The sequence below is a fragment of the Thalassotalea euphylliae genome (genome assembly GCF_003390375.1).
GTDB lineage: Bacteria > Pseudomonadota > Gammaproteobacteria > Enterobacterales > Alteromonadaceae > Thalassotalea_F > Thalassotalea_F euphylliae_A.
Map to the genome: position 1 here is coordinate 1,845,486 of NZ_QUOT01000001.1, position 57,671 is coordinate 1,903,156.

The window sequence follows — 57,671 nt, forward strand, 5'->3', positions numbered from 1 at the left end:
CAACAATGTCCGACTGAAGTTAACCTAACCGATGAACGTGAAAAAGAGCTGAGCGATTTGGGCTTTATGCCATTGGTTCACTACAAAAACACCGACTACGGCGTGTTCTTGGGCGGTCAAACCACGCAGAAACCCAAAGAATACACAGACCCTGATGCCACCAGTAATGCAGCGATTTCTGCCCGTTTGCCTTACATTATGGCCAGTAGCCGTATCGCCCACTACCTAAAGGTTATGGGTCGCGATAACATCGGCTCTAACATGGAAGCAGCTGATATCCAGAAACAAATGAGTGAGTGGATTGCTATGTACACCAACTCAGGTGCTATGGGTAATGAAGAACGTGCGAAAACTCCGTTGGCTGAAGCAAGTATTTCAGTTATCGAGCAACCAGGTCGCCCTGGGGCTTACTCGGCAGTTGCACACTTGCGCCCATGGTTACAGATGGAAGAATTAACCACATCTGTGCGCATGGTAGCTAGCCTTCCAGGTTAAATAATCGAGTATCAAAGGCGCCATACTTTGTGGCGCCTTTTCTCTATCAAGTAAACAGTCACTAGCATTTCTTTATTGCATTTTAGGTAGTCCAGTGTCGTCATTAACTATTGAAGCACAAGCAAGTGAGCGCTTTGCGCTAATTGCACAAGTTAAATACTTGATGGCTCAAATCGACCAAAAAGTGAGTGCTCAGTTAACCGAAATAATCACGCACCCGGCCTTTGAGCAACTAGAGTCTCGCTGGCGCAGTTTACATGAATTAATTCACTTACCGGTGAACTACCAAGCCGTCAAAGTGAAAATATTGAATATCAGCTGGTCGGAGATTTCACAAGATTTGAATATCTCGTCTTCGGTCAAGCAATCCAAAATCTACAATTTAGTCGCCAACAAAGAGTTCAATACGTTGGGAGGTGAGCCGTACGGCCTGATTGCAGTAGATCATCAATTTAGTCTGGAGCTGAACTATGACAATGAATTTGACGATTTATATACGCTTGAATTATTGGCAGAGCTAGGCGAAAGGAGCTTATGCCCATTTGTTTTAGATGTTGATGAAAACTTTTTTGGCGCCAAAGGTGAAATGTATTTATCAGATCTGGAGCGGGTCTCGCGTGTCTTAGCTAGTAGCGATTTTGACGGTTGGCACCGACTACGAACCCTGAGTAACACCCAGTTTATCGGTCTAGTATTTAATAAAGTGGCTATTCGAGAACGTTACCGACAGCTCAGTGCGAATTTCATTTTTAACGAAATCCATAATGAAACACACCTCTGGGGTAACGCCGCCATGACATTCATCAAAAACGTCATGCTTGAGTTTAATCGCGTCAGGTGGTTTGGCTTTTTAAAGTCGCGAAAAGTCAATTCATTAGGTGGGAGTACGATTGGCACTTTTGCCCTGAGTAGTCTTAGGCCGCTTGACCGTCCCTATTTTAGAACGCGGCTCTCTGCCGAAACGGCAACCTATCTTGCTCAACAGGGCTTTATTAGTGTTTTTTACAACCCACTGAATGAAAAATATTTTTTTCAATCGAATAATTCAGTGCGCAAAGAATCAAGTAGTGAAAATCGCTTTTTGCTGCAAACAACACTAATGATCTGCCGAATTGCTCACTACCTCAAAGTACAACTGCGCACCATGATTGGCACTATGATGGAGCCCCATGATTGTGAAAACCAATTAAATCATTGGCTAGAGCAATATTGCTCAAATTCAATCGTGACCGATGAATCAACTCTGGCAACAATGCCACTGCAATCTGCCACCGTTAAAGTGGTTGAAGAAGACGCCAGCGAAAGGCGCTACAGTTGCCAGATTGAGCTAGTACCTCAATATCAATACGACAGAGTTACCTCAATGGTAAGTCTCTCGACTTCAACAGATTGATAAGGGGGTAGCCATGGGGTTTTACAGAGCGTTTTATGCCGAAGAAAATGTCGACGCACTTGATACTAACATCTTAGCAATTTACCAAAACATTGGTCTGATATTAAAAACAGAGGCTGCTTATTTGTTTGACGGACCAACGCGACCTAGCCATCAATCTCATTTGTGTTTTGGCATCGAAGATATCGCCCTGTTTAGTCGGGTTAATTCAGGTGAGCAGATAGCGCTAAGGGTCAAGAACAAGCTAGTTCAATTTGAACCGAGATTAGCAAATATAGCAGTGCAATATCTTGACAATGAAAGCAGCCATAAGCTCACTAATACCTTGCGCTTTTTGATCTCCGCGACGCGCGAGGTTAATGGTAAAAATGAAAAACTGATGTTGGATACCGATATCGATCTAACAGAAATGAAAGTACTGATAGAGAACGACAGCCAATATGATGAATAAAATGCTCAAGTACTTTGAACAGGAGCTCTCTGGTATTCGTCAAGGGCTAGAGGCATTTCGCCTTAAATTTCAAAAAGAAGCCGAGATTCTCAATCTAAACAACAAAGGCCAAGAAGATCCCAATGTCACGCGTCTAATTGACAGTTTCGCTTGGGTAAGTGCGAAAAACGCACAAGAAATTGATCAACTGAAATATCGTCATATTGAAGAGTTTATTGAAGTCACATCACCGAACCTCTTTAAACAAGTGCCAGCAACCATCGCTTGTACTTTTATCCACAATCCCGACGACTTCACCAAACCCGTAGTGTTAAGCAAAGGCGGCGAAGTTAGTTTTGATTTAGCGGGTCAACAGACAAAGTTCACACATCCGATAGCAACTGTATTGTCACCCTTGACCATCACAGGGACCCAATTCGAACAAACCCCATTTAATCACCCGACGCCAGTTGATATCGACCACGGCAAAGTAAAATATTGCTTGCGAGTAAATATTGACTTAATCAACGATGAAGTCGATATCAACACACTGCTAGCGGCAGGTCTTCAGTTACATTTTGGTCATAGTCGAACAGGCCGATGCAACTTAGATATTATTATGCAATCCTTGTGCAATATCGCACTCACTTGCGACGTGCAACAAACCTCGATTAGCATACCGAAAGAAAGTTTTAACCCTATTGCTCATGACCAACAAGCGCTGTACTCGCCGATTAGCGACAATGAGCTGGCAATTTATTTTCAGCTTAAAGAATTTTTCACTATCACTGATAAGCGCAATTACGTGCGCTTACAGCATAAAACGGCAGGAAAATTAGCGCCAAGCAGCCACTATTTTCTTGATCTTTATTTAGATGAGTTTGCCCAAGAACTGATGGCAAAAACGGATATCCAAGTGTCGGTTAATCGCTTCTTGATGACCAATTTGTTTAAGCAGGTATCTGAGCCTATTTCGGTCACTCATCAAGAATTGTCTTACCCCATTATTGCTGATGCCAGTGTCGGCAACAATCTCGAAGTATATAGCGTTGATGACTTGTACAAAGTGAACAGTACAAACCAAGAACGCATTAAACCGGTAATTGGCAGCGAACACATCGATTATCAACAGGATTGGTATTGGTCAGGAAAGCAAAAGATATCCACCAATGGCAACCTCGAGCACCACGTTGTTTTGCCAATCAACAAAGCATTGACTCGCGAGCCAAATGGTTTTACCGCTTTTGCCAATATTACGTGCAGCAATAGCAATCTCCATTCCTTGGTGCATATTGGTAACCAGTTTGTCGCAGATGCACAAGAGGCGCTGCCAGGGGAGCTTTACATTAATGATGTTAACTTCACCCCCAATAGTACCAATATTCCAGAGCACCACTATTGGGATTTTCTTAAGTTAATGTCGTTCAACCTCTCAGCGATGATCGATAAACCTGATGCAAAAGCGCGGTTAGTGCAATTTTTGCGTTTGTTTACCTACAACAATGCCAAGTACGTCGAGCTAGACAGTATCGAAGCGCTCAATCTAACAAAAGTAAACGCACCATTTTTGGTGGAAGGTCGGATGTTATTTGTGCCCGGTATTGAACTTAAATTATTGTTTAATAACGCAGAGCAAAACGCTGATTACTTTTTGTTTTCACAATTACTGAATCTATTTTTCGCCTCGATTACTTCATTCGATCGCTCATTTAAGTTAACGGTAGAGTTTACTCACTTTAATTGGTTGCCAATTAATTTTGAGCCTGTACTTGGAGTTCGAGCATGCGCTTAGGCAAAGGGTTAATGGCCGGAGTGCGATCATCGTTTCAATTGAAGCGACTCGCCAACGCACTATCAGACAAACCAGTCCGTTATCAAAGCGAGCTATTTTCTGATCACTACCACAAACAATACTGTCGTTATGAACGGGCGGCAGATGGCAGTTATCTCGTTGAATCTAAAGATAAAGGGCTATTTGGTGTTAGAGGTGGGCTACCCAACTTTATTTTAGATTGGCTGAAGCTAAGTTTTCATCGTGCAAACGAAGCCTTCTTTTCGTTTCTCTCCTATTTCGAGCAGCGATTTGTCGAACTTCGCCACGCTAAAGCCGAGATGACTTCCGTGGTATATCGCGCCGAGCAAACACAAAGCACGCAAGACCAACAAGTACTATTAAACCAGTATTTTGCCTCAATGAATTTTGATCATTGTGACTACAACACAGCGCCTGTAACCTTACTCAACAAGCATTCAGGTCGCTCACTCAACACCATTCATCGAATGCTCGGTCTTTACTTTCCATACAAATTCGAAATTTCCACCGACAATATTGAGTGGAAAGTTATACCAATGGCAGCTCGCAGCCAATTAGGACAAACCCAGATTGGCCGAGGTACAGTACTTGGCCATAAATATCCGCAGCTCAGCCACAAAGTAACGGTGACAATAAAAGTAAGTGATGCAGATCAATTCCAACAATTTTCAGTTACTGGTAGCACGGCGGCAAAGCACCTTGAACAAATCAAAGAATTTTGTCGCCAATGCTTTTCTGAGCACGCATCTGTTGATGTCATCGCACAATATCACGGTCGCCGAGTGAGCCCGACTTCACTCACTAAAAAGAATACAAACGCAGTAGTGCTTGGCAATAATGCCCAGTTGCTAACTACGCAAAAAAATCAATTACAACAAATTAGAAAGCACTAAAAGGGAACCTTATGTCACACGTTTCAATCGCCAAACTTGTTAACTACCTTGACAGCAATTTAAAGAATGCATTGGAGTATGCCGCGGCAGATGCAATGAAATCGGAAGTTGGTGCGATTGAAATTGAACACTGGTTATGCTCATTACTGCAAGGTCGCGATCCTAAATTACAGCAATTTTTAGAAGCCCAGCGCGTTAACATTGCCAACTTAATGACTGAGCTTGAACAACGCTTAGCAAAACTCGATAAAGTGCATTCAGGTCAGCCAACCATTAGCCCAGATATTATTGAGCTGATCAAGTCTGCGTGGCTGCTGGCATCTATTGAATTTAATCACGGCGCCGTTTCTGGTTTGCATTTGCTACTCACAGTGTTACAGCCAGATAATTTTGGTGTCAGACAACGCGACTTCCATGCACTAGAGAGTATTTCACTAGAAAGCCTTAAAGAGACAATCAAAAGCTTAGCCCAGCCCGCTAGAACAGCGAATAAATCTGGCGTACCTGGCGCCCCTCAGCAAGTGGTATCAGGTGCATTAGACAAGTACACAGTTAATTTAACCGCCGCAGCGCAAAACGGCGAGCTCGACACCATTTCGGGTCGCTCTGAAGAGGTTCGCCAAGCCATCGACATCCTATGCCGTAAGCGACAAAACAACCCAATTTTCGTTGGCGAGCCAGGCGTTGGTAAAACAGCCGTTGTTGAAGGACTCGCACAAAAAATCGCGAATAACGAGGTACCTTCGATTATCGCAGGTGTGCAAATTCACTCATTGGATTTAGGTCTCTTGCAAGCAGGAGCAAGTGTCAAAGGTGAATTTGAGAATCGCTTAAAAGATGTGATTAACGAAGTAAAAACATCTGAAGTACCCATTATCGTCTTTATCGATGAAGCCCATACCTTAATTGGTGCCGGCGGTGCAGAGGGTCAAAACGATGCCGCTAACTTATTAAAACCAGCACTAGCACGCGGTGAATTTAGAACCATAGCTGCAACGACATGGGAAGAGTACAAAAAGTACTTTGAAAAAGATCCGGCCCTAACGCGTCGCTTCCAAGTGGTCAAAATTGAAGAGCCGAATGCAGAAGACGCGCTGCAAATGCTGCGCGGTGTGGCTAGCTCGTTAAAAAAACATCACAAGGTGTTTATTACCGAAGCTGCATTAGCGTCAGCCGTTAACCTATCTATTCGCTATTTACCAAGTCGAAAATTACCAGATAAAGCAATTAGTATTTTAGATACCGCTTGCGCGCGTATTGCGTTGACGCAAAGTGCAACGCCAGCCGCTATCGAATCCACACAACAAGCGATCCGTTATTTGGACAATGAAATAGCGTCATTGGCAAAAGAAAACGCCATGCTCAATAACCAAGCAGAGGCGATTACGGAAAAGCGCACGCAAAAAGTCGAATTTGAAACAGAATTAGACGCGTTGAATACTCAGTGGCAGAAGGAAACTGCGCTTGTCAATCAACTGGCTGACATTCAACAACAATCCGAAGATGGCGAGCTGGCTACCAGCGATGATTTTTCAAGCCTGCTTGCAGAGCTCAAAGAACTGCAAGGCGAATCGCCTATGGTTCACGCCATTGTTGATGAGCAAACGATTGCCGAAGTAATCGGTGCTTGGACAGGTATTCCTATTGGCAACTTGATGAAAGAAGAGGTTAATAAACTCTTACAATTAGAAGAATCACTACATACCCGAATTATTGGCCAAAGCCATGCGATGAATGAGCTGGCAAAGAGCATTCGTGTTTCTCGCGCTGGCTTAACGGATAAGCGCAAACCCGTTGGCGTGTTTCTAATGTGCGGCCCAAGCGGTGTAGGTAAATCAGAAACAGCTCTGTCACTTGCTGAACTATTATACGGTGGTGAACAGGATATGACCGTCATCAACATGACCGAATTTAAAGAAGCTCACAAAGTTTCTCAACTGCTAGGCTCGCCAGCAGGTTATGTTGGGTACGGTAAAGGCGGAGTGTTAACCGAGGCGATTCGACGTAACCCTTATTGCGTATTGCTGTTAGATGAAGTCGAAAAAGCGCACCCAAGTGTGCACGACTTGTTCTATCAAATTTTTGATAAAGGCTGCATACAAGACAGTGAAGGTCGCAATATCGACTTTAGAAATACCCTTATTATCATGACCTCGAACGCCGCCGATAGCGCTATAGTCGATGTTTGTGAACGCTCGCAAAGCCGACCGGAAATTGTCGATTTAGTTGATGAAATTCGACCAGCACTACAAGAATACTTCAAACCTGCCTTCTTGGGACGTACCAACATCATTCCTTACTTCCCATTAAATGAGCAAGAACTGACGCAAATTTGTGGTATCTCCCTTAACCGCGTTGCCAATAAACTAGATGAAACTTACGGTGCTGAATTAGATTACGACGAAAACTTTGTCCGCTACGTCGTCAACAAAGGCAACGAGCCCACTATTGGCGGTCGAGCTATCGAACAAATTGTTAATCGTCACTTAATGCCGCAACTTGCTGAGCGCTGCATTGAGCGCATCAGCCAAGGATTGCCCATTGCTAAAGTAACCGTAACGGGCAGTGATGATGGCACTAGTTTTGAGCTACTTGTCGAGTAGCTCACTGGCAAACGATTCCAAGAGACAGAAGACACCTTGAATATACATATCGCCAAAAACCTGCATATTAAATTGCTCGTTATTTTATTTTTACTGCTAGCTCAGTGCCGCACAGCAAGCGCTGACGGCACTGTGATATTGGCCACTCACGATGTCTATCCGCACCATTATATCGAGCGCGGTGAAATTAAAGGCCGTGTTATTCGCCAGCTACAATGTGCGTTCAATCGGATGGAAACCCCCTATCGCGCAGAATTTGGTGGATGGGTTGACGATGAACTGAGCCTACGAACGGGCAAAATAGACGGCATTTTCGCGGTTTCTATGAACGATACGCGCAAAGACTATGGTGAGCTTTCCACCCCGCTGGCGACGAAGCATCTGTATTGGTATTTTTCAGGGACCAAGCTCGATGTCACGCAAGACAATCCCTTGTATCAAAGGTATCGCGTCGCCGCGGAATTTGGCTCCGACGAGTGGTTTATTATCAAGCGGCAAAAATACAATGTGCGAATGAAGCCCAAAAATGCACAATCGCTCGTAAAAATGCTAATTAATCACGAAGTTGATGCCATCTTAATCGACGAGCGTGTCTTTGAATATCAAAAAAATAGAGCGAATGTAGGTAACTTAAGTTTTACCCGAACACCTTATCAAACCATTGATTTAGGCGTTTTGTTTTCAACAGCATTCTTACAAAAGAATCCAAGGTTTTTGGCTTCTTTTAATTTGGCGGTGTCTAACTGCCTCATTACAACATTAAACAACTAAGTGGAATGAATTCAATGACTTCAGCCATTTTACAAGTTACCGAGAGCCCAGCTGACGTAAAACTAGTGACGCGGGTCACCACGATCAATGACAACACTGTCACGCTAGGGAGCTCAATTGAATGTGATTTAATCCTGACGGCCGAGCAAAGCCTAAGTGATGAAATATGGGCAAGTATTACGCCCAGTGCTGACAAAGGTCAGTACTTACTCAAAGCCCATGTCGATGATGTTATAGTTAACGGTCGCCCAGTCATTAGCTCAATGGAAAAAGCCTTAGCCGATGGCGATATCATTGCGGTTGCAAACTACACAGTACTATTTTCCTGTGAGCAAGCAATTAAACCAGTAGAAGAAGTTACCGAGCCTGTCAATTACCAAGAGATTGATTTTGATGCCAATAATATTTTAGCCGGACTTGGCGATGCGCCGACTGATCATCAAACGCCCCTGACCGAAGAGGCACAGGCAGCATTTTTAGCATATGACGAGCTTGCGCACGCTAATAACACCAATCAAGCCCCTGACAGTTCGGTTGGCGCACTTGCGGACAAAATAGATCATTTGTTGGAAATATCGCAAAACCCTTGGATTCAACAAAAGAAATTGCTTAGTATGCTAGACGGTGTAGTTGATGAATTTATTAAGGAATTTGACCCCGCATTAATCGAAGAAATGGTCGGCCAGCCCAGTTTTTTCAATAGTGGAAAACAGTGGCAAGCCTATAAAAAATACTTCCAACGAAAGCACAATGAAGGCCACTTTAAGCGACAGTTTAAAGCACTACTAATCGAATGTTTGCAAAAATAATAACAATATTCTCATTTATCATGCTTTTATCAGCCTGCGCTAGTGATGACGTACTCGATCGCTATTCACTGCCAATTACCGTGCGCGTCGAAGCGTCAGATAATCTCAATTGGGCTAATAATACCGCCAACCCTGTGGCATTGCGTGTTTATCAATTAACTAATGCTGAACGCTTTCAGCAGGCAGATTTTATCTCCCTGTTTCAATCAGATAAACAGTTGTTAGCAGAGCAGCTCGTAGAGCTCAAACGCATCTACCCAATTCTGCCCGCAACGACACAAGATATCACCGTCAAGCTCTTGCCAACAACGCGATTCTTAGCCGTCGTCGCTGAGTTTACTGACTATCAAAATCTCGTGACAAGCAGCGTTATTGAACTACCAGAAGACATCTCAGCGGAAACTGATATTTGGTTGGGATTACAGTCGACCGGTGTTAGGCTAAGCGTGATAAAAGAAGAAAGCTTGTTGGATAAAATAATAAAATGGGATTAAGCATTCTTGAAAAATAAAATTGTTTGGCGCGAAGGGACGTTTCTATATCCGCAACATTTTCAACAGATGGAGTCTCATCTTGAAACGAGTTTGCAAGCATCGACAAATATGCTGATTGGGGACTTAGCACCTCAATTCGGATTAGCGAATATTTCCTTTAACGAAGCCACCTTAAAACTGAGTCAAGTATCCATTACCCACTGTCAAGGGCAACTGCCTGACAGCAGCTATTTTGAGCTGTCAGAAGAGATTGTTATCGACATTCCCGCAGGTACAGTAGATAACGTGATTTATCTTGTTGTTCCCATGTACTTAGCCGGGCGTAACAACTTTAACAACTCAGCACAAACTTCACGTTTTGTCACGACACACAAAAAAGTTTATGACTTAAGCGCTGACGACCAAGAACAGATTGAAGTAGAAACTGCCAAACTCAACATCGGCTTAAAGCTAAGTGATGACAATTTGGAAGGTTACACTAAGCTCGCGGTTGCCAAAGTCTTAGAGGTTGATGAAAACGGCCATGTGGTTTTAGATAAGTCGTTTATCCCACAATGCTTGGCACTAGGCGCTTCAAAGTACATTCTTGAGCGAGTAAAAGAACTAGAGATTCTCGCCAACGCCAAAGCCACGCAATTGCTGACCCGTTTGCAAGCAGCGGTCGACAGCCAAAAATCATTGGCTTTATACCAAGATCAGCAAATGCTCGATGCCATCTACCGCTGGCTGCCGTGGTTGGAAGCTGTGCTAAACACACCCAATTATAAATTAGGGCGATTTTTCCTCGAGTTAAAGCAGTTCGAGTCAGCACTCAACAGCGTCACCTTGACCGAGCGAAGCCCTTGGCAACCGCTACAGAACGAACAATTATTCAAACAGCTACAACCCGTATTTAGCCGCTTAAAAGCAACGTTGTCGATTACTCAGCAAAGCAATGTCACTGAAATTCCTTGGGATGACGCGTTATTTGCCAGCCGCCGCATGATGTTGGCTAAACTAAAAGGCGCAGTGCTCGAAGCAAATACGCGCGTTATTATTGCGGTGACAGCTGACCATGGGCAAATATCGAAAGACGTGTTTCGCACAGGCTTTAAGCTAGCGGGGAATAAATCGATTGTCAGTTGCCTCAAAAACGCGACGCCCGGTATTGCCGTTAGCCCTTTAATGTATGCACCGGCTGAGCTTAAAAGCCAACCGTTGACGGATTACTTTGAGCTAGAGACCGAAGAGATCCTCTGGAAACAAATACTGGAACAAAATGAGTTATTGGCCTTGCACATCGATAGCCGTTTATTTATCAGCGCAGTAAAACTGTTTTTAATTAACTGATATGCATTCGGCGAACTACAGTGTTAATCAATTTTCATTGGTTGACGAAAAAAATGAAGCGCTAACCCAATTGCTAGCTAATTTTAGCTGGCAGGATGAGCCTTTACTAAAACTAAGCTTGCCATTGTTTCCGCAAATTGATGCGATTAGCTGTATTGATGACAACGCAACACTTGACGCTTTTCGTCACAACCTTGTGTCTCGTTTAAAGCAGCTTAAAGCACAGGGGCAATCGCTTAATTTGTCACCTCAATTGCTGGATAAGCTGAGCTTTATGTGGGCGGCATTTCTTGACGAGCGTGTTATTTATGAAAGTGACATTGACACGACTGCGTGGGAAAACAATACGTTAGTTAGCCAACTGTTTGGCATTCGCAATAGTGGCGAAACGTTTTTTACGCTCGTTAAACAGCTAATGAATGACCCCAGTCATAACCTTGAACTGCTGCAAATCAGCTATCTGTTGTTGCAACTGGGATTCAAGGGAAAGTATCACGGCCGACGGGCGATAGAGCTCAACCAATTTATCGCTGAGGTCAGCCATGCATTGTCAGAGTTTGGTGTGTTACAAACCCAAAATCATCGCTACAGCGCCTACAGTAAAGTGGTGAAAAAGCCCTATCGCATGTTGCTCAAACCGGGTATACGGCCAAAATGGTTTTGGTTAACTTGTATTGTGGTGCTCACCGCAGCAATAGGCATTTATCAACAAGAGCTCAGTGAGCTATATGCTAATCAGCAAGATGAATACCGTGAAATGGCAAAAGAAACACGCCAATATTTAACAGCAATTCAGCCAAAAAACCAATTTATTGAGCAAAAAGATTTTATTAGTCAAGGAAGTCACCTTGGGCAAGGAAGCTACATTGGTCAACCAAGCAGTATGAGTAACGACACCGAATTGGTTGTCACCAAACAACAGCCAAGCGATACAGCACAACAACAGGTTATTTCAAGTGCGCCTGTCGCTAACGAAACTACTGCAATATTATCAACAGAAATTTCTCAACCAATAACAAAGCCAAAAACCGGTAAGCGTTATTTAGTACAGCTAGGCGTATATGACCGTGAATCAGCGGCCCAACAGTTAACGTCTCATTGCAGTAACGATACCTATCCATTGCAATTTGGTCACATCGATACACGCACATTTGTCGGTTATGTCACCGAAAGTTACGCACAGGCAAATACGGTCAGTCAGTTTTTTCAAAACCACTGCCAACTTGTTCCCTATATCAAGGAGTACAAGCCATGAGCCGCAAGCTGACCCATATTTTGGCTATTATTGTCGTTATTGTTGCGTTATTACTGTCAGCGGCGATTGTTTTTCTCCCGTTGGCGATGTCTTGGTGGTGGCTAGTCGCAGCACTAGTGTTTGTAGTCATTGCCATGTATACCATTCCCCCAATGGCGAGCCTGCTAACCAAAGCGATAACGAGAAGGCGCCAGCGCAGGTATTTACACGCCAGTTACCAACACATTAAGAAAAAGTTGAAATTACCGAGTAATATTTATGAAACCGCTTGGTTTTTTGCTTGCGCGCAGGATACTTGTGAACACGACTTTTCTCAGTTTCACCAAATAAAAGTCCCCAACTTACCCGCCAACATTGAGGTTTATCACGTTGAGGGCGCACTGGTATGGCTGCTCAGTCCCAAACAAGACTACGACACGGGTTTATTCGTTGAGTGGCTCAAGGAAATACGCCCTAAACAGCCTGTTAATGGCGCTATGTTGATATTGGACGCCTTTAACTTGGTGCAAAGAGCGCATAAGCAAACAGGCATCTTCATTGAGCGTTTCAAGCACAGCTGTGAAGAACTTCATAATCAAAGCGACATTCTGTCGCCTCTGCATGTTTTCGTATCGGGCATCAACAAACTGGACGGAATCGCAGAGGCGATCTATGAGCAATCAGATTTCGCCCAGCTGTCGATTGATCTCACCTGTGATGACAGCGATAAAACAGCAGTGTTTAGTACCGCCTATGACGAACTATTTAAGTGCCTGTTTGTCGACAATATTAAGCAGGTTTCGCTACAGCTCGACGAAGACTTTAAACGCAAGCAATTGCTTGGTCCTATGCAGTTGCAATACCTAAAGCTGTCAATTGAGCAACTCTTTTCCAGCTTGCAATCGTTTGATGGCGCTGACCTCCCTTACCAGCTAACTAGCTTACATCTGGTTGAAAGTGAACACGCTGAGCAGCGCATCAACTTGGCAACAGCGCATGCTCTTATCAATGTTAACCAAATCAACTTACCGGTCGTTCACGGCACCAATTTAAAGCCGCAAGCATCGTTGCAAAAGGCCTTTACGCATGGGGTGCTAGCGCAATCATTCAAAGCACCGATTAACCGTTTGCAAGTTGTTACTTACTGGCTAAAACAGGGCTTAATGGTGATCTCAGGGGCAGCTTTATTAGGTTTTGCCGCTTGGGTTGGCTATTTGAACTTTACCTACAATGAAGACTTGCACGCTCAATTCGACCGAGTTCATCAAGAATATAAACTCGTTTTAAATCAACAAAAATTCGATATAGAGGAGCCAAGTAGTATTCTCGGGCCGCTCGAAATTTTGGAAAAAGCCTATCGAAAATTTAAGGCGCAGGAGCAAGACAAGCCCTGGTTTGTAATGCCGTTTATCGTCTCCATTGAACGCGAAAAGCATTACCGCAGTTTATACCAGCAGCAACTGGTGATGGCATTGCAACCGACACTCAGCAGTTATTTAGAAGAGGAGCTTTTCGTTTATTTAGAGCTTAAAGACTATTTAACTGTGTTAAATATCGAAAATATTTACGAATCATTTGCCAGTGCCAATTCCGATAACCAAGACATTATTCTTGATTATTTTACTGAATCATTCTTGAACAGCGGTGTTATGTCTCGTGAGCAGATAAGAGAGTTTGCCATATTGCTGACCGATCTGTTTGAGTTAGGGTATGAGCCATTCGATGTTAACAACGAGCTAATTGCCATTGTTGACGCGGAAGTATCAACGCAAAACCGCTTCCAGTTACTATATCAGTACATTGAAGAATTACCTGAATTTAGTAAGCTCAACGATGTTCGCTCAGTTTTATTTGGTCAAAACATGCCACAAAGTGGCGGTAAAGACCTACTCTACTTTGACCAAACTCATGCCAGTTTTCTGGTGCCTAATTTATATACCCCAGGCGGCTTGCTGCAATTGTCTTTTATCCCAGATTCGGGCTTTTTCCAAACTCTAGTAAAACGCAATCACGGCCTGTTTAGAAAGATACCAGAGCCGCGCGATATGGAACGCTTGGGGAGCTATTTAAAATATACCTATATCAATGAATACGTGGGTTTTTGGCGAGAGTATCTAACGCATATCAAAGCGCGCGAAGACATGGGCTTAAAACAACTTTTAGCGGCATTAACCAAAGCAGAAGACTCGCCTTTGCCGCAGCTAAATTCGGGGGTTAGGCACTTTGTTAATATTCCACTGATAACAATAGAGCCAACACCAGAACAGCAAGTAAAAGCGCCTAAAAAACTGGCTGCGACACTGGAAAAAGTTGAAGCTGTGGCTGATAGCTTGCTCACTGAAAAGCAAGATCTCACCGTATTAATGGCGCAAGAGCAAAATGAAATAGCGACTAAGATCAATCAAGCCTTTGACGATAACTTACTGCTTTCTGGCTCAACCAAGCAAGTGGATGCTATCTATCAAAGCATTCAAAAAGACTTGTTAGCACTGAAAGAGTGGCTTGATAAAGCCGACAATGAAGTCATCCCGGGTAAAGCCTATTTTGAAGACGTTACTAACGAAAAGTCTTATCAAGCATTTGCCAGCCTTTGGCTAAATGATTACGAGCAAACGCTGATTGATCACCTGATTGACAATATCGTTGCGCAATCAAGCCGTTATGTGGAAAACAAAATAGTCAATTACTTAAACACACAATGGCAAGCGCAAGTGGTTGCACCTTATCAGCGTGAATTAGCTCCCTTCTTCCCTTTCAGTGACAGCGAAGAGGCCGTTAATATTCGCGCCATTGATAAGTTTTTCGCAGGCGATAGCGCATTAGCAAAATTTGAACTATCAGTGCTGAGCCAGTTTGTTGAGGTCAAAGGAAAACAACAATTAGCCTTGTTTGGCAAACAACACCTGCTGACGCTAAATAATGATATTTCGCCCTTTATTATCGACTACAAAACTATGCGCGAACAGTTGTATAGCGGTGCCGACAAGATCACCACAAACATTACCTATACGCCGATATCAATGGCTCCTGAGTTAATGTCATTTACACTGAGCACCTCAGATAGTGCATTAAATTACACTCATGGCCCATTGATTGGTAAGAAGACGCTATGGCCGACAGACTATCAAGACAGCGCAATTACCATCAGCATGCGAGATAAAAATAACAAACGCCAAATCACTAGATTTGAGGGAATTTGGGCGCCAATGCAACTGCTTGCCAAATATCAAGGCGACGCGGCGAGCGAGGTCTTGACCATACCTTACCCTAAAACCACAGGTGTTAAACTCAAAGTTAATGATGCAGACAAAGCAAGCAATATCATCAACCCGATTTTTTTCAAGCGTTTAACGATTCCACCCCAACTCGTCGGCAAGCCATAGCAACATTCTAGGAGTAAGAAAAGCAATGGAAAATTATGTTGCTGGCAGCACCAGCTATTTAGAAGCTAAATCGAGCACTAATAAAAGCTACCGAATCAATAAGTGCACAATTAATCAAAAGCTCAACAACAATTTCACCATCAATGCGAGTGTGGTTACCGATGGTGAAGACTTAGACGATTTACTCGGCGATTCCCTGACCATTAGCTGGTTTCAAGATATTGCTGGTCGCGCCAACGAACTGCTCAACTATCACGGATACGTGACAGAAATCACCGAAGTTGATACAGATGCCGACAGCATTCGATCGTTTAATCTGATTATCAAGCCTTGGCTTTGGTTACTCACCTTAAATCGCTGCAACCGTATCTATCAAGCAAAGTCAGTTAAAGACATATTAACCGACATTTTTGATAGCGCTGGTTTTAAAGGTCAGTACAAATTTGGCACGATGCCGACGATACAACGCGAGTATTGTACCCAATACAATGAAACTGATTTTGCCTTTGCCCTGCGGGTTATGGCAGAAGCGGGCGTTATTTTTTACTTTGTTCAAGAAGGTGGCAAGCACACGCTACAAATCCAATCTGCTGAGGCAAGTTTTACCAAGAACACCCAAGCAACCTTCGATCATGCAATGGTTAAAGACAGTAATAATCTCTTGCTCAGCACTTGGCGAAAGAAACAGCGCAGTACCCGTAAATCGCTCAGTTTATCGGGTTACAACAGTGATAAAGTGAAAACTGAACAAGCCAGTAGCCAACTGACTAACAGCGCGGTCAGCACTTATTCGAACAAGCACTTTGAGTTCCACGGTCAGCCAACCGATAAAGGTGATTTCTCCGATGTTGCGACCTTGGCAAAACAGCTTATTGCCAGTGAAGAAAGTCGCGCTCAAGACATTGAAGCAACGACGGATTCGAACCTTGTGCTGATCGGACAAACGCTGACCTTAGCCAAGCATCAAAATGCGGACTTCCACGGTGATTACAATGTTATCGGCCTAAAGCATGTCATCAATGTGACCAGCAGTGCGACACAAGCTACCTACAAATGCACCATTAGCTGTCGAAAGAATACCCTAAGCGTCGCACCGCAAATGCCAGTAAAACCCAAAGCGCCGGGTTTAATGACCGCCGTTGTGGTTACAGATGCAGGCGCGTTTGACAGTAAAGGCGACCTCAACCAAGACAAAGACGGCAAAATTCGCGTGCATTTTCATTGGGATGTTAGCGACACCAAATCAGCTTCTTGCTTACTGCGGGTTGCTCAACTGATGGCTAGCAGCCAAGCGGGTATGCAGTTTATTCCCCGTGTTGGCGATGAAGTATTAGTCGACTTTATCAATGGCGATATCGACCAGCCGATTGTTGTTGGTAGCGTTTACAACGGTTCGAACACGCCACTGTACAACCAAAAAGACGCTACACAATCAGGGATTAAAACCGGCTTTGCTCAAGACACCAGCCATGAATTGTGTTTTGACGATAAAAAAGGTGAAGAAAAAATTGCTCTCACCTCAGGCAAAGACCTCGCGATAACAGTTGCCAACAACGCAACGACACTGGTCAATGCTGACGATAAATTAACTATTAAAAAAACGCAGACCACGGCGATCGAAGACAAGCAAACCATCACGGTCACCAATGGCTACGGCTTGACGGCTGACAAGATTGCGCTAGAGGGTAAATCAGAAATTGAACTCAAAGTCGGTAGCAACAGCATTAAAATTAGCAGTTCGGGCATTACCATAGATGCATCGAAAATCACCCTGAGTGCTAGCGGTGACATTAGCCTGTCAGGCACCAATGTGAAATCATCAAGTACAGCGTCAACGTCAATTAAAGCGACAGCGAACCTTGATTTAAAAGCAACCGCACAAGCAAATTTAGAAGGTACCGCTGGGGTCAATGTTAAATCAACGGCAATGGCAAAAGTTGAAGGCACTGCTGGCGCCGAACTCAGTTCAACCGCCATGGCTAAACTCACAGGTACCGCCATGGCCCAGATTTCCGGTGCTTTAGTGAAAATTAATTAACGATTGATGAACTAACAAAATGCAAATCATTACGCCAAAAGTTGTCAGCCAATTAACACAAACGAATGCGGGTCATATTGTCAACCGATACCCGATGACCGACGAAGCCAAAGCGCTTGTCACGAATGAGATGACACCGTCAGAGGCGGTTGAGAAATTGCAACAAGCTGGCCTTGAGCGCGATGCGATACAGTTTATCGCCCACGGTTTATCAGTGATGTCTGCAATAAAATGGGGGCTTAGTTGCCTTCGTCAAAAAATCGATTGGCAAGCAGATGACGAACAGATATTTGATTGTGTCGAGCGTTGGGTTAATGCACCAAATGAAACGCTGCGTATTCGCGCTCAACAACTGTCTGATCGCAAAGGACTGGGAGAATATCCGAGCGCATGGTTAGGCTATGCTGTTTTTTGGTCAGGAACCGGCTCTATCGCACCGCCTGATTTACCTGCGGTGATGCCGCCTGACAATATGGTTGGTCATGCCATTAACGCGGCAATTTTAATGGTAATGATTTAAGCGTGACATAACAGGCTAGCGAAAGCCTTTACGCAGCACATTGTCCATAAAACAGAGGGGCGCTGGCGTGAAACGTGCAAAATGGCGACTAGGTGAGCAACTAATCAACAATTTCTCTTTATAAATGAGCGAAATACAAACAATTAACACTGTGGTAGGTTTTGTTTTACAGGCAAAGCCTCGTTACTCTAACAACCATAATAACGATAACAAGCTATTGCCTGTTTGTTCAGGTGTAAAAAATAGCGACGACACGTATGTAGGGAATTTATATGTCTATCATTCGCAAGCTTAATTTAGCAGGCCGCAAAGTCGGTAAAGTACTTCACCTTGTCGATGCCTCTAATTACGATAAGTTACGTCGTCTCGACGCACTAATAACAAAAATCAACGCCGCGCGCACCAACAACAATCGCTCTTTCCTCAAAGCAATAGAAACCATCACCGAAAAAGCCGGTGGGCTAAAAGAATTTAAAAAGCAAGAAATGTCAAAGTTGGATAACTTTGAGTGGGTATTTTATTTATCAGATCAGCAATGGGACAGTTTCTGTTTCCAATGGAACGAAACAAAATCGCTGTTAACCGCCAACAGAAAATCCCCTTTTAAAAGCGAAGACGAATTAACCCAAGCCTATCAAACAACGCAAGGCCCTTTTAACAGTAAAATCCAATGCTTTTTAGCGCTTTATAAAGAAGAAAAGGTGGTTAGTGATTACAGCAAGCTAGATGACTGCTTTAAAGGGGTGCCTGTTGCCTCGCCGGCACAGCAAGCGCTGCCTAAAGAAGATACCAAAATCGCTAACGAAAAAGACATTTGGCTTATTTTCCAGTCTCTTAAAGAGGACTTTCGTGAAATTGGCCTAGTCATGAAAAAGCAAATGCTGATTTTCGCAAAAACACATCTTGAGGCGATCAGAGGCGGTGCCAACTTAGAGGGCTTCAACAACATAGATAATGTCGAAGCCTTATTACCCATTGCTGATCGTGCACGAAAACAACAAATCATTATTAAGCGTTCAGGTTGGTTAGCTCCACTAAAAGACATTTACAACGCCTACAAAGTAATTGGTCTTATGGACAAAGAGACACGCTACCGAGGAGCATTTGACGAAGGCTTCAGTGGTAAAGCTAACCGTGCAAAACTGGTGAAATACACGCAAGAAATGGTGACAGGAATCATTTCAGCGGTAACCACCACAGCAATGACAGTCGCATCTTTTGGCGCAACCTTGATTTTGTGTATTTTACAGTGGATTAAAGTATTCGATATATTGTCGTCATTTGCCACACTCATTCGCAGTTTCATCAAAGCCAAGCAGGCGGATCCCAATGTTGATTTAACCAAGTTAGATTTTCGCATGCTAAGCCAACGCACAAAAACTGGCGCTATTGCAATGAATGTGATCAGCACTTCAACAGGTGCCTTGAGCGCAGGCTTGCACGTTGGTGGTGCGGCTGAAACAGGAGCTTATGTCTTAGCAGGCGCTAAAGCTACCTACAAAGCAGGCAAAGGCGCGTGGAGTAGTAAATCGGCAATCAAAAACGTTAAAAACTTCAAAGATGATCAGCACAACTTATCTGAGCAAGCGACGGAAAAAGACCTCCTTAAAGCGAAAAAGAATTTAGCGAAACGATTGAAAAACGTTGAAGAAATAGACTTTACTTTTAGCAACCCACTAGAAAACCACGAAGAATTAGCCCGTAAAGTAGAAGACTCTAAATCTAAGCTGCGCCGCTTTATGGACAGCATGGTGAAATGGGCGAAAAAAGCGTTCAGTTATCTCGTTAAACTACTAACCAAGTTAATTAAGTTTGTACTAGGTGTACTTATTGTGTTCGCCAACATTGTTGGCGTGTTAATCACAGGAATTGTGCTTTTATTTAAGCGGTTTTGTGAGCTTGTTGGCTCCAACATCAACAAATTTATGGTCAAAGCCAAAGGTGATATACAAGATGGTTTGAGGTACTTAAAGCGCATGCTAAGGCAGGAAATTATAGACATTGACGCCAGATTAAAAACGGTAGCGATGAGTCCTGCGGGGTAAGTTCAGAAAACGCATATAGAGGCTCTTCACAAGGAATCATCGACAGTAAGTACTTTTAGTCATTCCTTTTGTGGAGCCTCTCCCAAATGCCCACGATTACAGTAAAACAAAGACTTTAACAAATTGGCGAGCAAACTCTTTTAGTTAGCTAAAAGCGATGAGCAAGCTATGTGGTATGAGTGCAGTAGGCTGCCCTCAGCTGTAACGAAGTCTAATCAAACTTAAAGATGATATATTCGCGGCTATTTGCTAAACACCGCGATAACGAAGTGAAGTATTGACAGTTATCATGCAACTTATTGACGAAAAAAGCGCAACTCTGGCGAAAAAAGTGAGTGGTAAGTTCATTACCCCATTGTTAGTAGCAGGCATCTTAATTTGCCTTGTTAATGCGATTATCGCGTGTTATCTCATTTATCAAGAATCAAGTGTTTTTCAAAAGACGGTACGCGCGGAAGTAAAAACACAAACTATTGATGCCGCTAACCAAATTAGTGAAAAACTTGCTGGCATCATGAATGATGTGAACAATTTTGCCGATCGCATCACTCGCCTTGAAGATAAACAAGACACACTCGGTTTTTTACGCCACGAGTTTTACCAAAACAGTAATTTATTTTCGTTAAGCACGACATTCAAACCCTATGCTTTTGATCCCACTAGAAAATACGTTGCCCCTTATTACGAACGCCTAACCGACGAAGAAAAAGAATTTGAATTAACTGGCTACGATCAAAACAGTACCGAATTCAGTTGGTATAACCGACCGCTCAAAGAAGGCCCAATTTGGACAGAGCCCTATTACGAACCAGTGAATAGCGTATTGATGACCACTTACTCTGTGCCATTCTATCAATCAGAAAAGGCGCGCGAAGCAGGCGAAGCACCACTCGGTGTCGTGCCTTCCGATGTATCACTGGATCATCTCACCACAGATTTAAAACAAATTCAGTTTGGTGCTGGCGGCTACGGTATTATTTTTTCGAGCAAACAAAACTTAATTTCCCACCCGGTTTTTTCTCATGTGCGCGAGGGTGAAAGCCTTAATACGCTCAAGCACAAAGACGGCTTTAACTATCTCAATAAAATCGACAAGTGTTTCGCTGACGATCTCACTTATGCCTTTTACAATGGTGAAGTGATGGATAACGACGAAGATTACGCGGCATGTGCACACATTCCGCAAACCGATTGGATTCTAATCACTCGCATGTCTGCTGATATGTTTCAAATGGACAAAGACTATCGTCGCAAAAGCAATATAGGCGCAATCAGTTGGATTGCAGCCTCATTGATTTTGATCATTTTATTACTAACCCGTTATAAACAAATTACTTGGTCGCAAAATAACATTTGGATATCCATTATCTTAGTGACAGGAACAGTCGCTTCACTTGAGTTTGCGCGCAGCCTCAATACGTTAGAGGAAGACAGTACGGTAGTGATCACTAATACCGCCCAGCGAGAAGCGTTTATCAGTAACTACGATGCCCAACTTACGCAATTGCGCTTAGACCTGCCAGACTATATTTCAACTGGCCTGATGGTCGACTCCTTAGAGTTTGTTAATGCTAATAACATTCATCTGACCGGCATCGTTTGGGAAAGGTTTGAAACCCCTAGACCTGAACACATAGCGCCAGAAATCGCGTTCAACGAAGCAATAGAATCTGATTTAAAATTAGCATATCGACAAACCTTGCCCACGGGAGAGGAAGTTGTTGGCTGGCATTTCTCTGTTGTTATTCGTCAAGAACTTGATTACTCAAAATACCCATTCGATCACAAGAATATTGTCATCCGTTTAACCGCTAGCAATATTGGTAGCAACACCGTTTTAGTGCCAGATTTAGAGGCCTACGAAAAACTGGGAAAAACAGATAATCCGGCCGTTGCTAAAGATATCGTTTTAGAAGAATGGACACTTAAGCAAAGCTACTACAAATACACCTATCAGCACTTCAACACCAACTTTGGTATTAATGGGCATGGCTTCCAAGAGATTAGCCCTGAGCTAAACTATTCAATCAATATTGAACGCTCATTTTTAGGGCCATTTGTCACGACATTATTACCTGTCATGGTCATGGTGTGCCTACTTTACGCTTGTGTCGTCAGTATGCCCTACACCCCCTATGGCGAGCTTAGAAACAATATTACCGCGGTAGTATTCACCATATTGCTCGCTCATTACAGCATACGTGAACACTTACAAATCAATGAAGTCGTCTATTTTGAAGTGTTCTATTTCTTGCTTTATGTGATCGCAACCGTATTTATGCTGATTGCGCATTACTATTACCGTGCCAAAGCATTGGACTTAAATTCAAAGCACTTTAAACGCGTGGCAATTGTCTGGTACTGGCCAATACTGACATCGGCAATCTATGTGATCACTATTTGGACTTACTATTAGGCTCGATGAAAGGCAAACACGGGCGTCACCATAAAAAATGACGCTCTAAGTTAAAACTAAGAACAATAACAACAGGTTAATTTTATGAAGCTGTACCGTCCATGGACCTCACTGTTTATTATTGTGGCATGTATTGCTGTCACTCTGGGGTTTCACCACCATATCGCGGGTTATTACGTTAAACATGCAATCGATGCCGAATTAGAGTATTTAATTGGCAAGCTTGATAGCCATGTCACAGAAGCCATCCGCTTAAACGATGAATTTACCGAAGAGCTCGCGTTTGACTGTTCAATATCAGATATTGAAAAAATGCAGCGAGTTGCCTTTACTAGCCCACATGTTCGGCTGTTTGAAGTGCACATTGCAGGTGGTAAAGAATGTTCAAGTCACGGTTTAGCGGTAGAACAAGACGAAAAAGCGTCTTGGAAGAACTTACGCGATAATATTTTTATTGGCTCTGAGCTCAATAAAATTAACCACACGCATGATTTAACGGTGATTTATCAAGGAGAAGGCTTTAACTTAATTGCCGACATCGAGCCTATTCATATTCCCAAAGCATTCTGCGAAAATTGTGCCGTACTGAAAGTGCAGCTAGGTAGTTTTGACATTCTCGTCAGCGATTTAAATCATCTTGCAGAAGATCTCTCGCTTTCCTCCTTTATTTACTCTGAGCAATATCCGTTCTCCTTATCCTTAGCCGTTTCAAAAAATTACCTATCCCCCGTCGAGCACTGGAGCGGTGGCATAAGTTTAGGCATTGGTTTTTTAATCGGCATATTACTGGTCATGGGTATGCAATGGCTGCTAAGTCAAAACCAAACGCTAGAAGCGCTAATTAAACAAGGGCTAGATAAACATGAGTTTAAGCCATTTTATCAACCAATTGTGCACTCAAAATCGGGGAAAATTGTTGGTTGCGAAGTGCTAGTTCGCTGGGTCAAAAAAGACGGAACCATCATCCCACCTTATCAATTTATTCCCTTTGCTGAAGACTCTGGGCTTATTTTACCCATTACAGAGCAGCTGCTCTATCGCGTGGTACGGGATATTCAAACTCTAAACTGGGGCGATACAGACAAGTTTATGAGCGTCAATATCGTGCCGGAGCACTTGCAAAACGACGACCTGTTCCACACCATAGAATCGTTAAAAAATGACCATTGGCAATACCACAATCTCTCATTAGAAATTACCGAGCGCCGAAAAATCGAAGACTTAGCCCAAGCTAAAAAAACACTCGAAAAATTTTATGATGTGGGCATAGAACTCAAACTAGATGACGCTGGCACTGGCTATGGCGGTTTTGCTTATGTGCAAGAATTAAAGATTTCGACCATCAAAATAGACAAAATGTTTATTGATGTTATTGGCACAGACGATATGAAAAATTCGGTGCTGTCATCGATCATCGCTTTTGCCAATGAAGCATCATCCATGAAAACCATCGCAGAAGGCGTCGAAACACGCGAACAAGTCGAGCTGCTCGCCAAACACGGGGTATACAAAATTCAAGGCTATGTTTACGCGAAACCTATGCCCATTGAAGAACTCGTTGAATGGAAAAAAATTGCCAAAAACCTAATTGCGATGGCCAGTCATTAATGATTATTCAATTGGCTAACTAACCACCAATAAGCACGGTCGGCATGCCTAAGACAATACTGCCACCGTGCGAAGTTGTATCTCCCATCCTCGCGGCAGGTTTATTGCCAATCAACACTGTCGCACTTCCTTTTACAATCGTATCAGGTGGACCGATACATGTCGCCATATCTCCCATCACTGCAGCGGGCATACCGCCAATCACCACAGTAGGCACTCCGGGGCCAGATACGGGTCCGCCAACATGTGGCACTGTACCTGTTACCATTGGGCATACGTGCATGTCAGTCAAACGAGACGCAGGTAAACTCATCACAACTTCCTAGCAAATCAAATTACTTACAATTTAATTTAGTTTTCGTCTGAAAACCAGCTAATTAAAGAGTGATGTTTAACCAAGAGAAGTAAACGGCTTTAGAAAGGAAAAAGCCCCGGCATTGCTGCAAGGGCTTGTGGAATATGTGAGTTGGCCGATAAGCCGGGTTCTGTATCTTTCCTAAAAATAGAAAAGCGACAATCATTCGTCTAGGCCTTAAATCGCTCTAAGGCTCAAGCAAGACAGTTCATTCAAATTAGGCGGTTTCAACGCGAGCCACGCACTCACTGTAAATGTAGTGGAACCCTATTGGGTCTTGCTCAGAGTGCCAAGAAGTTTTAGCACCCTGTAGCTAACTGTTACCTTTGACACCCGAAAATAAAAAAGCCCCTGCATTGCTGCAAGGGCTTGTGGAATATGTGAGTTGGCCTATAAGCCGGGTTCTGTGTCTTTCCTATAAATAAAAAAGCGACAATCATTCGTCTAGGCCTTAAATCGCTCTAAGGCTCAAGCAACCTACCCGGTTCCAACGCGAGCCACGCCATAAGGAACCCTATTTGGTCTTGCTCCGGGTGGAGTTTACCTTGCTGCCAACTGTTACCAGTGGCCCGGTGCGCTCTTACCGCACCCTTTCACCCTTACCTGTGCTGTTGCCAGCCATCGGCGGTCTTCTCTCTGCTGCACTTGTCGTCGGCTTGCGCCGCCCAGACGTTATCTGGCACCCTGCTCTTTGGAGCCCGGACTTTCCTCCCCCAACACTTATAAATAAGTTTTGGCAGCGATTGTCTGGCCAACTCGGCGCGTATTCTACATCAAGCCCACTGACAAATTAAAGCAACTTATTCGACTAAGCTTATTGTTTATTCAAAATAGCGCTATCAAGTTGTTGATGTAGCCAAGCGATAGCTTCAACTCTATCGGTAAATATTTTGGTGTTTTGCAGATCTAATGACGGGGAGCGACTAAACAAAATATCAGGCTGAACCGCACTATCATAAAGTAAGGCTTTAGCAGCTATGGATTGAGTAGCCAGCCAACGATTATAATTATCAAGGATCTGATAAGCTTCAGGCGTGCCTCCTTCCACTCGCGTTAGATCTACGAGCACAACAAATGGTTGGCCTTTACATCCTTCTACTTGCTCACGCATTTGTTCAATATACAAAGTGATGCCATCTTCATTGAAGCTGCCAATTAAGGTGCCAAATAACATGTTACCCTGTCGGCTGACTTCGCATTCACCATGTATATTCATACACGCTTACCATTTCATCGCTAAGGTTAAATCGTAAAGCTTGTTTTTCTTCAGGCCGTAAATTTCAGCAGCAATTGCACAAGCTTTTTTCGGTGGTAATTCTTTAATCAGCAGTTTTAGTGTCTTTTCAACCTCAGGAGAAATACTGTCTGGTTCTGGCTGATAACCTTCAATCATCAGCACCATCTCTCCCTTTAGCTGATTAGGATCTTGGCTAAGCCAATCAACAAAATTACCTGCACTATCAGCTTTTATCGTTTCAAAGGTTTTGGTTAGCTCACGAGCAATAACCACTTGGCGCTCAGCGCCCATCACTTCAACGATATCTTGCAAGGTGTCGAGTGCGCGCCTTGGTGCATCATAAAAAATCATAGTACGAGTTTCGTTTTTTAGCTCGCCTAACACTTTTTGACGTGCGCCTGATTTCGACGGTAAGAAGCCTTCAAACGCGAAACGATCCGTTGGCAAGCCCGCAACTGATAAGGCAGTAATTGCCGCACATGCCCCCGGTACAGGTACCACAGGTAGCGACTGCTGTTTTAACCCTCGGACAATATGAAAGCCTGGATCACTGATCAAAGGCGTACCCGCATCGGATACTAAAGCAATGCTTTTTCCTTCTTCCAACCAGTTGGCAATCTGTTCTTGTCGCTGACGTTCATTGTGATCGTGCAGCGAAAAGGTTTTAGCTTTAACACTAAACGCTGTTAGCAATTTTTGTGTGTGACGCGTGTCTTCGCACGCAATCAAGTCAACTTGGCCCAGCACATCTATCGCGCGTTGAGTCATATCCCCTAAGTTGCCAATTGGCGTTGCGACTACGTATAACGTACCAGGCACTATTTGAAATTCTGTCATTTATTTACCGCTATGCTTTATATCAGGTGATGCGTTAACTTGCGCATCAAGTGATGCAGTGGTTGAGAGTCATTAGGATGAAGTTTATTATAAACTCATACTTAAACCCACGGATTTCCAAGTAGTGAAGTCAGAAAGTCATCGGTTCTCTATTCTCCAACTTACGTTAAGCGCCGTTATTGTTGCGCTTCTAGCAAGTTGCGCAGCTCCTAAAACACCTAAAATTGTGCAACAGCCTGAAGTTGCAAAAACAGCCGAGCCTGAGCAGCTAAGTGCAAGTTACTTTATTCGACAGAGTAAAGAGCAAACGGGACAGCAAGCCTTAAATTCTCTTATTACCGCAAGTGAGTACCAGTTAACTGAAGGCCAACCATTAAAAGCGCTTTGGTTAGCAAACCAACTGCAAGGACAGGCATCGGGTGAGCAAGAATACCGCTTGTTAATCGTTAAAGCGCAAGCATTATTAGCACTAGAACAAATTGATTTAGCCTGGCAGCAGTTAGTTAAGGCAAAGTCGGTAAATACTGATGTCGACGTCAAATATTATTGGTTAGCACACCAAGTTAATTTGGCGCGAGGCTTTACCCTTGATGCTTTAGATGCTCAGCTATTTGCATTTTCGATGAACCCACAGGCCGGTGAAGAAGAGATTGAGGCGCTATGGCAAGCGTTTCAACAGCTTTCTTCTTGGCAATTGAGCCAACTTGATAATAACAAAGCACCTTACCTAAGTGGCTGGGTACAATTAACGAAATACGCTCATCGTTTTGGTGATGACTTGTCTGCCTTTCAGCGTTATTTACAGCAGTGGCGCAGACAATTCCCAACTCACCCCGCCAATAATTTAGTAGGTCAATTACTTAACAAAGAAAAAGCCTACCCACTGGGGGCCCAGCGTATCGCAGTGATTCTGCCTTTATCAGGCAGACAGCAAGCAGCTGGTAGCGCAGCACAGCAAGGTATTTTAGCTGCGTATCAAGAGCAAAGTACCACTAAATTACATTTCTTTGATTCAGAAACCCTCGACTGGACCACGCTAAAATCGACGTTAGAGACACTAGAAATAGATTACGTCATCGGCCCCTTGTTGAGAGAGCGGGTCAATCAATACCTGGCAATTGATGACATCACAATTCCAAGCCTATTACTGAACGTTTCAGCGCAACATACCCTAAACGAAAATCAATTTGCCATTTCAATGCGTCCAGAAGATGAGGCCGTGCAAGCGGCGGCAACCTTAGCGCGTAAAGATTACCAAATGCCGATTGTTTTAGTGCATCAAGACCAAGTAAGTCAGCGCATTGCCACAGCGTTTGTTGATGAGTGGCAGCGTGTTACTGGTAATGCGCCTAAATTAATGCCATTCAGTAAAGGCAAGAAAATGCAAACGATGCTGAAATCTGCGCTTGGCGTTTTTCAAAGCAAGGCACGCATCGATGACCTGAACAGCCGAATCAAACACACAATTAAGGCTGAAACACGCAACCGACGCGATATAGATATGATTTATATTGTCGGTTCAGCAACCCAAACGCGACTTCTAAAACCGCATATTGATGTAAGCATTAGCCCATTTGCCGACACGATTCCAATCTACGCCAGTAGTCGCAGTCACAGCCTCGCGGTTGATGAAGGAGATACTCGCGACCTTGCAGGCATGAGCTTTACCGAAATGCCTTGGCTGTTAGCGAGCCAAGCGCAAAACAAACCTCTAGTGCAAGTCACTAAGCAACTCTTTCCAACCCGCAGTGATAGCCTGCAACGAATATTCGCAATGGGTTACGACTCGCTCGCATTAGTGAACAAGTTAGCCGTGATGCAAAAGTACCCGTATGTGCGTCACTATGGGCAGGTAGGCACCTTACAACTTGCTGCAAATCAGATATTGACGCGTACGCTATTATGGGGTCGATACAACAAGGATAGTGTGCAACAAATTGCGATGGATTAAACAACTCACCACCAAAAATATTGGTGAACAAACCGAACAGCTTGCAGCGCAGCATTTACGCGAACAGGGGCTGAATTGTCTAACCTGCAACTTTAGCAGCAAATATGGCGAAATCGATATTATTGCGCAAGATGGCGAAGTACTCGTATTCGTTGAAGTAAAATATCGCAAACAAGCAAACTATGGCGGCGCAATTGCCGCCATTTCTGCTGCTAAACAACAAAAATTAAAACTTTGCGCCTCTTTTTATCTCCAACAGGCACAATTAAATGAATATAATACGCCATGTCGTTTCGATGTGGTTGCCCTGCAAGGGCCAATTGAACAACCGAATGTAACCTGGCTAAAAAATGCCTTTTAAGGAACCATTACTCTTATGTTAGAGCGTATCAAAAGTAATTTTACCGAAAGTATTCAAACCAAAATCGCAGCAAGTGAAGCGTTAGCGGCTCCTATTGAGCAGGCTGGTATGGTGATGGTACAAGCCCTACTTAACGGTAAAAAAATTCTAAGTTGCGGTAACGGTGGCTCTGCTGGCGACGCTCAGCACTTTTCATCAGAGCTATTAAATCGCTATGAAACAGAGCGCCCAAGTTTACCTGCTATCGCATTGACCACAGACAGCTCAACAATTACTTCTATTGCTAATGACTACCACTACGATGAGGTGTTCTCTAAGCAAGTAAGAGCCCTTGGTAACGAGGGTGATGTGCTACTGGCAATATCGACTAGTGGTAATTCAAAAAACGTCATCAAAGCAATTGAAGCGGCTGTTGCTCGTGATATGCCAATTATCGCGTTAACTGGTCGAGATGGTGGTGATATTGCTGGCCTGCTTGGTGAGAATGACGTTGAAATTCGCGTTCCATCACCGCGCACTGCACGTATTCAAGAAGTACACTTGCTAGTTATTCATTGTTTATGCGAAATTATCGATAGCACATTATTTCCACAAGGTGAGTAGTTCTCGTGAAACTTCATAAACTAGCTGCGCTCATTACCGCAGTTTCGTTGCTACAAGGCTGTGTCGCAGCTGCGGTCGTTGGCGTTGTTGGTGGTGCAACTGTGGCGGCAGATAACCGCTCAGTCGGCGCCCAAATTGACGATCAAAACATCGAATTACAAGGCTATGCAAAGCTTGCTGAACATAAAGGCATTAGTGACAACACTAACCTGCAAATCACCAGCATGAACGGCTCTGTATTAGTCGTCGGGCAGGCCCCGAATACCTACTTACGTGATGAGGCGTTGAAAATCCTCAAATCAGTGACAGGTGTCGTGCAAATTCACAATCAAATTCGTCTTGGTAATACCGTTTCAGTGGCGACTAAATCTAACGATATTTGGTTAACGTCGAAAGTTAAAACGGCACTGTTTAAAAGCGATAAAGTAGACGCTAACAATATTAAAGTGGTCACAGAAAACGCCGAGGTCTTTTTAATGGGCTTAGTAAGCCGTGGCGAAGCAGATCAAGCGGTGAATATCGCTCGCAATATCGGTGGTGTCAATCGCGTCGTTAAAGCGTTTGAATACCAATAAGGCTAGGCTAGTTTTAGCTCTAGGCTCTAAACCCTTAGCCCTAGCACACGCTAAAAAAGTTTCGAAAAACCGTCATCGCCTATGACGGTTTTTCCTTTTTACAGCTCATTAAAGTTGTTGAATCACGGAAAAAGATGCCGCTAACTCAGCTTTCGCTTTTATTGAGCTTTCTTTGAAATTAATCAGACCGTTGGGAGGCCACATTAGCGATAGCAGCTTAGCGTCTAATTCAAGTGTTTGCTTATAAAGCGCTTTTAGTTGGTTATTGTCACCCGCCACTCGGTAAATCTTAGTCGCAATCAAGTCTAGATCACTTAAGTAAGTCTCTTTCGCGGTCATCACCGCTTTTTTAGCTTTTGGCTCCACCACATTTAACCACACAGAGTCTAGTCGCTGACGACCATAGCGGTTGTTTAATAGCGAAAGTAAGTAATCGTTTGACTGGCTAGCAGTTGCTATACCCTGTTCAACTTGCTGCTTGTAAAGCCAAACTAAAATACGTTGGATATCCGCTTGCTCTTGGTGAATACTTGCAGATAATGCTTCTACTTTTTCGGGCGTTAACTTGACTAAAAAGCGATGTAAACGTATTTGCTCTTGATTGATACTATGAACATTACTTAAGCCATTAACAATTGCATTAAGCTGATAACTATTGAGTATTTCGGTACGATAGCTACCAAGTAGGTTCCGAGCATACTGTGATTGAAGAAAATACGGCGCTATGCCCTTTAAAGTAATTTGAGTTTCGTAAGCCTCAATATGACTTGGTGTTTTTTTTAATTTCTCTAATAGCCCCTTCTTAAGCAAAGCTACCTTGTTCTGCGCATTTTGAATATTGCCTTTAATTCGCTGCTTTTCAGCTAAATGCATGGCCGCGTATGAGAAGGGCTGATAGCTCGGTGCAAAGTCAATCACCAAGGACAATTGCTCATCGCTAATACCTGCAAAGTTTTTCGGATTTGCCATGAGCTGTTCAATTACTGCACCTAACGCTTGTTTATCTTCATAATCTTGCGCATAAACCTCAGGCGCATGTTGATATAGCTCATCAAGCAAATTGAGTTGAGTAACAATATCGCCATTGTCTAGCGCATCTTCGTATTGTTGTTCGGTAAGGTGGAGATTTGCGGTATCACAACCTGAAATTACTGCCGTTAACAGCACAGCAGTATAAAGCTTTTTCATAACATCCCTATCAGCGTATTGCTGGCAGCACAATTATCCTATTGCTCAGCTCTTTGTATTATTAACAGAACTTTAGGTTAATGATTGATGCCTATAACTTGACGCATTGTTTAAACACATGTTGTAAATTACTTACTTAGATGATTCAGCCGAATAGTTAGTTTTATCATTAATATGGTGGGCTTAAGTATTAACTTTCATCAAAGAAGCTATTGAATCATATTGAAATTTATGACAAAAGTAGAGGAGTTTTTGATGAAAAGTTTGTGTCGAGTTATGTCATGTCACAGCACAATTGGTGACCATCAGCTGCCATAGCTAATTTAGCGCTGAAAACAAAAAATCCCGCACTGGCGGGATTTTTTACTTTTATTATTTCTGAGCTTGAGCTCTGAACTCTGCGCTCACTATGTTTAGTGCGTGCAATATTCTATTCTGTCTCTGCTTCAGTTTCCGCTTCGGCTTCACTTGGCTTAGATAGGAACATCTCACGTAAACGGCCATCAAGCTCTTGCGCTACTTCAGGGTGTTCTTTTAAGTACTTGGTTGCGTTCGCTTTACCTTGACCAATACGGTCGCCATTGTAGCTATACCAAGCACCAGCTTTTTCTACCATCTTGTTCTGTACGCCAAGATCTAAGATCTCACCTAGGTTGTTGATCCCTTCGCCGTACATAATTTGGAATTCTACTTGCTTGAATGGTGGTGCAATCTTGTTCTTAACAACTTTAACACGAGTTTCGTTACCGACAATTTCATCACCCGCTTTTACTGCACCAATACGGCGAATATCTAAACGAACTGAAGCATAGAATTTAAGGGCATTACCACCAGTTGTGGTTTCTGGGTTACCAAACATCACACCAATTTTCATACGAATTTGGTTGATGAAAATCATCATAGTGTTTGACTGCTTCAAGTTACCCGTTAGTTTTCGCATCGCTTGCGATAACATACGCGCTTGCAAACCAACGTGCGAGTCACCCATGTCACCTTCAATTTCTGCTTTTGGTGTTAGTGCTGCAACCGAGTCAACAACAATCACGTCAACCGCACCAGAGCGAGTTAGCATGTCACAAATCTCTAATGCTTGCTCACCAGTATCCGGTTGAGAAACAAGTAAATCGTTGATATTAACACCTAGCTTTTCCGCATAAATTGGGTCAAGCGCATGCTCAGCATCAACGAACGCACAAACTTTACCGTTGCGCTGTGCTTCTGCAATAACTTCTAACGTTAACGTTGTTTTACCACTCGATTCTGGACCATAAATTTCAACAACACGGCCCATTGGCAAGCCGCCTGCACCTAAGGCAATATCTAAGCCTAGTGAACCGGTAGAGATGGTTTCTACATCCATACTGCGGTTTTCACCAAGGCGCATAATTGAACCTTTACCGAACTGACGTTCAATTTGACCAAGCGCGGCCGAGAGTGCTTTTTCTTTGTTGTCGTCCATTTATCGCTCCAATAAATACGATAGCGTTAATTTGTTAAGTTGCGCTTAGTATACTGTACGCTCGTACAGTATCAAGTGTAAAATAATATTATTTACCAAATCAAAGCTAAGGCACTGTTAATAATAAACTTATTATTTAACCCCTTAGTTTGAGCATTTCTTATCCAGTAGTTTTAACCAGTACTTTAGCCAGTAATTCTCTAGTAGGGGAATGCTGGGCTTTATGGCATAATCCACGTCAATTTTATGCCAACAACACTTGTCTTTTTATGACCACAGCGCCTGCCGATTTATCTACGCATACGCCAATGATGCGCCAATACCTTAAAATTAAAGCGGAATTTCCTAATATTCTGCTGTTTTACCGTATGGGTGATTTCTACGAGCTGTTTTACGACGATGCGAAAAAAGCCGCAGATTTAATGGATATTTCACTGACCGCACGTGGTAAGTCTGGCGGCAATGCCATTCCGATGGCCGGTGTGCCCTATCATGCAGTCGAAAGCTATTTAGCTAAGCTAGTACAACTAGGAGAATCGGTCGCGATTTGTGAGCAAGTGGGCGATCCTGCAACGAGCAAAGGGCCAGTTGAGCGCAAGGTAGTGAAAGTTGTTACCCCTGGCACCGTCAGTGATGAAGCTTTATTATCCGATCGTCAAGACAATCTAATTGTTGCCATTAGCGAAGTGAAAGCTGGTTTTGGTTTAGCCTATTTAGATATGACCAGTGGCCGCTTTGTGGTCAGTGAACCAAACAGCGCAGAGCAATTACAAGCAGAATTACAACGACTATCACCGGCGGAGTTACTGTACCCAGAAGATTTTAGCGCACCACAATTATTGGAGGCTCATAAGGGATTACGTCGCCGCCCAGAATGGGATTACGATTTAGACACAGCCATTAGTATTCTCACTAAGCAATTTCACACCAAAGAGCTCACTGGCTTTGGTGTAGATGAGCTGCCGCGCGGCTTAATGGCGGCCGGTTGCTTGCTTAATTACGTACAAGATAGCCAGCGTACTGCCCTACCCCATATTCGCGCCATTGTCGCCGAATCATCACAAACTGGAGTAATTTTAGATGCGGCGACGCGTCGTAATTTAGAGCTAACCCATAACTTGCAAGGTGGCGTTGAAAACACCTTAGCCTCAGTGTTGGATAAATCGGCAACGCCAATGGGCTCTCGCCTGTTAAAACGCTGGCTGCATTTCCCGCTGCGCGATTTAGCGGTATTAACGGCAAGACAAAACGCTGTGGGTAGCATTATCAACGACGAGTTGTATCCTGAGTTTAAAACCGTACTTAAGCAAATTGGCGATATTGAACGTATTGTCGCCCGTATTGCACTGCGCTCTGCGCGCCCTCGTGACTTTGCCCGCCTGCGTAACGCACTTGGGCAGCTACCAGAACTCCAAGGTTTATTGGCTGAATCAAGCACATCAGATTTATCGGCATTAGCGCAGCAAACACAGCCGATGGATGAATTGTATGCGCTACTAAGCAGTGCAATTATTGATAACCCACCAGTGCTTATTCGCGATGGCGGCGTCATTGCTCCGGGCTATCATCAAGAGCTCGACACCTTACGTGATTTAAGTGAAGGAGCAACGAACTTACTGACAGAAATTGAAACCCGCGAAAAAGAACGCACGGGTATTCAAACCCTAAAAGTGGGTTACAACAAAGTACACGGTTTCTTTATTGAAGTAAGCAAAGCTTCTTCAACTCAAGTGCCTGCAGAATACATTCGCCGTCAAACCCTGAAAAACAACGAACGCTATATTACCGAAGAATTAAAAGCTCATGAAGAAACGGTACTGACCGCGCAAAGCCGTTTTCTCGCACTAGAAAAGCGCCTTTACGACGAGCTATTCGATAAAGTAATGCCTGTACTTGAAAAGTTGCAAACCTTAGCGCAAGGTATTGCGGAACTTGATGTGCTTAATACTTTTGCTGAGCGTGCAGAAACGCTTAACTACGTTAAGCCTAAGCTAACCAAAGACAAGCGCATTAACATTGAACAAGGTCGACACCCAGTGGTGGAGCAAATGACCAATGAAGCCTTTATTGCCAACCCCGTTGTGCTTGATACCAGCCGAGAAATGCTGATCATAACCGGCCCGAACATGGGCGGTAAGTCAACCTATATGCGCCAAACTGCACTGATTGTATTGCTCGCGCATATAGGTTGCTTTGTTCCGGCTGGCAACGCTGAAATTGGCTTAGTGGATCGCATATTCACCCGTATTGGCGCGTCAGATGATTTAGCCAGTGGCCGCTCAACCTTTATGGTTGAGATGACAGAAACCGCCAACATTTTGCACAACGCCAGTGATCGCAGTTTGATTTTACTCGATGAAATTGGCCGAGGCACTAGCACATACGACGGCTTATCACTGGCGTGGGCGGTTGCCGAAATGCTCGCCTTAAACACTAAAGCCTTTACGTTATTTGCCAGCCACTATTTCGAATTAACCTTATTGGCAGAGCAAATCGACACGCTAGCTAATGTCCACTTAGATGCTGTTGAGCACGACGACAATATTATCTTTATGCATGCCGTGCAAGAAGGCGCCGCCAGCAAAAGCTTTGGTCTGCAAGTGGCACAATTAGCCGGTATTCCAAAGCCTGTGATCAGCCGTGCTAAACAGCGTTTGGCTGAACTGGAAACGCAGCAAGCACCAACGGTTGCCACCAAACCGCAAGCGTTTGAGCAGTTGCCGTTAATGGATGTTGAACATCCTGTGGTAGAGTCGTTAAAACAGTTAGATGTTGACGAGCTTAGTGCCAAGCAAGCGCTTGATTTACTCTATCAATTAAAATCACAGTTATAGTTTTATCTATATAAAAACAGGAGCGTCAGTTAGTGAAATTACCCATACGTATTGCTGCCGAACAGCAAGTGTCTGATGCCCTGAATATCACTAAGCACGATTTAGAGCGCATCGAAGCCTGGGCGAATTTCGAAACCTTGAAAGCGAATTGGTATGGTGACGAGGCCAATAGCCCAAGCTGTCAGATCGCTTTGGTTTCCCCTGAGTATTTTCAGGCAAAGTTTGGCGCAGCAGCTGATGCTACACAAGGCGATCATAAAGGCAGTGCTGAGGTGGGCGCACTTGCTGGTTGGCAAATTAATGGTGAGACACTCAGCGCCGTAAAATTTGTCGACCTTGCTAGCAAACAACTGATTTTTATTGCCATCTCAGAGTCATTGCTGGTCAAGCAATTAACCGATCAAGAATCTGTCGAAACGAGCCAGTGGATAGGGACAGACCATGCGGTGAAGTTACAACAAATTATCCGCTACTGGTTATTGCAACTGGCTGCTCATTTTAATTTAGATGCGATTGATTAGTTCAGTTAACTTATAAAACGAAAAACTTTAATAAGCGTTTGCTATAAAACCAGTCACATAATTGAGCAATAAATCAACACTTGTACAAATTAATACAAGCGTAAATAAGCTCATTTAAACAATGTTTTCCCCGCAGTCATTAACTCGTCTTTTCACCTTATATTTCGTTAAAAATTACCATTCACTGTTAACACTTTCTCTTTATCCAGCTGAATATTCGAGGAATTTCCACTGCTTCTATTAAGTCAACTATTTGCAGTGAACAAGCAAAAGAAAGCCCCAGCATTTAAAGGGCTAAATATGCTGTTTAGTTTTGTTTACAAAGAAGGTATTTAACGAACCTTCTTGCGCATTATTTGATCAGCCATTTACTTTACTTGGTTGTCGCCATTCGTATAATTGCCGCCGATTTTGAGTCCCACAACTCACAGCAATTTTTTGTTTTAACAGGCTTAGGCGCGACTGGCTATACCCCGCTTGCCACAGCAGCTGTTTAAACATTTTGACAGAATGAGGTAGTCATGAAAAACCTAATCGGCACACTCGCTTTCCTTGCAGCTTTAGCAAGCACACAAGTAACCGCAGCTAATATTCAATTTGTTGCGAAAAATACATCAGCAGAAACCAACTTATGTTTAGTTGCAGCTCAGCAAGGTTACCAAGCCGCAGTTAAGCAGTTAGGTAGCGAAAAATTAGCAGCGAATACCAAATGTAATGGCGAAACGTTAAAAGCATTTGCTCATTCTTTTGCAGCAGAAAAGGCAGCTGTGGCTCATAAAACTGTAGTTTTACCGGGCAACCAAACAATGGAAAGCCAGCTGTGCATGAAAGCAGTTAAAGAAGGTGTACGCGCTGTTGGTCACCGTATTTCATCGCTACGCTGCAATGGTCAATCAGTCACTAGCTTTGTAAAAGCGGTAAAACGCTCATAATTGGCAGCAGGCTAAGCTAAAATCGCAACCATGTGATAATAAAAAAGCTCGTCAATGACGAGCTTTTTTATTTTGGTCTTGTCATCCTTGTAGCCATCGTTCTGGCAGGCATCGTTCTGGCCAAGTTAACCTTGCATTAATGTATTTAACGATGCTTGAATCGGCGCAAAATCTTCCGTGGCAATAATGGCCCCTCGGTGCTGAATAACATGCGAAGCTAATAAGCTCGCGAAATTTACCGACGAACTGGCGCTGCTGCCAGCTAAACGAGCATAAAGATAGCCAGCGTTAAATGAGTCGCCCGCCGACGTGGTATCGACAATATTCGCCACAGGTTCAATAGCAATAAACTGGCTTTTTTCGCCTTCAATCACTTGCACGCCATGTTCGCCGTGCTTAATCACTAATTCATCAATGGCATAGTCTTTAAGGGACATCGCTACGGAGTTAAAGCACTCCCCCATCGCCAGCTGTTCAAGATCTTCGACGCCGGCAAATACCGTGGTACTTAACTTTAATGCACGTTGAAACGCTTGCTGAGCTAGTACTTTGTCTGGCCATAGTTGGGGGCGAAAGTTGGTATCGAACACAATTTGTTTGCCGGCGGCAGCTAATTGTTCAACAAACTGCCAAAAACGCTCGCGATCACTTTGCGCAAGGATCGCGATTGAAATGCCAGAAAAATAAAAAATATCTGTGTGCTCGATTAGCTGACTAAGCTGCTTATCGCTGACTAATGCAAATGTCTCGCGCGCCGCTGCTTGACCACGCCAATAAGTAAAGCTGCGCTCACCCTCGCTATCCACATCAATTAAATAAGCGCCAACGGTGCGCGCTGGGTGACGATAGACGTAATCGGTATTAAGCTGCTCCGCTTGAAACTGGCTAAGCATATTATAACTTACTGCATCACGGCCTAACGCAGTCAGCAATGATACCTGCGCCAACTCAGTCGCCAAGCGCTGCAAATAAACACTGGTATTATAAACATCGCCAGCAATGCCACGCTGATATTGCTGACTTGCCATAGGGGCAAATTCCAGCATGCATTCACCAAATACGACTATTTTTTTCATAATTATAATATAAATCGCTAAAACACTTATCATATCACATGACATCATGTATGATAGCAAATAGTCAACAATTTAGTTTAAAATTCAAACAGCTCACTATTGACCAGCCGCTGAGGAAATTTAAGTAATTTACCCAGCCCACTAGCGCTAAAGGCCATTGTTCATTGCCGATAAACGCTGTAAAGTCACTAATGTGCCTAAAGAAACAAACAATTAACAATTTAAAAGAATAATTGCCGCATGAAGCATTTACACATTGGACAAATTCAAAGTTCACGCAGCTTGACCAATGATTTGGTTGAGTCACTAAGAAGCCAAATTCTAGAAGGTAATCTGGAGCCCGGCACAAAATTGCCTGCCGCCAAAGATATCGAAGAGCAAGCGGGTGTTAGTCGCAGTGTTGTACGAGAAGCGGTCGCCGCGTTAAAAGCAGAAGGCTTAATTGTCAGCCGCCAAGGGGTTGGCATGTTTGTCGCGAGCAGCACGCCAAAGCAATCGTTTGAGATTGAAAACAAAGAATTCACCTGTATTGAAGAAGCTGTTCAGATTTTGGAATTGCGGATGGCAGTTGAAATTGAAATGGCCTCAATGGCAGCTCGTCATCGCACAGATAAGCAGATGGCAGATATCTGGGCAGCATTAGCAGCGTTTGACCAGCAAGTGGCTGACGGTAATGATGCGGTCAAAGAAGATTTGAACTTCCACTTATCGGTAGCAAGCGCGTCTGGTAACCCTTACTTTTCTCGCTTTATTAAATATATTGGCGAAGGGGTTATTCCAGACCGAGATATTGTCACGGACTATGAAGAGTCCATTGACTCGACCGACTACCTAAAGATTATTCAAAACGAACATAAAAAGATTGCTGAAGCGATTGAAGCAAAAGATAGTGAAGCGGCGCGCTCAGCCACACGTGAGCACCTAGGAAATAGTCGTGATCGCCATATCAAAATTGCTGAGCATGTAAAACGCAAGCAAGGTTTATAACACTTACTTAACCTACCTAGCTTAGGGTAAACAGAAAAATGGCGCTTAATAAGCGCCATTTTTTATTTTAGCTCTCCACTTTTATTACTAGCTTAAGTTATAGCACTTTTAGTCGTAATTCTTTTTTACTAGCCATAGGCTCATTGCTTAGTTAGCAATTGGGATTTATCAGTTATCACTTCAAATAACCGTTTTTAATTAAGCTACCTCATCAAGCTATTCAGTTAGCCACAGGCATTAACTAGTGCGGCGCTAATGGATAATCTTGCCAGCTTGCACCAGCCCGATGGGGCTGCATATAGTCCGTTAGTGGTTGGCTACCAAAACGTTGCTGGTAAGCGTTAGGCAGGCCTGCTTGGCGCTTAAAATACTCATTAGTACCTTTATCTAAATCGACAACGGGGCTTTGCTGCGCCACTACCCCATTGCCCTGCCAGCTAACGCCTGCATAGGAAATAGTAGATAACAACTGCCAGCCCGGCTGGCCGTAAATTAAATTGGCGATAAAGCTAATATCATGGGCTAACACGCTGCGATCTTTATTAAATTTTCGTTTATCTATCTCAGCCAACACATTCGTTGGGATAAAATTATTATGGCGCAGCACCACCTGTTCAGCTGCAATATGATGGCGCGGCAACGCTTTTGGCCGCCCCGGCTTTTGATACCCTTCTGGCTGACCATTGACCAGCTTAATTAAGTTAGGGCCACCGCCTTGAAAATGATTGTTCTCAATCAGGTGATGTTTGCCACGGATCATCACGCCAAAGTCGCGAGCACGTTTCTTACGCTTATGTTTACTGCTTTCTTTCGTATTACCTTTGCGCGGCGATTGCTGGCGCTCAAACCAATTGCCATAAACATGGCTATAATTGCCTTGACGCAAGCTCAGCCCACCTAAGTTATTGGTAAAACGATTTAAACGTATGGTGTTACGGCTCGACTTGTCTGAAATCACTTCCCCTTCACCATTACATTGTTCAAATACGTTGTACTCAACCGTCATATAGGCATCAATATTATGCGACCAACCAGTGGCAAGGCGGATCACTTCGGCATTATCTGAGCCAATATCTGGCCGTGAAAAATAGTTATGATCAAAACGATGAAACGCACCACTGGCCGGTGGCTTAGCATTGCTGAGCACGCCACCATGAGTTTGCTTATTAACAAAGGTGCAATGATCTACTCGATTCTTGCTCCCTTCGATATTAAACCAAGTGGCATGATGACCATCGAAAAAGTCGATACTGCAGTTGCTAATGCGAATATAGCTCCCCTGCAGATCCAATATATATGGGGCTTTTTTCGTGATTTTATTGCCTTTGCTTTTCACATAAGCACTGTTATCAAAGCGATCACCGTCGGTAAAGCGAATACCACTTAAGGTAATATGCGAGCCCGTAATTTTTATTGCCGGTTTGCCAGTGAATAACACTTGTCCCGGTTGTTTTGCATTAATATAGATGCGCTCGGTAAGAGTACCTGAAGTGCTTAGCTCAGCGGCGACATCAGGGTATTTGCCACTTTCTAACCAAATAGTAGTGCCCGGTGTTAGCGTAGCCAGCGCCTCGATTAACTGCTCACTATTGCTGACGGTCATTTGCTGTTTGCTCGCTGGTAAGGCAAATGGATTTTGCTGCAATTGATAAAGGTTAAAATCACTAAACATAGCGCGGGCACTGGCCATCAGCCTTAAACCAACATGACCGCCTTGTAAGGCGTTCTCCTTATCCACGTAATCCATTTGCAACTGATCGTTTAGATAAAGTTGGAAACGATCTCGCCATTTGATTAACCGATATTTATAGACCTTATCCGGTGCCAACGCTGCCATATCAGGTTGGCTTTTTAGTAACCGGCCGCCATGATAGTTTTTCCGTAAATTCGCGGTACTGCGATGCGGCGTATAGCTAGAGACATGGTAAGACTGAATATCACCACTGGTATACTGTTTAAACACGCCATTTCGTTTGGCCAATGTCGGCGAGAAAATGGATTCATTGTTGAGTCCTGACGCGGAGAAAAACAAAATAAACAGCCCCATGGGCGACTGGTGCTGCAAATCAAACTCAACAATATAACTGTCAGGCAGCTGTTGCTTATTCCATAGCACCACATGCCCGCCTTTAAAGCGCTGCTGTGCATCTAACATACTTTGATATTGCGCGGTCGGTAATGTCGCTTGCGCCAGCTTGGCTAACACTTGGTAATACTGGCCAAGTTGATTCGGGACAAAATCAAATAAACCTTGCAGATAAGCCTGAATAAAATCAGCAGTGAACTGGGATTCAAAGATCAGTTGCCGAGCTTTATTTAACGTCAGCTTAGCAGGCCCTTCCACCTGCCATTCCTTCGCTAGGCTTTCTTTTGACGAAAAGTCAGCCTGATAAATCCGCTGACTGCCAAGTACCTGATGGAGCTCATCGCTCCGATAGTCACCTTGCAATAAAACCGGCAGTGGCTGATCGATAGGTAATGACTGCCCCGCAACTAAGCTTTTTTGACCAACGGAGCTGGGCTGAGCGGCCGCGTGCATACTTAACAAGCACAGTAATATCATTAACTTATTACGCATCATTTACTTCAATATCAGAGTAGTTAATTGCTATGCACAACTTGGCGGCCATCCCCATTAGGGTAAATCATTACATTAAGCCAAATAGCTTAGGTAAGAACTCACTAATCGCGGGAATATAAGTCACCAACATTAAGGCGATAAACATCGCACAATACAGTGGTAGCATAGGTTTAATCATTCGCTCTATCGACGTTTTAGCGACCGAGCAACTAACAAATAAAACGGCCCCAACGGGCGGTGAACACAGGCCAATCGATAAATTCAGCACCATCATAATGCCAAAATGAATCGGCGACATACCTAGGCTCTCGGCGACAGGTAAAAATATTGGAGTGAAAATTAATACCGCTGGCGTCATATCCATAAAGGCGCCAACCACAATTAATACGATATTGATGATCAATAAAATAATCAGCGGGTTTTCGCTTAACACTAATAAGGCGTCGCTGATCGTTTGCGGTACGTTTTCATAGGATAAAATCCACGACATCGCAGACGAAGTGGCAATTAAAAACATCACAATGGCGGTAATACCTGCCGCTTTTAGCAAGATATCTGGAAGCTCTTTTACCTTCACCTCTTTATAAAGCGCGACAGATAAGAACAAAGAGTACAACACCGCAATTGCGCTCGCTTCGGTTGCCGTAAATATACCGCCGACTATGCCACCAATAACAATGGCAATCAGCAATAAACTGGGCAGTGCCGCAAGCACCTTTTCCGCCACCAGTTTTACTGGCAGCCTGTCTTCTGTTGGAAAACCCCGACTTAGCGCATAAACCGAACAGACTAACATCAAGAAGCTAGCCACTAGCACGCCCGGTAAGTAACCAGCGACAAACAGTGCCGAAATAGACACACCACCGCTGGCAATAGCGTAAATAATCAAGATATTACTAGGTGGAATGATCATTCCCGTAGTTGCTGCGGTTGCTGTGACCGCTGATGAAAAATTGCGGTCATAACCGCGCTTTTCCATTTCTGGGATCATAAAGCTGCCGATGGCACTAGTCGCTGCCACTGCTGAGCCGGATATGCCACCAAACAAAGTACACGACAACACGTTAACTAAGGCTAGGCCGCCCGGTAACATACCAATTAATGCCATGGCACATTCAATCAGTCGCCGTGCAACGCCACCTTTTCCCATCAATAATCCCGATAGTACAAAAAATGGAATCGCCAGCAGGGCAAAGCTGTTTAAGCCCCCCACCATACGCTGGGCTATGGTGGTTACCGCCGGCATAAAGTCGATGCTAAATAGCATAGTCGCTAAGGTGGCAACGCCAATACACACCGAAATGGGCAGGTTAATCAGCAATAGCGCGAAGAATACGCCAATCAGTATTAGGCCACTAACTTCCATGCTCTTCCCCTTCACTGACCACACCATGCTCTAATAGCTCAGCAATTTCGGCGATGTCATAGACACAGAATAATATGCCACTCAGTGGCACTATGGCATAAACATGCGCCACTTTAATGCCTAACGCGGCAGAGGTTTGGACTGGCGACATAGCCATATCAATTAAGTTAAAGCCGCCCATGATTAAGGTAGTTACCGCAAAGAAAAACACCATGGCATGGCTAACCAGCGCCGCAACTAGTTGCCCCTGCGCCGTCATTTTGTTAGTTAAAATATTTAACCCTAAGTGCGCTCTATTGCGATAACAATAGACGGCACCTAGCATGCCTATCCAAATAAGTAAGAAACGCGCCAGCTCTTCCGAGCCAGAACTTGGCGATTGCAAAATATAGCGTGATAGCACTTGCCAGGTAACAGTCAGTACTATCGCTAGCATCAATACCATTAAGGTCCGGGTAATAATCCAGTCCAAGCTTTGTAGTATTTTATTCACCTGCGCCCTCCTGCTGATAGTCAGCGACAGTCATAGTTTTTACTTGTTTGATACGCTCGAGGTAGCGCCCGACTATGGTGTCGTTAAACGTGGCGTGAAAGGGAGCAACGGCTGCGAAAAATTCAGTTTTATCAGGATAGACAACTTTCACGCCGGCTTTTTTAACTTCCGCTAAAGCATGGTTTTCTGCCGCCAACCAGCCAGACTTTTGAAACTCGACGGCATCATTCATCGCCTGTGCCAGCCATGCTTGCTGCTGCGGGGTTAAGGCATCAATAATATGTTTGCTGGCAATAATAACGTCGGGAATGGAGGTATGTTCATTTAACGAATAGTTTTGGCAGATTTCATAGTGGCGTGATGAATAAAATGCTGGTGGGTTATTCTCGGCCCCGTCAACCACCCCCTGTTGCAAGGCTGCGTAGAGTTCCCCCCACGAAATTGGTGTCGCCGCACCGCCAAAGGCATCAATCATCTTGACGGCAGTTTGGCTATTCATCACTCGGATCTTTTTACCGACGACATCTTGTGGCGAATGCACCATATCATCACAGGTGTAAAAGCTGCGACTGCCTGCATCAAAATAGCCAAGGCCAGCAAGCCGTGCTTGTGCTAAAGAATCAAGAATATCTTTACCGACATCACCTTGCAGCACTTGCCAGCGATGGGCTCGATCGCGAAAGATATAAGGTAAGCTATAAACCTTCATATCTGGCACAAAGCCTTCTAACGCCGCCGCCGAGACCTTAGTCATGGCCAAACTGCCAATTTGCAGTAATTCAACCATTTCACGCTCTGAGCCCAACTGACCATTGGCGTATAGCTTAAGTGCCATTTCACCGTCGGAATAATATGCCAGTCGCTCAGCCATATGCTGCAGTGACAAATGGACATTATGTCCCATGTCCAGTGTATGCCCGACCCTAAGAGTTAGCTTGCTGCTTTGTTGCTGGCAGCCTAACATCATTAGGCTCAGCAGCGTGATTATCATTATTTTTGTTATCTTAATCACCATACTTCCCCCATCACTTCCTAGAGACAAAAAACAGGCCTATTGGCCTGTTTTTGTCTGCTAATCATTACCTTAACTCAGTTGGCGCGTATTTATCCATATCATCGTAATCTAAATTTTCACCCGCCATTCCCCAAATAAAGGTGTAATTTGAAGTGCCTGCGCCGCTGTGAATTGACCATGCCGGAGAAATCACCGCTTGCTCATTTGCCGTCCAAATTAGGCGTGTTTGTTTAGGCTCACCCATAAAATGGGCAACTGCTTGATCTTCCGCCAAATCAAAATATAAATAAGCTTCCATCCGGCGATCATGTTGATGGGCTGGCATAGTGTTCCACACGCTCCCCGGCTTTAAGCTGGTCATGCCCATTTGCAGTTGGCAGGTATCGACAACACCATTAATGATCAATTGATAAATTGAGCGTTCGTTTGAGGTTTCTTGCGAGCCCAGCTCCAGTACATTCGCCTCTGCCTTAGTGACCTTTTTCGTTGGGTAACTTTTATGGGCAGGCGCTGAATTTAAATAAAACTTAGCGGGTGACGCACTATCAAGGCTTCGGAAGGTTACTAGCTTATTGCCAGCGCCCACATATAATGCTTCTTTGTTATCAAGAAAGTATTCCTGACCATCAACAACCACCACACCACTGCCGCCAATATTGATCAAACCCAGTTCACGTCGGTCTAAAAAGTGTTGTGCTTTTAGTGGGTCAATGGCATCTAATGATAAGGTTTGATTGACGGGCACAATGCCTCCGACAATTAATCGTTCATAGTGGGTGTAAACCAACTTGATTTTGTCTTGCTGAAATAAGTCATCAGCAAGAAAGTTTTCTCTTAGCTGAGCGGTATCAAATCCTTTAGCCTCGTTATGACCAATGGCATATCTGTTTTCATAATCAATTGTCATAATACTATTCCGTTGTTGTGCCCATTATTATCGCTATTAACGCTTGTTGATTCATCATCGCTTACCTCGCTAACCAACCACCATCAACAGCCAAAACATGGCCATTAACATAGTCGCTTGCTGCTGTCGCCAAAAATACTGCGGCGCCCACCAACTGCTCCGGCTCGCCCCACTGTCCGGCTGGAATACGTTTTTCAATATCGCGATTGCGCTCAGGGTTATCTTGCAACGCTTGGGTGTTATCAGTTCTAAAGTAACCTGGAGCAATGGCATTCACTTGCACATTGATGGCTGCCCATTCGTTAGCAAGCGCTTTGGTTAAGCCGACAATTGCGTGCTTGCTGGCGGTATAAGCTGGCACTGTGATGCCCCCCTGAAACGAGAGCATTGACGCGATATTGATAATCTTGCCCTGACCAGCCGCTAGCATTTTTTGACCAATAAGCTGACTGAGCTGAAACGCAGCATTTAAATTAACATCGACCACTTTTTGCCATTCGGCGAGTGGATATTCCGCTGCTGGAAAACGTGAAATTGTGCCGCCATTATTAATCAGCACATCAATACGACCGGTCAGTTGGTATGCCTGAGCAGCTAGACTGGCCACTTGATCAGGATCTGATAAATCTGCCGCTAAACCGTATGCTTTACCGCCCATTGCAGTAATCGCAGCTTCCGTGTCAGCGCTGCCACCGGGGCGAGAGCTACTGCAAATCACTTCCGCGCCCGCTTGTGCTAACCCGATCGCCAATGCACGGCCTAAACCTCTACTCGCTCCTGTGACCAAAGCGACTTTACCGTGCAGCGAGAATAGTGCTTGCTGTGAACTCATTATCATACGCCCTAAGCTAATTTACCTTGAATTACTAATTAAGATATCAGTCCTCATGTTATCATACAAGTAAAAAATAAAAAGATAATTTGCAGCTATGCGGGGGAACGATAGAGTGATTACTACTACATCATTTGTTTTCCAGCTAATAAATATAATGATAAACAGTTACTTAATATAAAGCACTGAAATTATTACAAGGATATAAATATAAGACAGCGAGTTGCTTAGTGTTAGCCAATGCTCCCATTAAGGATAAAGAACAGCACTGATTATTCGCCCAATAAGCTAAAGTAAGCTAAAACATCCGGCTTTGGTTACTTATTAAACGTTGACATCTATTCGTTACTTATATGTAATCATACAAGATGACAATAACCTGTACCCACCAAGTTCAACTTAACACTAATGTGCTAAGTTGAGCCCGTTTATACCAATTGAATTAATTAGTTGATCAATTATGGCGCAGGAAAAACACGCAGAAACACAGGTTTTATGCTCTTAGCAAAACCTAAGTACCTACATCCATGTAGGCAGGCGTTATTTTTAAGTAACTAGTTGTTCTAATTCCAAAAATAATAACGCAGTTAATGTGTGTTTTAACCAGCCAGAATGAGCAAGTATTTATTGAAATTGGTGTTAGATAGCCATGGCGACAGGAATAAACAACAGGTAAGCAAGACATGCATAATAAGCCAAGTAAATTCACCTACCTTCTGGCTGCAATGGCAGCCACCACACTGCTAGGTTGTTCGCCACAGCCAAAACTAACCACCACTGATAAGGGTGTGACCAGCACAACAGCACCAGCTAAGTCGAGTATTTCATTTTCAGTTGCTAACCCAACAAAGCAAAATCGCAGTGAAGAGCTAATCACCCTAGCTAAAGCGCAATTATTAACGTTAGCGACAGAGGTCAACCTAAACGCGGCAACCCTGTATCAAGGTGAGCAAGAAGTTGCTAGCCAAGCAATTGATAATGATGGTGATGGACAAGCAGATGCCCTGCTCTTTACCAGTCAGTTTGACGCCGAGCAAAATAAAACCTTTACCTTAAGTTATCAAACTACAGGCCAAGTGACACACCAATACCCGTCGCGCGCACATGCTGAATTATCGGTTAATCAAGGTGGTATTCGCGGCGCCGATGGCAAGTTGCAAGGTGGTGAATTTGTCCCTGTTAAGTTTCAACAGATCCCAGAAGATCATATCCCCGGTGACTTTCAATTCCGTTATGAAGGGCCGGGCTGGGAGTCTGATAAAATTGCCTATCGCCTCTACTTTGACGAGCGAAACGTTAACGATATTTTCGGCAAAAGAGTGCCTGATATAGTCTTGCCGGAAGTGGGTCATATCGGCGTTAGCTATCACGAACCAGCGCCGTGGGGCATGGATATCTTAAAGGTTGGCCCATCGTTAGGTATCGGCGGTTTAGGTATGTTGGTGGATGGCAAGTTAAGCCGGGTTGCCACCGCCAGCGATATGAGTGTTAACATTATTGAGCAAGGGCCGATCCGTGCTCATTTACAGATAAAGCATACTGACTGGGCTATTGCCGAGCAAAAATTTCAGTTAACTAGCGATCTAACCCTAAGCGCAGGCTCACGATTAACTCACAACCAATTAACCATAGACGGCTCACCAGATAATTTAGTGACAGGTATTGTTAAACACCAACCGAGTGAATTAATCACCTCTGACACTAGTCAAGGAGACTGGGCTTACATAGCAACCTTTGGCAAACAAAGTTATGTCGGTGATGAAATGGGTATGGCGATTTTCTATAAAAAGTCGACATTGCTTGAAGTCAGCGAAGATAGCCATAACCACTTAGTGGTGATGAAGCCCACACAAGGTAAGCTGGACTACTACTTTGCTGGTACTTGGGCGCAAGATGTCGACGGTATTGCCACTAAACAAGGCTTTGTTGACTATTTAGAGCAAACCTTAGCGGCACTAAATCAACCGCTTGCCATTAATTTATAGGCGCGCCTATGACTAAAGTAAACATATGGCTGCTGGCACTAGCTCTGGCAGTCTCTAGCTACTCACAGGCAGCTACACAGAAGCCCAATATTGTCATTATTTATGCCGATGACTTGGGGGTTGGCGATGTGAGCGCTTATCAAATGGGTAAGCTACAAACCCCTAATATCGATGATATCGCCAAGCAAGGGCTGAAATTCAATCAAGGCTATGCCACTGCCGCAACTTGTACTCCTAGTCGCTATTCTTTGCTGACTGGCCAATACCCGTGGCGCAAAAACGCTAAGATCTTACCCGGTGATGCGCCATTGCTAATTGACCCGGCACAAGAGACGCTCCCCAAAATGCTTAAGCGTGCTGGCTATCGCACCGGTATTGTTGGTAAATGGCATTTAGGCCTTGGCCATGGTCAGGTTGATTGGAACCAAACTATAGCGCTTGGACCAAACCAAGTGGGTTTTGATTACTCTTATATAATGGCGGCGACGAATGATAGAGTGCCAAATGTCTATTTAGAAAATGGCGCGGTTATTGGCCTTGAGCCAGACGATCCTTTATATGTTAGCTACCAAAAGAATTTTGCTAACCAGCCAACCGGTCTCGACAACCCAGAGTTGATGACCAAGATGAAGTTTAGCAATGGTCACTTCCACAGTATTAACAATGGCATACCACGTATTGGCTATCAAACAGGTGGTAAAAAGGCACAGTGGCGTGATGAAGATATGTCAGATCTGTTCTTGGCAAAAGCAACAGAGTTTATCGATGCCCAAGTCGCACCAACTGTGACCCCAAAAAAACAAGAGCAAGTCCAACCATTTTTTCTATTCTACAGCTTACATCAGCCTCATGTTCCACGCGTGCCGCATCAGCGATTTGCCGGCAGCTCAGGGCTAGGGCCAAGGGGTGATGCAATTTTAGAAGCAGATTGGGCAGTTGGTCAGCTAATCAAGCACTTAGCTCAACAAGGCTTAGCACGCAATACACTGATAATTTTCTCATCTGATAACGGCCCAGTTCTAGATGATGGTTATCAAGATCGGGCATTTAGCAAAAACGGCGAGCATACTCCTTGGGGTATCTACCGTGGTGGCAAATATAGCTTATTTGATGCTGGCGCGCATGTGCCACTGCTTGCCAGCTGGCCGGGGACAATCGAAGCCAATAGCGAATCAGAGCAGCTATTTTCTCAGCTCGATTTGTTAGCGTCTTTATCAGCTCTTACTCAGCAGCCAGTTAGCAATAACGATACGCTCGATAGCGAAAACCACCTATCAACGCTGTTAGGTAAGTCAGCTAAGGGGAGAAAAGCGTTAGTTGTGCAAGCATTGGGCGGGCGAACTGCCTATCGCGAGCAAAACTGGTTATTTATTCCTGCCTATTGGGGTGATGAGAAACTGGCAAAAGAAGATATCGAAACCGGTGCCTGTTCTTGCTATCAGCTTTATGATCTAGCTAATGACCCCGGACAACAAACCAATTTAGCGGATAAATACCCAGAAAAAACAAAGGCGATGAAAGCTGCCTATATGCGAATTATGGCAACCGCCGACTAATCCAACCAGCTAATTATTCACAGAGAATCTGTAACAAATACCTACAAAAAGGGGCGTAAAACACGCCCTTTTTAGCACAGAAAATTCCGCTAGCAGCGCTAAGGTATGCTAAGGATTATACGGCCACTCTACTGCGCGCACTTCACCTGTTTGCATGTTGTATTGAATCACCGGCAAGCGAGAACCGTCTTGACCACTAAATCCACCACTTAGAAATCCGCCAGTGTAGACAAAATGACAAAATACATCAGTGGTTTCATTTAATAGTGCTAGCTGACCAGCATTGCTCGACCATTGTGCATTATTACTGTTAACACTAGAAGACCACCCGTGATTAGCGGTAATAAAACTCGGTATTGGTTGATCGTCAATCACATCTTGCCAAATAATCCGACAATCACCTTCGAACGCTGATGTAATATCATTACCACCGGCAGGAAAGCCAGTCGTAGAAGGTACGCTAGTAACACCAGCAAAAGCTTGATCAGGTTGTCCTTTCGCCTGCCAACTTAGGTGGTAAAGGTTAACTCCTGAACGAAATGCGCCCACAAAACCATTGAACACAGCGCGCTCTGCATCTTGATTCAAATTGATAAAGCGAGGTAAGGCTACCGCGGCTAAGATACCAAGAATAACAATAACGACCACTAATTCAATTAATGTAAAACCCTGATTTTTCTTTTGCACTGCCATGACTAAATTTTGGTTAGATTACGACTAATATTGGCTGCAATTATCAAAGTTATATCTGTTGATGTAAAGTAAAATAATTGTTAAACACCATATAAATCATACGTTTTAGCGCCACCTTTGAAAGTACATTAGTCACATTCCTCAATCAACCACTTAACTAAGTATTTAATCTTGTCCATCAAGTTACTTGTGACAAAACTCTCGGCATATCACAATAAATAAAATGCATCTTAAGGTGATAAAAAGCGCAATAAAAAACCAGCCTGTTGGCTGGTTCTTAGTTGCGTCAGTTTTCTGCTGCTTTACTAAAGTTTATCGCGATATCAAAGCTAGCGATTTAGAAGTGGAAAGTAACTGATGCACCCCAGTATCGCTGTGAATCCTTACCGATAACACCTCGTAAGCCACCACCCACTTGATTAGAGCGCGTAACTAATCGAGTGTAGTACTCTTCATCCGTTAAGTTCTTAACGAATAGATTAACGTTGTAATCGTACTCGCCAATTGTTCCTTCGGTACCCACATAAAGGTCTAGTAGGCCAAATGATGGATGAATAGTGTCTGGGTTATGATCGAAACGGTATTGAATTTCATCCTTCCAACGATAACCTAGACGAACATGTGACTCCTGCCCCATAAAGTCAAAGTCATAGCGAGCATCAATACGGAACTGATGTTCTGGTGCTTGAGCTAATTCACGACCTTCGAGAATCAATACTTCTAGAGCGCCGTCATTCACAAACATACATTCGTCTGTACCCTTTAGCCCAGCAGGACAGTTCTGGAAGAAACCATCAAATTCATCATACGTCGCATCAATAAATGCATAAGTACCATCTAGGGTGATGTTTTCAGATAAAATCGCTTTCCACTCAACTTCTAAACCTTGAGATATCACCTTACCCGCATTAACGAATAGTGGGCGACCAACTGTACCATCTTCTGCTTCTTCATCTTCATCTTCAACGCGCACGCGCTCTTGGAAGTCCTCGTATTCAGTGCGGAACACAGTAACATTCAAGCGTAAATCATTGTCAAACCAATCTGAGCGCATCCCTAGTTCAACCGACTTTGACTTTTCAGGTTTAACTGGGTTTAGTTCACCATTAGCAATATCTGCTGGAGCATTTGAGATCGCATTATACCAACCGACACCTTTGTAACCTGTGCCGTATGAGCCGTAAAACATTAGATCTTTATTTACGCGATATTGCGCACCTAAGCGGTAAATAAATTCAGTATCATTGCTGTCAGCTTCATGAGTAAAGCCCAGTGCTTCTTGATCTGCAGCATTCAACGTTCGGCCATTTAATTGCTTTAATAAAGCACGAGTCGCGTTACGACCACCTTCATAATAAAGCTCCGAATCTTCATCTAAGTAGCGAGCACCAACAAAAGCGGTTAACGCTTCAGAAAGGTGGAAATCAAACTGACCAAATATCGCCTTATTGGTTGATTCCACGGTAGTACGATATTGAGCAATTTGGTTGTAAAGCCCGCCACCTGTGGCGATACCACCGGTTTCTTGCCAACCATTGCGACACGCTAGCAAGTTGCCATCAACATCAAAGTCGGTTGGGTTGCCGTCATTGGCTTCATTACCTGGTTCCCAGTTTTCCAAACTCCAGAAAGTATCGCGTGCGGTTTGGTTACAGAACGCTTCCTTGGCCTCACGAGATTGATCAACGTTTTGATAAAATAGACCTGCAACAAACGATACTTTCTCATTGTCTGCCGAAATTCTTAACTCATGTTGGCGTGATTGGAAGGCATTTTCACCACCGAAGTAGAATTCGGTATTATCTAACGTTGCACCACCAAATTCAGTATTGTTAAACAAACTCCAGTCGCGATAGTGACCAGTGTAAGTTAATAAATAATCACCAAGATCGTAGTTAGCTTCAACGGAGAAGCCTGTGTTTTCAATATCGCTAATTTGGTCATCGCTCATATAGGTGGCAAACTCACCCCAGCCAGTATTATTCTGAACAAAGTCGCGTATCGCTGGGTGGTTTAAGTGAGCATTAAATTGGCGTGTTGGGTCGGTTTCAATAATGGTTGAGCCACAACAATTACTGCTACTCTCTTTGTATTCTGCACGCACAAGCAAGTCGAAAATATCACTTGGCTTATATAAGGCTTGTAATCGTGCACCTTGACTATCACGGGCGCCAATATCTTCTTGACCGGGTTTGAGGTTTTCCATAAAACCATCAGTGTCGCTGTAAAGTAGGTTTAAACGCAGCGCAACATCGTCAGTCACACCAAAGTTTGTCGTCAACTGTGTTTGCTTTAAGCTGTACTCGTCAGTAGCAAACTTTACCTTTCCGTAGTTTTCACCTAACTCTGGGCGCTTTGAAATGTAATGAACAATACCTGATGACGTATTCTTACCAAACAACGTACCTTGTGGGCCGCGCAGAACCTCCACTCGCTCAGTATCCATTAAGTCGCCATTGAGCGCAGAAGAGCGCGGCAATACTTCGCCATCAATCATCATAGTCGTACTTGGTTCAATGCCCATATTGTTTTGGCTTGAACCAACACCGCGAATACTAATCGATGTAGTACGCGTTTCAGCACCTTGGTCTAACGTAATACCAGGCGCGAGCGAAACAATATCCGCAAACGTCGTTAATTCAGAATTGGCAATGAAATCGCCACTAATCGCAGAAACAGATACCGGAACGTCTTGAATGTTTTGAACGCGTTTTTGTGCGGTAACTTCAATAACTTCAATTTCTTTGTCGTCCTCAGCAAACGCAGTAAGCGACACGCTGGCGACAGCAGCACCTAATAGATGGGTAGCAATAGCTTTGCTGATCAGTGATCTTTGGTAATTCATACTTATCCCCTACTTATTATTTTTTCATTAACTTGGTTGGATACGCCAGTTAACGATAAAGCTCGTTTGTTTTAATGTTGTTTACAGCTTATATGATAACAATACTACCAGACCAGAATATAAGCAAATGCTTTTTTGATTATTTTTCGCCCAAAACAAAATAAATAAAAATCAAATAGATACATAAATAATGCGATTGGATTGAATTGGAAGATAAAAAAAGCCCAGCAATATTATTACTGGGCAACTTGGAAGGGGCACTCTGCTGGTGCCTACTATTCAGGAGCTAGTTTGGTATTTATCGGATGTTTAATAATGGAGACATATTTTGGCCGTAGCTAAGTTGGCTAATTTGCCAACTTATAAAGTTCGACACCCGTTAACAGAAAACCACCAACACCATATATTTGTGTGTCATCTGCAGAAACAGTATCTGGTGCATGACCAATCTGCTGTACCCAGCCTAATTTGCCATCTGGCTGTACTGCGTTAACTAAGCCTGACCACGCCTTTTGCACTGTCGGCAAGTAAGTTTGCTTATCCAGCAATCCCTGATTAATGCCTGACGCGTACGCATAAGCAATTAATGCCGTGCCACTGGTTTCTTTATATGGCTGTGACTCAGGTGCTAACACCGAAGGTCGCCATAAGCCATCGTCTTGCTGAGCGGTAACTAAGCGTGCCATGACTTTTTTGAAAATATCTTCATAGTCAGCTCGTTGTGGATGTTCTGCTGGAACATTTTCTAAAATGCGCGCTAAGCCAGCAACGACCCAACCAACACCGCGAGCCCAGATAATTTTTTCACCATTGGCTTCGCGGCGTTCAAAGAAACGGGTATCACGGAAAAATAGATGATCTTCTTTATCCCACAGTAAATTTGCCGTTTCCCAGAATTCTTTGTTAGCAAAGTCAAAGTATTTTTGCTCACCCGTTACTTTTGCTAGGTGCATCCATACTGGCGGACCCATAAACAGCGCATCGGCCCAGCACCAGCGGCTCTTACAAGGTACGATACTAAACTGTCGACCTTCAAATTCATCGAATGGTGATTCGTTGTTGTCTTGATCTGCCTTCGGGTCAACTTTAATTTTCTTAAAATACAGATCTGTGGTCGACGGTGACAATAAAATAATGTCGAAAATGGTTTTCAGTGGTTCAAGTACACTAGGGTCTTGGTATTGATCGTATAAGTCGAGATACAACTGACCAATCGCATAGTCATCGGCGTTGTAAATACGGGGGGCAAATAGGTATTGGTTGCGTTTAGCGATATCAGCCAGCTGCTTGAAATAGCTTTCATCACCTTGCTCTGCCGCTAATTTTGCCCACTTGGCCATACCCACATGAAACGATGCGTACACCCAACCTTGTGGGTGACTATCCGCCTGATCGGCCGACATAAAAGCGCCTTCCTCATAACCTTCAAACAGATTAGTTTGCTTATTAAACTTACTCATCTGCCAGTCAGAGACATACTTCATGGTTTGGTAAACGGCTTGTTTGCTTAGCTCATCCGATACTTGGCTAGCCGCCTGACTGCTAGCTTGCACTGTCTTAGGCTGCTCGCTACAAGCGCTGAACGCTAGTACTGCGGCACTAATAGCCCCTAAATAAAGTCCGGAAAGTTTTTTCTTATTTATCAGCGTCATTGCAGCTATTCCTGTAAATACACTTTATCTTTGCTTGAGCTTAGTGAATCACTCACCAGCTAGTTATATGTTTTCATATAACCATACATTAAAGAGAACCACAAGAATAAAACTGTCGAAAAGTTAAATAACTTTTGCTGAAAAAGCAGACACAAACGCAACTAAGCTAGCAAGAGTAAGTATTGCTTGCAAATACCATTCTTAGTTGTATGATATCTTACAATTAGATTGATAAGATCATAATCAACGCACTATCACTATATTGCTGACATTAATTGCTGACATTAATTGCTGGCTAGGAATAGCTAGATAAGGAAGAATAAATGACATTACCCGCCCCCACCAAATTGTTTATCTCCGCCATTGTCCTGCTATTAACGGCAACCAGCCAGCAAATTCAAGCCGAGCAAGCAATTAAATTACTCTCGTTTGAACAAGCCATTGACCCGCAGCAAATTAATGCTACCAATAGTCAGTTATCGATTAGTGATCAACAAGCTAAATTCGGCCAACACTCGCTAAAGTGGCAATTTAATGCCAATAGTGAATTAAGCCTTTATAAGCCTATCGGCTTTAAGCGTTTTCAGCCAAACGCTAAAAAGCAGGCACGCCATACCTTTATGACCTGGCTTTACAATGAAACGCCAATAAAAGATAAGCTGACTTTTCAATTTGCTAAAAACCAGCAGGTGGCGGCAAGTTTTGAGGTTAACTTAGATTTTCAAGGCTGGCGCGCCATCGCAGTCCCGTTTGAAACAGATATGCAAGGTCAACCACATGAGGGGATGAACCAGTTAACCATTAAAGCGCCAGCGACTATCGCTGCTAACGCAACAGGCACTTTATACTTGGATTTAATGGCGCTAAGCATTCCTGTTGACCCACGCTGGCCAACACCAGATTTTCAAGTACCGCACGTCAACAAGCCGATCATGGCAAGAGCCAACGCCCATTGGGGCGCACTACTCAGTTATGACGCATGGCAGCAACAGTTTGAGCAACAGCCACATGCTTCGCCATCTTCAGCTGAGCTAGCGGCAATTGCCCAAATTACCACGCGTATTGATCAAGATATTCTTAACAGCTTTAACAGTTCACTCAACAAGAACGGCAAAGTGAAAGAGCGCGCTAAACACAAAACTCGTAAAGCGCTGAGAAGCCAACAACTAAACTTAGTTTCAGGCAAGTACGCAGAAAATACTCTCAATCGAGGCGAAGAACGCTACTTCACCGACAGTGGTCAATTAAAGCCAATACAAATGGGGCGTCAATTAGAGGTTTACAAAAAAGCGGCGGTAAATAAGCAACAGTGGCAATCACTAAATAAAGAAACGGTAAAATTTAGACAAGTCGCTAGGCATCTCCTTCAACTCGCTAGAGCGTATCGACTAACTAAACCTGCACATATGAAAGCGAAAGTAAAAAAACAATTTACGAGTCTGGTTGCTCATATGTATCAGCAAGGTTATGTGCGCGGCAGTGCGGTCGGTATAATGCACCACCAGGGCTACTCAATGCGTGAATGGTCAAAGGCGCTGTTTCTTGGCCGTGAAATGCTTACCCCTGAACTTTTAAAAGACAGCCAGCAAGCCATTGCTTGGCTAACTGGCCTAGGCCGAATCTTCCGCCCTGAGCAAGAAAACAATGGCTTTAATGTCGATGTCATGAATACCTTTTTACCCGGTATGTTAATGTCAATCGTAATGCAAAGTAAGCAAGAGTTGAAGGTTGCTTATTTACGCGCGCTATCGCAATGGATGTCCTACTCTATGCTGGCAATAAAAGGGCTCAGTGGCGGCATTCAGCCAGATGGTTCTTTTTACCATCACGCCCAGCATTATGTCGCTTATGGCAATGGTGGTCTCAATGGCCTAACCCCAGTGGTGTACTACCTTAGCCATACACCATTTGCACTGTCAGATGATGCCTACCTGAGGTTGCGCCACGGTGTGATGATGACACGCATTTTCTCTAATGGTTTAAAGGCGCCGATAAGTTTAGCTGGACGGCACCCTGAAAAATACGAAGAGATCACACTTGCACCCTTTAAATACCTTAGCTTAATGGGTGATAAAAAAGTTGCCAGTGCTTACCTACGCTTAGCTAATATCGATACCGATAAGCTGAAAAACAAAGCGATTTCAATAACCCCAGAAGCAACACCCAATGGCGCTTGGGTCGTGAACTACTCTAGTTTAGCCATACAACGACGTAACGACTGGCTCGCCACCGCTCGTGGCTTTAGCCGCTACTTGGTAGGTAATGAAAGCTATGCCGACGCTAACCATTTTGGCCGCTATATGAATTATGGTCATGTCGAAATTCTGCCATCAGCAGCTCAAGACGGCGGTTATCAAGAAGCTGGCTGGGACTGGAACCGCTGGCCAGGAACCACTACAGTGCACTTACCGTTAGATTTACTGGCTGCAAATATTTATCAAGTGGATCAATATTCGGGTGTTGAAGAGATGTTATTGTCAACGCAAAGCTATTCGGGGGCGAATCAGCTTGATCAACAAAATGCCATGTTCGCCATGAAGTTAGAGGGACATGCGA

Annotated in this window: 43 protein-coding genes and 1 other RNA gene (2 of these 44 cut by a window edge); 28 read left to right on the top strand and 16 right to left on the bottom strand. The window is 43.8% G+C overall.

The genetic code is table 11. The annotated features are described in order from the left end of the window. From tssC to DXX94_RS08330, 17 genes are all read left to right on the top strand, one after another. On the top strand, positions 1–495 hold the 3' portion of the coding sequence (gene tssC / locus DXX94_RS08250) for a type VI secretion system contractile sheath large subunit (protein ID WP_116015112.1). The gene continues 978 nt to the left of window position 1, outside the view; 495 of the gene's 1,473 nt are visible here — the last part of the coding sequence; its start codon lies off the left edge, out of view; its stop codon occupies positions 493–495. A gap of 94 nt (positions 496–589) precedes the next feature. Beyond that, positions 590–1,888 (top strand): type VI secretion system contractile sheath large subunit, encoded by a 1,299-nt coding sequence (locus DXX94_RS08255; RefSeq protein WP_258872128.1) that lies wholly within the window; start codon positions 590–592, stop codon positions 1,886–1,888. Positions 1,889–1,901: 13 nt separating this feature from the next. Next, entirely contained in the window at positions 1,902–2,339 is a 438-nt protein-coding gene (locus tag DXX94_RS08260) for a GPW/gp25 family protein (RefSeq protein WP_116015114.1), read from the top strand. Next, entirely contained in the window at positions 2,329–4,110 is a 1,782-nt protein-coding gene (locus tag DXX94_RS08265) for a type VI secretion system baseplate subunit TssF (protein ID WP_116015115.1), read from the top strand. Before DXX94_RS08260 ends, DXX94_RS08265 begins: the two co-directional genes overlap by 11 nt. Next, the gene (locus DXX94_RS08270) at positions 4,101–5,024 is read left to right on the top strand and encodes a type VI secretion system baseplate subunit TssG (protein ID WP_116015117.1); all 924 of its coding nucleotides are present in this window, start codon (positions 4,101–4,103) and stop codon (positions 5,022–5,024) included. Before DXX94_RS08265 ends, DXX94_RS08270 begins: the two co-directional genes overlap by 10 nt. A gap of 11 nt (positions 5,025–5,035) precedes the next feature. Beyond that, positions 5,036–7,627, top strand: coding sequence for a type VI secretion system ATPase TssH (tssH, locus tag DXX94_RS08275; RefSeq protein ID WP_116015118.1), 2,592 nt, complete (start codon positions 5,036–5,038; stop codon positions 7,625–7,627). A gap of 36 nt (positions 7,628–7,663) precedes the next feature. Further along, a complete protein-coding gene (locus tag DXX94_RS08280; protein WP_258872129.1) occupies positions 7,664–8,398 on the top strand; it encodes a transporter substrate-binding domain-containing protein in 735 nt (244 codons plus the stop codon). Between the two features lie 14 nt (positions 8,399–8,412). Next, positions 8,413–9,207 carry an FHA domain-containing protein gene (locus DXX94_RS08285; protein ID WP_116015120.1) on the top strand — a complete coding sequence of 265 codons (795 nt, stop codon included), beginning with the start codon at positions 8,413–8,415 and terminating at the stop codon, positions 9,205–9,207. Next, positions 9,192–9,701, top strand: coding sequence for a type VI secretion system lipoprotein TssJ (tssJ, locus tag DXX94_RS08290; protein ID WP_116015121.1), 510 nt, complete (start codon positions 9,192–9,194; stop codon positions 9,699–9,701). The genes DXX94_RS08285 and tssJ overlap by 16 nt, the downstream gene beginning before the upstream one ends. A gap of 6 nt (positions 9,702–9,707) precedes the next feature. Then, the gene (gene tssK, locus DXX94_RS08295) at positions 9,708–11,030 is read left to right on the top strand and encodes a type VI secretion system baseplate subunit TssK (RefSeq protein WP_116015123.1); all 1,323 of its coding nucleotides are present in this window, start codon (positions 9,708–9,710) and stop codon (positions 11,028–11,030) included. 1 nt (position 11,031) lies between these two features. Continuing rightward, positions 11,032–12,285, top strand: coding sequence for a DotU family type IV/VI secretion system protein (locus tag DXX94_RS08300; protein WP_116015124.1), 1,254 nt, complete (start codon positions 11,032–11,034; stop codon positions 12,283–12,285). Beyond that, the gene (locus DXX94_RS08305; protein WP_116015126.1) at positions 12,282–15,647 is read left to right on the top strand and encodes a type VI secretion protein IcmF/TssM N-terminal domain-containing protein; all 3,366 of its coding nucleotides are present in this window, start codon (positions 12,282–12,284) and stop codon (positions 15,645–15,647) included. Before DXX94_RS08300 ends, DXX94_RS08305 begins: the two co-directional genes overlap by 4 nt. A gap of 25 nt (positions 15,648–15,672) precedes the next feature. Then, complete coding sequence (locus DXX94_RS08310) at positions 15,673–17,685, top strand: type VI secretion system Vgr family protein (RefSeq protein ID WP_116015128.1); 2,013 nt, start codon at positions 15,673–15,675, stop codon at positions 17,683–17,685. Between the two features lie 19 nt (positions 17,686–17,704). Then, entirely contained in the window at positions 17,705–18,205 is a 501-nt protein-coding gene (locus DXX94_RS08315; protein ID WP_116015129.1) for a DUF6931 family protein, read from the top strand. A gap of 272 nt (positions 18,206–18,477) precedes the next feature. Further along, complete coding sequence (locus tag DXX94_RS08320; RefSeq protein WP_116015131.1) at positions 18,478–20,250, top strand: hypothetical protein; 1,773 nt, start codon at positions 18,478–18,480, stop codon at positions 20,248–20,250. Positions 20,251–20,527: 277 nt separating this feature from the next. Then, a complete protein-coding gene (locus DXX94_RS08325) occupies positions 20,528–22,666 on the top strand; it encodes a PDC sensor domain-containing protein (RefSeq protein ID WP_258872130.1) in 2,139 nt (712 codons plus the stop codon). An 84-nt stretch (positions 22,667–22,750) separates the two neighbouring features. Further along, complete coding sequence (locus DXX94_RS08330) at positions 22,751–24,274, top strand: EAL domain-containing protein (protein WP_116015134.1); 1,524 nt, start codon at positions 22,751–22,753, stop codon at positions 24,272–24,274. A 19-nt stretch (positions 24,275–24,293) separates the two neighbouring features. Here DXX94_RS08330 and DXX94_RS08335 read toward each other — a convergent pair whose 3' ends face one another. The 4 genes from DXX94_RS08335 to rsmI all read right to left on the bottom strand — a co-directional run bounded on the left by DXX94_RS08335 (position 24,294) and on the right by rsmI (position 26,703). Beyond that, entirely contained in the window at positions 24,294–24,587 is a 294-nt protein-coding gene (locus DXX94_RS08335) for a PAAR domain-containing protein (protein ID WP_116015135.1), read from the bottom strand. 419 nt (positions 24,588–25,006) lie between these two features. Continuing rightward, an RNA gene (rnpB, locus tag DXX94_RS08340) (RNase P RNA component class A) lies at positions 25,007–25,388 on the bottom strand. 55 nt (positions 25,389–25,443) lie between these two features. Continuing rightward, a complete protein-coding gene (locus tag DXX94_RS08345) occupies positions 25,444–25,845 on the bottom strand; it encodes a hypothetical protein (protein WP_147302259.1) in 402 nt (133 codons plus the stop codon). A 6-nt stretch (positions 25,846–25,851) separates the two neighbouring features. Then, a complete protein-coding gene (gene rsmI, locus DXX94_RS08350; protein WP_116015138.1) occupies positions 25,852–26,703 on the bottom strand; it encodes a 16S rRNA (cytidine(1402)-2'-O)-methyltransferase in 852 nt (283 codons plus the stop codon). 124 nt (positions 26,704–26,827) lie between these two features. On the opposite strand from rsmI, the gene DXX94_RS08355 reads away from it, so the two are divergent. From DXX94_RS08355 to dolP, 4 genes are read left to right on the top strand one after another with little or no spacing between them, the layout of a single operon-like run. After that, on the top strand, positions 26,828–28,654 hold the full coding sequence (locus DXX94_RS08355; protein ID WP_181901515.1) for a penicillin-binding protein activator: 1,827 nt from the start codon (positions 26,828–26,830) through the stop codon (positions 28,652–28,654). Next, positions 28,641–29,015, top strand: a complete 375-nt coding sequence (locus DXX94_RS08360) for a YraN family protein (protein ID WP_116015142.1) — start codon at positions 28,641–28,643, stop codon at positions 29,013–29,015. Before DXX94_RS08355 ends, DXX94_RS08360 begins: the two co-directional genes overlap by 14 nt. A gap of 15 nt (positions 29,016–29,030) precedes the next feature. Further along, positions 29,031–29,618 carry a phosphoheptose isomerase gene (locus DXX94_RS08365; protein ID WP_116015143.1) on the top strand — a complete coding sequence of 196 codons (588 nt, stop codon included), beginning with the start codon at positions 29,031–29,033 and terminating at the stop codon, positions 29,616–29,618. Between the two features lie 5 nt (positions 29,619–29,623). After that, on the top strand, positions 29,624–30,193 hold the full coding sequence (dolP, locus tag DXX94_RS08370) for a division/outer membrane stress-associated lipid-binding lipoprotein (RefSeq protein ID WP_116015145.1): 570 nt from the start codon (positions 29,624–29,626) through the stop codon (positions 30,191–30,193). Between the two features lie 108 nt (positions 30,194–30,301). Here dolP and DXX94_RS08375 read toward each other — a convergent pair whose 3' ends face one another. After that, positions 30,302–31,381, bottom strand: coding sequence for a hypothetical protein (locus tag DXX94_RS08375; protein ID WP_116015146.1), 1,080 nt, complete (start codon positions 31,379–31,381; stop codon positions 30,302–30,304). A gap of 430 nt (positions 31,382–31,811) precedes the next feature. Continuing rightward, entirely contained in the window at positions 31,812–32,840 is a 1,029-nt protein-coding gene (recA, locus tag DXX94_RS08380; RefSeq protein WP_115999037.1) for a recombinase RecA, read from the bottom strand. 269 nt (positions 32,841–33,109) lie between these two features. Here recA and mutS point away from each other — a divergent pair, with 269 nt between their 5' ends. The 3 genes from mutS to DXX94_RS08395 all read left to right on the top strand — a co-directional run bounded on the left by mutS (position 33,110) and on the right by DXX94_RS08395 (position 37,127). Continuing rightward, positions 33,110–35,674, top strand: coding sequence for a DNA mismatch repair protein MutS (mutS, locus tag DXX94_RS08385; protein ID WP_116015148.1), 2,565 nt, complete (start codon positions 33,110–33,112; stop codon positions 35,672–35,674). A gap of 32 nt (positions 35,675–35,706) precedes the next feature. Further along, positions 35,707–36,195 carry a hypothetical protein gene (locus tag DXX94_RS08390; protein ID WP_116015149.1) on the top strand — a complete coding sequence of 163 codons (489 nt, stop codon included), beginning with the start codon at positions 35,707–35,709 and terminating at the stop codon, positions 36,193–36,195. A gap of 521 nt (positions 36,196–36,716) precedes the next feature. Further along, complete coding sequence (locus tag DXX94_RS08395) at positions 36,717–37,127, top strand: hypothetical protein (RefSeq protein WP_116015151.1); 411 nt, start codon at positions 36,717–36,719, stop codon at positions 37,125–37,127. Positions 37,128–37,252: 125 nt separating this feature from the next. Here the strand turns inward: DXX94_RS08395 and DXX94_RS08400 are convergent, their stop codons facing one another. Further along, complete coding sequence (locus DXX94_RS08400; RefSeq protein ID WP_181901516.1) at positions 37,253–38,203, bottom strand: sugar kinase; 951 nt, start codon at positions 38,201–38,203, stop codon at positions 37,253–37,255. 240 nt (positions 38,204–38,443) lie between these two features. Between DXX94_RS08400 and DXX94_RS08405 the strand changes: the two genes are divergently transcribed. Beyond that, positions 38,444–39,190, top strand: coding sequence for a FadR/GntR family transcriptional regulator (locus DXX94_RS08405; RefSeq protein ID WP_116015154.1), 747 nt, complete (start codon positions 38,444–38,446; stop codon positions 39,188–39,190). 241 nt (positions 39,191–39,431) lie between these two features. Here DXX94_RS08405 and DXX94_RS08410 read toward each other — a convergent pair whose 3' ends face one another. The 6 genes from DXX94_RS08410 to kduD all read right to left on the bottom strand — a co-directional run bounded on the left by DXX94_RS08410 (position 39,432) and on the right by kduD (position 46,384). Further along, complete coding sequence (locus DXX94_RS08410) at positions 39,432–41,771, bottom strand: DUF1961 family protein (RefSeq protein ID WP_116015155.1); 2,340 nt, start codon at positions 41,769–41,771, stop codon at positions 39,432–39,434. 67 nt (positions 41,772–41,838) lie between these two features. Continuing rightward, on the bottom strand, positions 41,839–43,137 hold the full coding sequence (locus DXX94_RS08415) for a TRAP transporter large permease (RefSeq protein ID WP_116015157.1): 1,299 nt from the start codon (positions 43,135–43,137) through the stop codon (positions 41,839–41,841). Then, positions 43,127–43,630: a TRAP transporter small permease gene (locus tag DXX94_RS08420; protein WP_258872131.1), complete on the bottom strand. Its 504-nt coding sequence runs from the start codon at positions 43,628–43,630 to the stop codon at positions 43,127–43,129. Before DXX94_RS08420 ends, DXX94_RS08415 begins: the two co-directional genes overlap by 11 nt. Next, on the bottom strand, positions 43,623–44,621 hold the full coding sequence (locus tag DXX94_RS08425; protein ID WP_116015158.1) for a TRAP transporter substrate-binding protein: 999 nt from the start codon (positions 44,619–44,621) through the stop codon (positions 43,623–43,625). The genes DXX94_RS08420 and DXX94_RS08425 overlap by 8 nt, the downstream gene beginning before the upstream one ends. A gap of 88 nt (positions 44,622–44,709) precedes the next feature. Continuing rightward, on the bottom strand, positions 44,710–45,552 hold the full coding sequence (kduI, locus tag DXX94_RS08430; RefSeq protein WP_116015160.1) for a 5-dehydro-4-deoxy-D-glucuronate isomerase: 843 nt from the start codon (positions 45,550–45,552) through the stop codon (positions 44,710–44,712). A 61-nt stretch (positions 45,553–45,613) separates the two neighbouring features. After that, positions 45,614–46,384, bottom strand: coding sequence for a 2-dehydro-3-deoxy-D-gluconate 5-dehydrogenase KduD (gene kduD, locus DXX94_RS08435; RefSeq protein ID WP_116015161.1), 771 nt, complete (start codon positions 46,382–46,384; stop codon positions 45,614–45,616). A gap of 683 nt (positions 46,385–47,067) precedes the next feature. Here kduD and DXX94_RS08440 point away from each other — a divergent pair. Both DXX94_RS08440 and DXX94_RS08445 read left to right on the top strand, forming a co-directional pair. Further along, positions 47,068–48,369 (top strand): DUF4861 domain-containing protein, encoded by a 1,302-nt coding sequence (locus tag DXX94_RS08440; RefSeq protein ID WP_116015163.1) that lies wholly within the window; start codon positions 47,068–47,070, stop codon positions 48,367–48,369. Positions 48,370–48,377: 8 nt separating this feature from the next. Then, positions 48,378–49,925 carry a sulfatase-like hydrolase/transferase gene (locus DXX94_RS08445; protein ID WP_116015164.1) on the top strand — a complete coding sequence of 516 codons (1,548 nt, stop codon included), beginning with the start codon at positions 48,378–48,380 and terminating at the stop codon, positions 49,923–49,925. 108 nt (positions 49,926–50,033) lie between these two features. Here the strand turns inward: DXX94_RS08445 and DXX94_RS19650 are convergent, their stop codons facing one another. The 3 genes from DXX94_RS19650 to DXX94_RS08460 all read right to left on the bottom strand — a co-directional run bounded on the left by DXX94_RS19650 (position 50,034) and on the right by DXX94_RS08460 (position 55,115). Beyond that, positions 50,034–50,618, bottom strand: a complete 585-nt coding sequence (locus tag DXX94_RS19650) for a type II secretion system protein (protein ID WP_116015166.1) — start codon at positions 50,616–50,618, stop codon at positions 50,034–50,036. A gap of 337 nt (positions 50,619–50,955) precedes the next feature. Continuing rightward, positions 50,956–53,463: a TonB-dependent receptor gene (locus tag DXX94_RS08455; RefSeq protein ID WP_116015167.1), complete on the bottom strand. Its 2,508-nt coding sequence runs from the start codon at positions 53,461–53,463 to the stop codon at positions 50,956–50,958. Between the two features lie 347 nt (positions 53,464–53,810). Beyond that, the gene (locus DXX94_RS08460) at positions 53,811–55,115 is read right to left on the bottom strand and encodes a glycoside hydrolase family 88/105 protein (protein WP_116015169.1); all 1,305 of its coding nucleotides are present in this window, start codon (positions 55,113–55,115) and stop codon (positions 53,811–53,813) included. A gap of 323 nt (positions 55,116–55,438) precedes the next feature. Here DXX94_RS08460 and DXX94_RS08465 point away from each other — a divergent pair, with 323 nt between their 5' ends. After that, a protein-coding gene (locus tag DXX94_RS08465; RefSeq protein ID WP_116015171.1) for a chondroitinase family polysaccharide lyase crosses the window boundary here: on the top strand, positions 55,439–57,671 show its 5' portion. Its footprint extends 935 nt past the window's final position; the window shows 2,233 of its 3,168 coding nt (coding positions 1–2,233); the start codon lies at positions 55,439–55,441; its stop codon lies beyond the right edge, outside the window.

Excerpts from the sequence above, each read along its gene's own strand:
- DXX94_RS08260 (WP_116015114.1), top strand. The coding sequence starts at position 1,902 with ATGGGGTTTTACAGAGCGTTTTATGCCGAAGAAAATGTCGACGCACTT.
- DXX94_RS08265 (WP_116015115.1), top strand. The coding sequence starts at position 2,329 with ATGATGAATAAAATGCTCAAGTACTTTGAACAGGAGCTCTCTGGTATT.
- DXX94_RS08270 (WP_116015117.1), top strand. The coding sequence starts at position 4,101 with ATGCGCTTAGGCAAAGGGTTAATGGCCGGAGTGCGATCATCGTTTCAA.
- tssH (WP_116015118.1), top strand. The coding sequence starts at position 5,036 with ATGTCACACGTTTCAATCGCCAAACTTGTTAACTACCTTGACAGCAAT.
- DXX94_RS08285 (WP_116015120.1), top strand. The coding sequence starts at position 8,413 with ATGACTTCAGCCATTTTACAAGTTACCGAGAGCCCAGCTGACGTAAAA.
- tssJ (WP_116015121.1), top strand. The coding sequence starts at position 9,192 with ATGTTTGCAAAAATAATAACAATATTCTCATTTATCATGCTTTTATCA.
- DXX94_RS08300 (WP_116015124.1), top strand. The coding sequence starts at position 11,032 with ATGCATTCGGCGAACTACAGTGTTAATCAATTTTCATTGGTTGACGAA.
- DXX94_RS08305 (WP_116015126.1), top strand. The coding sequence starts at position 12,282 with ATGAGCCGCAAGCTGACCCATATTTTGGCTATTATTGTCGTTATTGTT.
- DXX94_RS08310 (WP_116015128.1), top strand. The coding sequence starts at position 15,673 with ATGGAAAATTATGTTGCTGGCAGCACCAGCTATTTAGAAGCTAAATCG.
- DXX94_RS08315 (WP_116015129.1), top strand. The coding sequence starts at position 17,705 with ATGCAAATCATTACGCCAAAAGTTGTCAGCCAATTAACACAAACGAAT.
- DXX94_RS08320 (WP_116015131.1), top strand. The coding sequence starts at position 18,478 with ATGTCTATCATTCGCAAGCTTAATTTAGCAGGCCGCAAAGTCGGTAAA.
- DXX94_RS08330 (WP_116015134.1), top strand. The coding sequence starts at position 22,751 with ATGAAGCTGTACCGTCCATGGACCTCACTGTTTATTATTGTGGCATGT.
- DXX94_RS08335 (WP_116015135.1), bottom strand. The coding sequence starts at position 24,587 with ATGAGTTTACCTGCGTCTCGTTTGACTGACATGCACGTATGCCCAATG.
- DXX94_RS08345 (WP_147302259.1), bottom strand. The coding sequence starts at position 25,845 with ATGAATATACATGGTGAATGCGAAGTCAGCCGACAGGGTAACATGTTA.
- rsmI (WP_116015138.1), bottom strand. The coding sequence starts at position 26,703 with ATGACAGAATTTCAAATAGTGCCTGGTACGTTATACGTAGTCGCAACG.
- DXX94_RS08365 (WP_116015143.1), top strand. The coding sequence starts at position 29,031 with ATGTTAGAGCGTATCAAAAGTAATTTTACCGAAAGTATTCAAACCAAA.
- DXX94_RS08375 (WP_116015146.1), bottom strand. The coding sequence starts at position 31,381 with ATGAAAAAGCTTTATACTGCTGTGCTGTTAACGGCAGTAATTTCAGGT.
- recA (WP_115999037.1), bottom strand. The coding sequence starts at position 32,840 with ATGGACGACAACAAAGAAAAAGCACTCTCGGCCGCGCTTGGTCAAATT.
- mutS (WP_116015148.1), top strand. The coding sequence starts at position 33,110 with ATGACCACAGCGCCTGCCGATTTATCTACGCATACGCCAATGATGCGC.
- DXX94_RS08395 (WP_116015151.1), top strand. The coding sequence starts at position 36,717 with ATGAAAAACCTAATCGGCACACTCGCTTTCCTTGCAGCTTTAGCAAGC.
- DXX94_RS08400 (WP_181901516.1), bottom strand. The coding sequence starts at position 38,203 with ATGAAAAAAATAGTCGTATTTGGTGAATGCATGCTGGAATTTGCCCCT.
- DXX94_RS08405 (WP_116015154.1), top strand. The coding sequence starts at position 38,444 with ATGAAGCATTTACACATTGGACAAATTCAAAGTTCACGCAGCTTGACC.
- DXX94_RS08410 (WP_116015155.1), bottom strand. The coding sequence starts at position 41,771 with ATGATGCGTAATAAGTTAATGATATTACTGTGCTTGTTAAGTATGCAC.
- DXX94_RS08415 (WP_116015157.1), bottom strand. The coding sequence starts at position 43,137 with ATGGAAGTTAGTGGCCTAATACTGATTGGCGTATTCTTCGCGCTATTG.
- DXX94_RS08425 (WP_116015158.1), bottom strand. The coding sequence starts at position 44,621 with ATGATAATCACGCTGCTGAGCCTAATGATGTTAGGCTGCCAGCAACAA.
- kduI (WP_116015160.1), bottom strand. The coding sequence starts at position 45,552 with ATGACAATTGATTATGAAAACAGATATGCCATTGGTCATAACGAGGCT.
- kduD (WP_116015161.1), bottom strand. The coding sequence starts at position 46,384 with ATGAGTTCACAGCAAGCACTATTCTCGCTGCACGGTAAAGTCGCTTTG.
- DXX94_RS08440 (WP_116015163.1), top strand. The coding sequence starts at position 47,068 with ATGCATAATAAGCCAAGTAAATTCACCTACCTTCTGGCTGCAATGGCA.
- DXX94_RS08445 (WP_116015164.1), top strand. The coding sequence starts at position 48,378 with ATGACTAAAGTAAACATATGGCTGCTGGCACTAGCTCTGGCAGTCTCT.
- DXX94_RS19650 (WP_116015166.1), bottom strand. The coding sequence starts at position 50,618 with ATGGCAGTGCAAAAGAAAAATCAGGGTTTTACATTAATTGAATTAGTG.
- DXX94_RS08455 (WP_116015167.1), bottom strand. The coding sequence starts at position 53,463 with ATGAATTACCAAAGATCACTGATCAGCAAAGCTATTGCTACCCATCTA.
- DXX94_RS08460 (WP_116015169.1), bottom strand. The coding sequence starts at position 55,115 with ATGACGCTGATAAATAAGAAAAAACTTTCCGGACTTTATTTAGGGGCT.